Source organism: Apibacter adventoris, from assembly GCF_002964975.1.
GTDB classification, from domain to species: domain Bacteria; phylum Bacteroidota; class Bacteroidia; order Flavobacteriales; family Weeksellaceae; genus Apibacter; species Apibacter adventoris.
Genome location: NZ_PSZM01000045.1, coordinates 1 through 57,671, shown reverse-complemented (window position 1 = coordinate 57,671; position 57,671 = coordinate 1). Strand labels below are relative to the sequence as shown.

The following is a 57,671-nucleotide window of genomic DNA, read 5'->3' as shown; positions in this document are numbered from 1 at the left end:
ATTTACAAATAATGTTGCAAATATAAAAAATAGTTTATTTCTTTGCAATTGTAGATTATTTACATTATTTGTAAATAAATTAATATTATTAACCAAAAATTAAAATTTATAAGATGTTTACAAACAAAAATGTTATTATAACCGGAGGTACAGATGGTATAGGTTTAGGAATCGCTCATGCATTTGCCAGACAAAAGGCACATGTGGTTTTAATAGCCAGAGATATCCAGAAATTACAGAAAGTAAAAGAAGAACTAACTATTTATAATTCTCAGGTGTCGGTGCTTTCGGCTGATTTATCTTTAATTAAAGAAATACCCGATTTAAGTATATCTATTTTACGACAGGTTTCGGGAGTGGATGTTTTAGTAAATAATGCAGGAATCGGTCGTTTTATTTCTTTTGAGGAAACAACAGAAGATTTATTAGATATGCACATTAACCTTAATGTTAAAGCTCCTTATTTACTAACGCAAAGGTTATATAAATCACTAAGAGAACGTAGGGGAAATGTCATAAATATATCTTCTTATTTTTCTCATCGTATGCTTCCCGGTCGGGAATCTACGGCTTATTCACTTACTAAAGGAGGATTAGATTCTTTTACCAAATCATTAGCATTTGAAGCTGGTAAACAAGGGGTAAGGGTAAATGCTATAGCCCCCGGAAGTGTAGATACCCCTCAGTTACGATATAATATAGAACAACTCCCGGATCAGGGACAGTCACAATTTTATGATATGATACAAACGATTTATCCGATGGGGAAAATTGGTTCTATAGAAGATATAGGAAATGCTGCTGTTTTTTTGGCATCAGAACAGGCTAAATGGATTACAGGAACCGTTTTATCCGTAGATGGTGGGCTTACAACTAATTAATAGTTTAAGGGTATAATAGAAGTAGGTTATATAGATGATAAATTCCAATCCTTAAGGATTGGAATTTTATCATGTTTAAATAACAATATTGATAATCCGTTTAGGTACAACAATTATTTTTTTAGGAGTTTTACCTTCCAGGTAATTAGGCGTTTTTTCGTGAGCCATTACTGCTTCTTCTACTTCTTTAGGAGTGGCAGCTGCAGGCATTTCTATTTTAAAACGTACTTTACCATTAAAACTTACCGGATATTCAAAACTGTCTGAAACCAGATATTCCGCATGAAATTCAGGAAAAGGAATTTTTTCTATACTTTCCGTATGTCCTAATTTTTCCCAGAGCTCTTCTGCTATATGCGGAGCATAAGGAGAAAGTAAAACAATCAGAGGTTCCAGGATTTCCCTTTTATCGGTTTTTAGTTTAGCCAGTTCATTTACAGCAATCATAAAAGAACTTATGGAAGTGTTAAAAGAAAAGTTCTGAATATCTTCAGTAACTTTTTTAATTAATTGATGCAAGGTTTTCAGTTCTTCCTTAGTCGCTTTTTCTTCAGACACAGAAAAAGCTTCATTTTCTCCGCTAAAATATAATCGCCATAGTTTTTTCAGGAAACTGTGTACTCCGGTTAATCCTTGTGTATTCCAAGGCTTAGCCTGATCTATAGGACCTAAAAACATTTCATACATACGAAGAGTATCTGCTCCGTATTCCTCACATACATCATCTGGATTAATTACATTATATTTAGATTTTGACATTTTACCGAGTTCACTTTCTGTATAGAATTTAAAAGTAGAAGGAGGTAATGGTTGTCCGTCTAAATTATAAAATTTTTTTTCAGAATATTTATAAAAACCATTTTGAGTGATGAAAACAGGATTTTTAAAATTGTGCCATTTTACATATTGATGAATATTTTCTTCATCAAGATAAGCCTCTTTATCGCTCTTATTATAATTTTTCACAAATTCAATAGGAATAGCTAATGTTTGATATTCTTTAGTGAATTCAAAAATATGGTTAGAGAAGCAATTTTTATCGAAAATGATAACACCTAGTTCTTCATTATCATTAAAAATATTGATCATTTTTTTTCCTTTATATATAAAGTTTCCAGAATTTATACTTCTATAACAATTTTCAATAATACCTTGAATCATCCCTTGATTAATCAGTTTTTGGAAGGGTTCTTCACTGTTTACATATCCGTAATCTTTCAGGAATTTATTCCAGAAACGGGAATATAATAAATGTCCGGTAGCGTGTTCACTTCCCCCAATATATAGGTCAACATTTTCCCAGTATTTCACTTGGGTATCATCTGCAAACCTGGTATTATTTTTTGGATCAGCATAACGGAGGTAATACCAGGAACTTCCGGCCCATCCTGGCATAGTGTTTAGTTCTAGAGGGAATACGGTTTGATCATTTATTAAATCTTTACTAACTATTTTTTGTTCCTTTTCATTCCACGCCCATTCTTTGGCTCTGCCTAAAGGAGGCTCTCCATCTTCTGTGGGCAGGTATTTTTCTACTTTTGGAAGAATCAATGGTAAAGAAGATTCCGGTAGGGTATATGGGATATTATTTTTATAGTAGATAGGAATGGGTTCTCCCCAATATCGTTGACGGGAGAAAACGGCATCTCGTAACCGGTAGTTTATAGTTCCTTTTCCTATATTTTGGGTTTCCACTTCAGAAATAATCTTTTCCTGAGCTTCTTTTACCGACAATCCTTCAATAATTCCTGAATTTATACAAATCCCTTCTTTGGTAACATAAGCTTCGTTTTGTACATTTTCACCTCCTTGTATCACTTCTTTAATAGATAGGCTAAAATAAGAAGCAAAGCGATGATCTCGTTCATCATGGGCAGGAACCGCCATTATAGCTCCAGTGCCATATCCCATTAAAACATAATCGGCAATATATACCGGAATTTTTTCTTTAGAAAAAGGATTTATAGCATAGGCCCCGGTAAATTGTCCGGATACGGTTTTAGCATCAGCCATACGGTCACGTTCAGATCTTTTACTGCTATCTTCTTTATATTGGTTTACTTTCTCTATATATTCTCCTGTAGTTATTTCGTCTACTAATGGATGTTCAGGAGCCAATACCATAAATGTTACTCCATAAATAGTATCAGGACGAGTAGTAAATACTTTAATGGTAATGTTGGAGTTAGACAGTGAAAAATCTATTTCAGCGCCTTTGGATTTTCCAATCCAGTTCCGTTGGCTTTCTTTTATAGCTTCGCTCCAATCTATAGTCTCTAACCCCTGTAACAATCTTTCTGCATAGGCCGTAATACGCATAGACCATTGCATCATTTTTTGTTGATAAACCGGATGGCCTCCTCTTTCAGATACTCCGTTTACCACCTCGTCGTTGGCTAATACGGTGCCTAAAGCCGGACACCAATTTACTGTAGTTTCAGCCCGGTAAGTAAGGCGGTAATTAAGTAAAATTTCTTGTTTTTTTTCTTCGGTGAGTCCGTTCCAGTCATCAGCACTAAAAATTTCTTTTTGGGAAGTGGCTGCTTGAATGTTGGAATTTCCTTCTTTTTGAAATATCTCTACTAATTCAGAGATAGGATATGCTTGTTGTTTATCATTATTATAATAGGAATGATAAAGCTGGATAAATAACCATTGGGTCCAATGATAAAAATCCGGGTTGGAAGTACGGACTTCACGGTTCCAATCATAAGAAAAGCCTAATTTTTTTAATTGATTTTCATAGCCGGCAATTGCATTACCCTGTTTGTCGATTCCTCCTTCAATATTTACCTGGGTAGTGGTAGCCGGATGCTGACCGGTTTGTATGGCATATTGTTCAGCGGGTAACCCGAAACTATCATATCCCATAGGATGTAAAACATTAAAACCTTGGTGGCGTTTAAATCTAGCATAAATATCAGAAGCAATATAGCCGAGTGGATGCCCTACATGAAGCCCTGCCCCTGAAGGATAAGGGAACATATCCAGTACGTAATATTTAGGTTTTGAAGTATCGGTTGATGCAGCAAAAGTTTGTTGGTCTTCCCATATTTTTTGCCATTTTTTTTCAATTTCCTGAAAATTATATTGCATGATATAAATGGTATATTTTAATTTGCAAATATAAGGCTTTATTAAAATATGAAAGTTTTATGTAAAATAGCAAGAACCTATAGACTTTTTTCAAATTTATTTTTATTTGATTTATAGTATTAATAAATTCTAAAATAATTAGTTTTTATATATAAAGAATTAAGTTATTTACGGGTTAATGCCAAAGTATTATGTTATATACACCCATTAAAAAATTTGTCCTATAATGGGGGTATTTACTAAAATAATCAAAATAAAGCAGTTATCAATGTAGATTTTTTTGCATATTCTAGCTTTATTAAAATTTTATTTTATTTTTTTTGCAGAATTATAAAATTTCGTAAACTATAAAATTTATCTGATTTTTCCCAATCTAAATTTTCTATTTTTTTTTCTAAAGTTTTCAAAGGCTCATTGTTAATAAGGGCTTCTGTCATATTATCTTTTTTATTTAGGTTGGCATAGTAAAAACGAAACCAGTATAAATTTTCAGTTAGTTTTTCATTTTTTATTCCTTCTTCAAGGGAAGGAAATAGAGAGATAGGTATATTAAAATCTCCCTTGCATCCAAAATTTCCAATAAATGCTTTCCAAAGTTTCCCATTAATTTCCCATTCTTCTATACCTATTTGCTCATTTTCTTCTATCTGCCAGAAAGCTGAAAGTAACACAGGTAATGAATTCATTGAAAAATTGTGAAATGCATTTTGAGTGGCGCTCAATTCATCTTTTCCAATTCCTGTAAAACTTTCTCCAATCACATTTTTATTTTCAAGCAATATGCGAATATCTAAACGGAGACTGATTCCATTTTCATGTATTTTTAAGTTTTGGATAGAGGCATGTAAGGCCGGAAGTTGTTCATTAACCAAAATCCAGTCTTTATATTCTAAAGCTTTTAAATCGTATGCTTGTAATAAATTGAATAAAATTTCCTGAGCAGTCATTAGTATGCTGATTTAGAGGCTTACAAAAATAGTGAAAAAATAGTAGTTTATTTTACATGTAGTAATTAATCTAAATCAAGATGGGTTTATTCTTTTAAAATAGTCTTAGTACAGTAAAATTCTGGATAATCTTTACTTATAAAATTTTTTACATAATGGAAAGAAAATAAGATAATTTATTAATAACAATTTATAAGGAATCTTCATGTTATTAGGAAGTTTATGTTTTCCTTGATTTATACGGTAAATTTATACTTTTACACAAATAATATCTTTTATATGGGTAGAAAAACGTTTAGAAAGGAAAGACTGTTTCATCTTCCAAGTTGTTTTTAGATCCTGGCAACCTAATTTTACTTTATCATTAAAGTATTTACGGTTTAGTATATCCATAGCTTGCATAATGGGCCTGTGCTTTAAAAAAGTATCTTCTTCAAATAAGGAGGTTTGTCTTTCAGTTTCTGGTATAATTCCCGAAACAATAACCCCTGCTTTTTTGTAGTAATAGCCTTTGCGGTATATTTGATTTAATACTTTATGAGCTGCCTTAACCAGTTCAATAGAAGAATTAGAAGGAGTAGGCAGAGTGTAGGTAAACGACGGATGATATTGCGAAAGATCATTGCGGAAGTAATTTGTATGAAGAAATACGGTTACCCAATTACAACAGCTTTGTTGTGCGCGTAGCCGTTCTGCGCATTTTATTGCAAAAGTTGCTATCCTTTCTTTAAGCGAATCTATACTATTTGTTTTAACATCCAACGTGCGGGTAGTAGCTATACTTTTCTTTTTTGTCGGCATTTTTAGTTCTAATTGGGGAATTCCTTTTAATTCCCTAATTAAACGAATACCTATTATTCCCATTTCCTGACGTATGTAGGAATCGGGGAGATGAATCAGCTCCCATGCCTTTACAATTCCTTTTTCCTTGAATCGTTTGTTTAGCCTTCTTCCTATTCCCCATATATCTTTAATATCGAGCCATTTTAGGGCCTTTTCTATTTTTTCCTGAGAATCTAGCCAATAAACGGATTTTGTTTGCTCAGGATATTTTTTGGCTATTTTATTAGCTACTTTTGCTAATGTTTGAGTAGGGGCAATTCCTACCGAGGTAGGGATACCCACGCCTTTAAGAATATAGTTTCTCATTTCCAGACAGTGGGATTGCAAATCGTAATTTTCAAAACCTCTGAAATTTAGAAAGGATTCGTCAATAGAGTAAATTTCAACTTCATGGCTATAACGTTTAACTATATTCATTACTCGGTTGGATAAGTCTCCATACAAAACAAAATTTGCAGAGAAAACATATACATGGTTTTCTTTAAATTGTTTTTCGTATTGAAATGCTGGAGCTCCCATAGGAATCCCCAAAGCTTTTGCTTCATTAGATCTGGCTATTACGCAACCGTCATTGTTAGATAGTACACAAATAGGCATATTTCTAAGTGAAGGATTGAAAACTCTTTCACAGGAGGCATAAAAATTATTACAATCAATCAATGCAAACATCATTAAATAAATTTTATGATATTGTAGGTCAAGATTCCCCAGATAATGAAATCATTGTCAGGAGTAACATAGATTGGGTTGTAGTCCTTGTTTTCAGGGAGTAATATAATTTCTTTTACTTTACCTTTTTCTTGAATTACTTTAAGTCTTTTTAAGGTAAACTCTCCGTCTATATAACATACTGCAATATTCCCGTTATGGGGTTCTAAGGCTTTATCAATGATCATTAAATCACCATCAAAAATTCCTATGTCCTTCATAGAATCACCATTTACACGAGCCAGAAATGTGGTTTCCGGATCTCTGATTAACTCTTCATTCAGATCAATACGTTCAGCCGGAAAATCTGAGGCAGGAGAAGGAAATCCGGCTTTTATTCCGCCCTCAAAATAGGAAAGAGGTTGTTTAATAGATATATCTAGACTAAAAATATCTAAATTTTTTCCTTTATGTATCGTTTGGATTTTCATGTGCCAAAAAATAAGAGCGAGACTCTTTTCTTTGTTTATATTTAAAACTTATTTTAAAAATCCTAATTGAGAGAATATAATAATTAGCTCTCCTATACTTTTTGCGTGAACCGTTTCTTTAAGGTATTTTATTCTTTGGTTAATAGAACTTATACTGCAAGCTTTAATATTCTGAGTTTTAAAGATTACCGATATTTCTTTTATTTTTTTAGAAGTTAGTAATCGTACAAGTTCAACATCTTTTGCAGTTATTTTATTTGCATAACTTTCTTGTTCAGTTTTCGAAATATAAGTGTTCCCCTTATATATTTCAGTAATTGCGGTTTTTAATTCTTTCATATTATCTTTACCATCGGTTATAACTGCATCTATAGGGAAATTATCTTGTAAAAGTTTTTCTGCACAGTACTTACTGTCAGTAGATAAAACAATTATTTTCAAGGAAGGCTGCTCTTTTTTAAGAGCTTTTATAAGCTCTTTTTTCTCAATTAGTTTTTGCTCTTTATCTATAGGGGGAAAAGAGAGCCCGATGATTAATAAATCATAGGGAACTTGGTTAGCTTTTGCAGTTTGAATTTTAATGCGAGCCTCTTCATAATCAAAAGCCTGATCAATAATAGGTGTATACAGTAGTTCTTTAGCAATAATTTTGATCGCTTTAAAAAGGCTTTCAAAATCCTCTACAATAAGAATTTTATTAAACATACAAATTTTTCAGTGTTAAAAATAATCACACAAATTTAATGTTTTTATTTTAATTATTGTATAAATGAGCAGAAAAAAACGTTATTCTTTTGTTATATGTAAAAAAAATGATTATTGAATGAATGTCAGAGTAATATGGAAATAAAATATAAAAATTTTTTTATGGAATTTTTATATTTTAAAGGGTCTAATTATAATATAATAGTTGCTCCTCATAAGTATAGTAAAATTTGATTTGATAGGCTCTTCTAAGTTCTTTGTTATTAAAAATATACCTAGAATCATACAAATTTGCATCACGTTTATATATATAATATTTTGATCAAGGAAAACAATTTGATTTAAAAGAAAATATTTTATGTTTCAAGTGGAAATATGTAAATATATAAATATATAAGCATAACCAGTTAGGAGGGGAGTTTTATAAGTCTAGCTAATAAAAAGAAATTTCATAAGCTGAAAAAAATATTGCTGAAGTATGGGTACTAAATATTATAAGGGGAAATGGTTATGATGATAATTTTTCTAATGATTTAAAAAATAAAATTTCAGATAGGATAGTAAATCAATTTATTTCTCGTTATAACTACCAGGTTACTATTGTTTAGCTAAGATTTTTAAACTACATTCGCTTAGAAAATTTTTTTATATGGAATTAGATTTAATTCAAAAGGGAATTAAAGAAAATCTCATCAAACTAGATGAAGAAGCACATACAATAACCTATATACATCAAAATAAAAAAAGGAACTATGCGAACCCGGAAGAAAAAATTCAGGCAGAAGTAACTCAGGTTTTGGAACAAGCTAAACAAGAAGTGGGAAAAATGATTTTATGAGACTAATTTTTTTAAAAATTAATAATAATGTTAGTATTTACCCAAGATAAAAAACAACTTTCCGAGTTAAAAGAGAAACCTTTTAAACTGGAAAAAGATATACAAACCTTATTTGAAACTAATTTGGAAAATATTGCAGGATTACAATTTATAAAATCTGAATTTAAAATTAAAAACAGCCGCATAGATACTTTGGCTTTTGATAAGGAAACCCAAGCCTTTGTAATTATAGAATATAAAAGAGAAAAAAATGACGGAGTGGTAGATCAGGGGATTTCCTATCTTAATTTAATGCTGGAAAATAAGGCGGATTTTATTGTAGAATACAACGAAACACAGCCGAAACCCCTAAAAAGGAAAGAAATAGAGTGGACACAAAGCCGTGTGATCTTTGTATCGCCTTATTTTAATGAGTATCAAAAACAATCCTCCAACTTTAAAGACTTAGGAATTGAACTTTGGGAAATTAAACAATACGAGAATGGGGTAGTAATAATAAATCCAATAAAAAAAACAAAATCGGCGCCCAGTATTAAACAAATTCAGACCAATGATAATTCCGAAATAAGCAAAGTAGCTCACGCAATTGTTGTTTATACAGAAGAAGATCATTTGCAGGGCAAACCGGAGGAAATTAAAGAACTTTACGAAACCTACAAAAATGCGATACTAAACCTTGCTTTCAATATAGAAACGGAACCTAAAAAATTATATATTGCATTTAAAGAAAATAAAAAGAATATTGCCGATATAGTGATCTTAAAAAAGGGATTGAAAATTTTTATTAATAAGAAAAAAGAGGAGTTAGACGATCCTAAACACCTATTGAAAGATATTTCAGCCTTAGGCCACTGGGGAAACGGAGATTATGAGGTTATTGTAGACAATACCCAACACCTGGAATATATTATGAGTTTAGTTAAGCAGGCGTTGTAAATTGCTGGCATAGTTACTCCTTAAGCAACCAGTTCAAAAACTCAAACTCAGTATGGGGGAGGTGGTTTTTAGCAGTTATAAATATCTACCCTAAATTCTTCCTTCTGTGCAGGCATGGGTTTTTTATTTTCCTGAGAAAAATAAGTGTGTTTGGCAGCTGTTAAGAAACGAAATAATTGTAAATCCTAGTTGTTTATAATGGTTGGTTCCGTGATTCATAAAACGTATGCTCCGGTCTTTTTTCAATTCCTCTATCCAATTTAAGTTTCCGTATTAGGTTCTTTACTCATTTTTCATATCTATACGCGAGCAAAATAAGGCTAAATTTATAAGATAAAATATTTTGTAAGGTAAAATACCATAACGCAAAACGAATCTTATATTTTTATTGTATTAATTTTATTATTTATATTATAGAAAAAGATATTTTAGAGAAACTGGCACAGATTCTTAAAATTCCGGTGGAAACCATAAAAAATTCTATGGACGATGGTTCTTTAAATTTTGTAGTAAATACTTTCAATATTTGTGAGACCTTTCAATGTAAGTCTTACAATCAATTTTAATCTTATTAAAAAAATAGCTGAATATTTATTTACTAATACTCTAAAATTCTATAAAAGGAATACTGATTAGTTCTTTTAAATAAAAAATTAAAATTCCGAATTCTTATCCCATATAAAAGAATCGATAAAAACCCACTGGTTCAATTCTTTTCTATACCAAATGGTATAATTGGTATTTTGATCTTTTTCCCAGGTAATTTCTTTAATCGTTATAGGTTTTTTTCTTTCTTTTTCATTAAAAAAATTATATAACCCAATTCTAAACTCTGATATAATAGCTTCATTTAATAAAAAATCTTCTTCTTGTATAGGTTTATATTTCTCTTTGATTTGTTGGAGAGTCCAATTTTTTACTTCTTCCGGGTTTATATACTGCATCTGTTTAGTATGTATTTCTTTTTTTACTTTGAGCTGAGTGTTTGTGTCGGAATCCATAAGTGATTTATGTTTAGTACAACTTAGGATTACTATTAAAAATAAACAAATATTAATAATTTTCATATAATATAAAATTGAGTATTAGCTAACATACTGTTGAGTTCTAATAAAATAAAATCTAAATGCCTTTTTCTCAGATCATTTCCAATATTCATGATACTCAAGCGATCTAAAAAGAATCCTCCGTTTATCCTAATATCAGCATTATATTCATCTCCATGTATACTTTTTTGACCTATTAAAGCGTTATAAGTATTGCCAATAGTATGTCCGAATTCATGAGCTATAGGGTATTGTATATAATTTTTCCCATTTTGAGGATGCACAACGATTTTAGTGTCTTCAGTATCTATATTTATGGTCTTATCTGTCCAGTTTACATTACTTCTTTCAAATCTTCCAGGAATAATTTTAGTCACATTAACATTCCAATGAGGTTTCTCTAATACCCATTTAATATCAAAATTTACAGTAAAAGTAGTATTCCTATGTTTTTGGGCGAAGGCAGAAGTTCCACTTACTTTTAATCTAAAAAATCCACTCCATTTTTTCCAGATCAAATTATCAGCCATTTGGTGGAATTTTCTTTTTTCAACCAGTGTCCAGGGCGTAACTTTAGTCAGCCAGTTATATTCCCATTTTTCTTGAATAAGAATGGTATTTCTGGCTTCTTCTATATAAATATCCATTCTGTCGGTTTGCTTTATAAATGACATAATTTATGGAATATTAAAAAGTTAAAAAAATATAAGATATAATCACACAAATATAATCATTTATTTGATTGAGATAAAAACAAAAGTAAAAAATATATTATACTATATTAATTATTGTATTGAAGGCTAAGGGGGATAAAAACTGAGTGAATTTAGCTTAAAACATTAAGCTATGCAATAGAGGGGGGAATATTATATTACCACATTTTGTTTGAAACAATATAAATAAAAAAGTAAATATAGAATTAATCTATAGAAAATAGTAAAAAGGAAACAAAGAAACGAATCGAAAGATACCAACAAATCAATTTAAAGAATATATAAAAAATGAAATAAATTCATTAATATATAAAAAATAGAGTATTGCAAAAAAGTAAAGCAAAGATGAAGGTTAAGAAATCTAATTATCGTCTAAAAATAAAAAAACCTATATGTAATATAGGTTTTTTTCAATAAATTAATTTTCAAAAAGTGGTCCCACCTGGGCTCGAACCAGGGACCCCCTGATTATGAGACGAAGATAATAATCTTTCTATTTCTATCATTTGTTTTCAAATAATTGATTATTAACAATATATGTAAAATATGATTTTCATTTATCTGCTTTATTTTGTAATATTCTGATATAATGTTTCACTTATGTTTCACTCAATTATTATTTCCACTTTCATCAAAATATCTGCATTAAAATACAATATTATTCTTTTTCCTGGTAATTTCAATTTCCCTACATACTCATATATTTCATATCTCAGTCCATTTTCTGAAATTTGAGAGGGTCGAAACTCAACCAAATCAAATTCGTAATTTTCATATATAATATTCATTATATATATATTCAAAAAACCAGGATAAAATGATTATATATCTTATAAGAAATTTAATTTATTGTAATAGAGATTTGTAAATCCTAGATTTTATTTGAACTTCCGATTTATAAAAATAATTATTAACCCGAATATAATCAGATAATAAAATTTTATCCAATTTAATTATATCTGATTCTTCAAATTCTAAAATTATAGCAACCAGAATATCCCAATGGAATATAAGTTCTACATTAATAGGTTCAACATCAAAAATTGATAGTTTCTTAATATAAATATAGCTGTCATGTCCTATTATTCTGTCATTAATTGGCTCTAAATCAAATTCCCAGTTCTCATATTCCATTCCTAGCTGAAAAGGTATATTTGTATTCATATTTTTTGATTTTTGGGTATAAAAAAACCACTCTATATTTAAGAGTGACTGAATATAAATTTGATTCCACTTTTCTAATAATTCATTATTTTATATCTGCATTATAATTTTCGTTAAATACTATTTTTCTTGAAAAAGTTATTATATGACCATTATTATCTTCAAGTTCTTTATATATAATTGTATATCTATTATTTTGATAAGTAATTAAATTTACTGTTTGTTGTGTAGTAGTACTTCCAATATATTTATAATTACCTAAATCTGCTTCTATCTTAAGACGATTTCTACTTCCTTCTATACTTGTATCACCATCCGTTATATAAGTAATAGTATTCAAACTTTTATTTTTATTAATCTCATGATAAATTGATGAATTTCTATCTGATAAATTGTAATACCTATATACATTATCTTTTTTATCAAGGTAATCCCAATTTCTATTTTCTAAAAAAGTTTTCGCTTTGTAAAAATCATAACTAAGTATTTCCATCAAATCATTATTTGAAATGAATGAATTGGTATATGAATTTTGGGCATTAATTATTGTTAATGTTGATAGTGTTAATAGAAATGTTAGTAAATGTTTCATTGTTTATTATATTTTAAAGTAAATAATTTATCCTTGAAATTATAAAACTGTAATAGATGTTAAATATCTAAATTTTAATGTTTTAACTAATATTATTCACTTATCTGTGGGTTTTATATTATTCTAATAATTATTTATAACCCATTTTAATAATAAGTTAGGTATATAAATTTCTTCAATAATGTTTTGTTGATTATTAAGACTAGAATTCAAAAAAATATCTTCTGTTTCCTTTCTAATTAATGTAATTAAATCATTGGCATTTATTTTTGCTATTTTCTTAAAATCTGAATTATATTCATTGTTCTTAACTGATAAAATATATGAGATTATATTAGCATAAGATTGAACTCGATATGAATACTCTTTTAATTTTTCATTATCCCAATTATAAAGATTAGCTTGTAATAAAGAATTAGTTTTAATCATTAGATGATTAGCTTGCTCTTGTGCAATATCTAATACCTTTTGCTTACTTAACTTACTATAATTTTCATCAATTAATTTTTCTAATACTTCCATTTGTTACTTTTTTAATTTAACAAATATATAATAAGTATCAAAATTGATAGCAATATAAATTTAAGTTATTCCAAATTTTGACTATTAGTATTCTATAAAATTTGACTAAACAAGAATTCCAAATATTAATAGGCAAGAGAATTAAGCAATTGAGAGAAAGTAAAAATATCTCTCAGGTAGAACTTGCCAATATGTGTGATTTTGAAAGGTCAAATATGAGTAGAATTGAAATGGGCAATACTTGCCCCTCTACTTATACACTCTATAAAATAGCCTTACAGCTCGATATTGAAGTTTTTGAGTTACTTAATTTTAAGACTTTATAAAAATAAAAACGCTATTAATACTATCTATTAAATTTTATAAAGTTCTGTAATTAACCTTTTAAGGAGTAGAATTAACTACTTCACACTTTCACTATAAATACTTTATCTCCTGGTTTTTATAATCTTGAATAAACCAGGAAAAGAAGAAAATTATATTTTTAACATCATACAGATTTATAAAATAATGCACACTTTTTCTATAATCTTATATATAATCCCTAGAAAAAACGTGCATAAAAATCTAAATTTCACATTTCTTCTTATATAACTCAACAGTAAATTTCGGATTTTTTACAAGAAAAATCCCTTATCCGCAAAACTAAAATAGTTTTCTTTAGTTATTACCAAATGATCTACAAATATTAAATCCAATAACTTACAAGCCTGTTGTATTTTTTCCGTTAAATTCCAATCACTTTTAGAAGGATTAGGATTAGAACTAGGATGATTATGTATTACTACAATAGCAGAAGCATTGGCTTTTAAAGCGGTACTAAGTATAAGTCTTATATCTACACAACAAGCAGAAATTCCACCTTTAGCTAAACTATAATATCCTAATACAAGATTGTTTCTATTCAAATATAATACTTTTACCTCTTCCTGCAATTCAATAGTTTTCATATTCCAAATAGATATGGCTAAATCATATAATTGAGTACTATCCTCTATTTTTATTTTCTCCTGGTTTTTATTAGTATAGGAGACTTTTATTTCTGATACTTTCATAAAATGATAATTCTTTATTTATCGGTAGTTAAGGCTAAAACAAATTCTATATCCTCAGAATGAGTGATTTCTCCATTACTTAACATTTCCAGTAGTTCTTCTTTATATCCTTCTATTCCCTTATAAGGAGTAGTATAAAATAGTTCTAACCTTCCTTTATTTGCTACCAAGACTTGATATTCTTCATTCGTTATAAATACCATTCCACTGTAATGATTAAACATAATAGTAACATCTTCCTCTACAAAAGATTCTGGTAGTTTGTATTCACTATAAAGGGTTAAGAGTTCTATAGCTAAAGCTAATTCTCTGTACCCATAGTTTTCTAGGTTATTAAAGGTAGATATTGATGACATATAAAATAATATTAAAAAAGTACGTCCACTTTTTGCAACACTTATATAATAAGAATACAAAAAATGGACGTATTAAAAATTAAATGGTTAATTCTTCATTTAAGGAAAATGTATGATTCTCTGCTAATTCCTTTTGAATGTAGGGAGAAGTATTTTCCTTGTGAGTAGTAGATTGTATTTGTGGATTATTAGAACCAGGAAGATAAGTATATCGGTGACTAAGGAGTAAAACTTCTCCCGTATCTTTTACCATATATTCATAAGGTTCACATTCCTGTTTTTCTATTTTTCCTGGTATTTCTGAACCGAGTAAGGATTGACAAACCAGTTCATCAAAAGTGCAGGATAAATAGGCTTTTTTAGCAGTTGCATAATAATTTCCTGTTTTCTGGCTTAACAGCATTTCTATTCCACCAGAGATTTCCAATACAAAAAAGGAAGTTCCGTCTTCTCTTTTTCTTTCTTTGTAGTTGATAATTTTTACCATTGTTTTATGTTTTTGAGTTAGTGTACCACCAGGAAACAAAAATCCAGGTAAAAAAGATTCAGCTTTCATCTTGAATTTTTATACTGTTTGGAAATTGTTTTGTTTCCTATATAAGTGGTGGGGGGAGGTTTTCCCTTTAAAACTTGTGGGGGTATTTAATTAGGGTAGGTTATGCGTGGAAAGTTTTTTAGGAAAATATAATATGAAGATTATAAATTATTTTTAATTCAAATAACTCAAGTTGCTAGTTATTTTGATAAATTATAATTCTTTTTATTATTGAAAATTTATATTTCCCTGACAATGAGTGAATAATCCGAAAATATAAATTTGTAAGCCATGTTGAAATTTGGATAATTAACCTTTTTATAAAATAATATATTTATAATTAAATGATTATCAATATTATTAAACTAGCAACTTGAGTTAAAATACTTAAACAATATAGTTTTAAGTTAATTCCTATTGATCCTTCTATTCATTAATTTTTTCCATATGCTATGAGCTATAGAAATTTCATAATCACTCATTCCAAAATTCTCTTTAAGTATAATTTTATTAGTAATTTTTAGAATCTGTTCAATATCTTCTTTGTTACGGATCATATCATCTATTTTTTCAATCAGTTCATGATTATTTTTATGATATGGTAAAAGAACTGATTCCACTTCATTAGGCATTAGCTCCAATACTCCTCCTCCATGACTTCTTCCGCAAACTTCTGTAAATGCGAAAGTTAAAGAATTATAATAACTTGCTACAAAAGAATCTTTATTAACTTTAGAGTGTATATAAACTCTATGCATAGTATCTGTTGTATAGGCAGAAGCTTCATTAATAACTAATTTTGGATATTTATGATTTCTTCTAACAAATAAAGCATCAGATTTTTTTAATGATGGGACTACATACCAAAAATCTCTAATACCTGTTTTATATCCTTTATGAATATCCAAAGATTCCCCAAACTTTATGTATTGTTTTGCTCCATTTAATTGTTTTAAGGTTTTTGAAGGAAAACTTACTAAATAAGCTTTTGAATCATTATTTACATTTTCAATCCAATCTGCCTCACTAAATATTAAACTATTAACTTGTACACTCCTTCCCACTAATGGCAAAGCATATTCTTCTAATCCAAAATCTTTTACAGTATCTTTATTTATTGTAAAAAAATTATTTGCGCCTGTAGTTATACCAACTTCCACATTTGCGAAATTTTTAATTAAAGGAATATTATATTTTAATGCTACATTCTCTAAAAAATTAATTTCTTCTTGTTCTAAGAAATAGAATGTCCATTTATTATTATTGAAATCAATATGTTTTCTATTATTTTCTAAACGTGGTAAGTCAAATTTGAGTAAATCATTTGCATCTTTCAATTCAACATGATTTATTGAATGTTGCTGAGTATTATTTTTCTCACATAATAGCAAGACAACCTCTTGTTGAATATTTGGAAACACAAGTTTTTCAAAAGAAATAATTGAAATTTTATTATAAAAATTAGCTAAAAAATTTCTTAATTCTTTAGCATATGATACTTGTAAAATTTCAGCAGGTAATACAAAACCAATTTTACCTTCTTCTTTTAGTAATAAAGAAGACCCTATAACAAAAGATACCCAAATATTTGTTAGCTTTGAAAATTTAAGTTTGGCAGATTTAAATATTTTTTCTGCTTCTGTTTGTTGTTCTTTATCAAAAAATTGGTATCTTATATAAGGAGGATTACCAATTATAATGTCAAATTTTTCATTAGTTTTGTTACAATATTCTAAAAAATCATAGTTAATTATAGTTGTATTTTCACTCTTTAAGGCACTTGCTTTTTCATATTCTGTTGGGTCAAGTTCTATAGCCTTTAGTGATTTAAATTGAAAACCATTATTTCTTATTTGTGATAGAAAGATACCATCACCACAACTAGGCTCTAGTATATCAACGTTTTCAGCACCAGTAAAAGCCCATTTTAAAATAAAATCAGCAATAACAGAAGGTGTGTAAAACCCTCCTCGCAATTTTTCTGCTGATGCTTCTGTTATAAGTTTCATTTTTAATTAATTTTTAGGATAAACAAATCCTCTTTTTTAAATAATTCTATTTTTTTACCCAATAGTTCTGGTTTAGCAATAAATTCTTTTGCTTTCCCCCAACTAATATTAGTCATTGAATTTTTTTGTTTATATGTCACAGATTCAATATCAGTATTATGAGAGAGTTTTAAAGTAAACAATCCTACTTCATTATCTTCAATAATAATTTTAAAAGTGGCAAGAGCTCTTTCAATATGATTGTGAGTTTTATCCTTAGTCCAGTCTAAGTTATTAAAAACTTCATCTCTGAAATAATGCCTTTGATCTATATTTTCTGTTTCCCCTTTTTTTAAAAGTATGGAACCTGTTGGATTAGTATTTTTTCCTGTGGGGATATTTAAGTCACGTTCCTTTAATGCTGAACTTTTCCAAACTAATATTTCCTCTTTATTATTATCTAAAAAATCAACTTCTGCTATATCTTCTTCTATATCAGAAATGCTCTCTATAAATTTTGATTTTTTAAATTTTTGATTAATTTTTGCAGATTTTCTTTTTGGAAATAAGGATATTATTTTTTCCCTATTATTTTTCTCTCTAATGCTACTTTTTGAGTAACTTCTTTTCCTATCTATTTCATTTGGAATAATATCAAGTTTTGATAATTCTTCAATTAACTCCTTCGATATCTCTTTTAAATTTTTATCAGATAAATCAAATAATGAACTAAAATTTTGCGTTAAATCTTTAATTAGACTTAAATCTTCATTCTTATTTACTTCAACACATATTGAAGTTTCCATATTTTGAAAAAGTCCTTGTGATGTTAAATTTGAAGAACCAATTATTACTTTAATCTTATCTATACCCTCAAAAAAATATATTTTTGGATGAAAAATAATATTTGAAGGATTATAAAAAATGTATGATTTGGCTGTAGAGTTTAATAATTCTTCAAGAGCTTCTTTTGAAGTGCCTTTTTGATCTATACCTGTTATAATTGTTAAATCACTTATTTTATTTTCTTTAGAAAGTGAAATAATACCATTAACAGCACTTAAACTAGAAAATGCAGTAATTATATGAACTTTATTATATTCATGACTTTCAAATATTTGAATAAGTTCATTTCCTAATGAGTTTTCTAAATCTAAATTAGAGCCAAGACCTATTATTTTAAAATTCATTACAAAATAATTTTGTAACAAATTTAGCAATAAAATTATCAAACTCATTTTATAGGATATAAAACCCACCTCAAAATTTGAGGCAGGTAAAAAAACTAACTCAAAAACCAATGATAAGACTTATCCACCATTGTCTTTTGAATACTTTCAGTAAAACTCAATGCATTTACATTCCTTTCCAGAAATGTATCAATATAACTTGATTTATTGGCTTGGGTAAATAAATTATACACTTTCCATAAATTAATATTTCCTGTTGAATCCCTGCAAAAACTCTTATCCAGATAATAATCTTTTGCAATAGTAGAAAACTGACTATCATTAAAAATCAATTCAGGAATTTGTAAGTTCTCTTTTTCCTTTTTGGGTAAATGCTGATACAATCTTGTTTTTCCTAATAATTGAGCAAATTGCTGCTCTGTCAAACTATATTCAGGGAGTTGTTTCATTTGGAATATATGCCTCTCTGCTTCGTACTTTTGTAATACCTGTAGAATACTATTCTGTAGTTCCTGGTAGGAAGAAACACGCATATCCTCTACATATCCATCTGAATTTACACATAAGTTGCAACACACCAGATTCTGAAAACCAATAAAAAACTTAAACTTTTCCATAGTTTTTTTGTTGTATAAATTTTCTTGATTGTAAGCTCTTACCCCTCCAACAGTTAATTCTAAAGGGTTACCTTGTATCTCTTCGGTAATGCTTGGAATTCTGATAATAAATGCCATTCTTTCATAATAAATGGTTTTCTCATGGTCTAATAAATCCTTAGCATTTTTATGTATGGCTTCGGGTATTCTTCCCTTAATCTGATGAGATACCCGAATTTCTGGAATTTCTAAACTATGATGAGGAAATATCTTACTTATACAATCTTGGGTAATTTCTATAAACTCCTGATGAGCAATAGTCCTTTCATTATCCTTAGAGAATACAGGAATAATACACTCTTGTTTTAAATGGGGTAAGTTTATCTCTGTAGTATTCGCTTCAATAAAAGGTTTATGTTTGTAGGATTTATTTTCTGGTTTTATAATGGATTCTGATTGTTTTATAAAACCAGGAGAAGAAGAGTATTCTTGTATAAAGTTTGCAGAAGATTCAGGGAAATTATTTTGTAATGTAACTTGATTATTAGGAGGATTTATTCTCCGTAATACCAGTTGATTCTCCTTATCAGGAATTTGTTGGGGTATGAGTATATTTTCCATTGGTTGAAAAGTTTTGAGGATTAGTTAATTGAAGTAAGAAATGTTTTCTATTTTCATATTCGTTATGTAATACCTGCTGATATTCAGGGTATTGTTTATACAATACAAGTAATTCAGAAATGGAATTAACGAGTTGTATTTTCTCCCTGACTGAATTTATGGTAACTTCTTCATGTTTTTCAGATTTTTGCACATGAGTTACTTCTTCTCCTGGTTGTAAGGAAGTCCCTTCATTACACCAATTTAAAATTCGTTTTCCTATTTTAGGAGTGATGATAAATTCAGGTTGATTCATAAATAAACCTGTTCTGTCCTTACTAGCTTTGACCAAATGTTTATCATTAATAAGTTCAAAATTAACTGTAAGCTCATATTCAAATCCCTCTCTGGTAATTTCCTTAGTTCCATGTTTTACTACTTTAGTTTTTCCATTAGAACCTACATCTAAAGAATAATCTACCTTTCTTCTGGCTGTAGTAATAATATGACAAGAAGATTGAAGAATTTTATTGATAAATGCCTGATGTCTGGGAGTAACCAAACTCCAATCCTGAAATCTTCCACCTAATTTCTCATGAATTTCCAAACATCCACCAGTACCAGACCACTCATGAGTGATAGAATCGATAATAATAACAGAAATACCCGATTTTTCACAAAGTTCTATAGCCTGAATATATCTTTCAGGAGAATAGGGAATGGATAAATCCAGTACATTATAATTTCCTAAATCTGAATAAAGAGAAGCAGAGGAATTTTCTGTGTCAATCACAGCTATTTTACTCCAGTCCTGTGTCATTCCATAGGCTAATAATAGGGCTGATTTGGTTTTTCCAAATCCAGATGCTCCAGATAATCCTAATCGGAGCCTTACTTGTTTTCTTTCTCTTTGTTTTAATTGCATAATTGTAATGTTTAATATTTTTTATTTAGGGATTAGGTTTTAAAATGAAGAATATTAAATGTTAGAAATGAATAAGTTCATCAACTATATGTAATAATCAATGTATTATATTTTTATATACTCTGAATGAATATATTTTGAAACATTGTAGGAATTTGCTTACTATATATTTTTTTCTCCTGGTTTTTATGAAATTCTGAAACTTATTAAATTATATAGAATTATTATAGTATTGGAAGAATTCCGAAAATGGAATCAACAGAAAATGCAAGAAAATTATTTTCCATTGGAGAAAATCCATCAATAAAAGATAATGTATGGGAACTTGTTTAACTATATAGTCAGAGGAATTCCTACCATGAAAAAAGGTTACTTTTGAAATTTACAAAGTAACCTTTTTATATATTTTTAATTAGTTTGACTTATAATAAGGTATTATAAGCAGATTTTTTTAGTATAGGTTTTAGATAAGTATTTAATTCATTTTCAATGGATTTAAGGTTGTCTCTACCTTCAAATATTTTGGGAAGTAATTCCAGTATTTTTTCAGGATGTAGTGTGTAGTAGGTGATTTGTTGTGGTCTGCTGTTAATAATACTTTTTTTTATTTCCGTTGATAAAATACCTAATTCTTTAAATCTTTCTATGATTTTTGTAGCTCTGTCCTTTTTTATTCCTGCTTCTTTAAAAATCATTTCTTTTGACCAGTAGAAAGGTTTATAATCAAAGGATTTTAACTTGATTAATAAGGCTTCAAAAATGATTCTTTCATCACATAAGAAGAAATTACTATTATACTTGATAAATGTGGTAAATCGTGTACCAAAAATAGTATCATAATCCATAGGAATAAATTCTAAATTGCTGAATTCTTCTACTTTGGAAATATCTACCAAACACTTACTTTGTGGAGTAGGAAAAATAAATTCAGAATTAGTAACGGTGAAATGTTTATTTCCTTCCACTGCTATTAAAATATATTTTTTATCACTTCCTGATTTAAAATTTTCTTCATGGGTTTTATTATAATCGTATAATTCTATTTTGTGATAATCAGGAATGTTATCTTTTTCATCATCCCAAGAGCTTCTTTTTAATTTATCTTCTTGTTTTTCAATACAGTCTAATTCATCAATCAGACTAAATTCAAAATTTGTCATGTACATATTAAGTTTTAAAATTAAGGGGTTAACAATTTTTATTTAATTGTTAGGAAAAACTCGATGTATAAGTTTACAGTTCTAAAAGTTTCCTGTTTTCCTTATCCAATACATCATTATCAAATTCTTTTAAATAGGTCATAGTAATTTGGACATCAGAATGTCCCATTAATTCAGATATAACATCTGTGCTTGTTCCTATTTGTTTTAAAATTGTGGCAAAGCTATGCCTGGCTACATAAGTGGTTAAATGTTTTTCAATTCCTGCAATTTTTGCAATTTGTTTAAGTTTGGAATTATAACGAGCCAATACCTTATGTTTTCTATTCGCAATCTGTTTAGGAGTTAAATTATCTTTTAGAAGTATTGGAAAAACATACAAATTTTCTGTATTATTAACTTTATAATAATTTAGAATTTTTTCAACTTTTTCAGTTATTTCTATACTGAATTGTCCTTTAGTTTTAGACCTTGTATAATAAATTCTTCCATCTTGTATATCAGACCATTTTAATTTCATCATATCTACGAAATTCATTCCTCTGGTATAAAATGAGAACAGGAAATAATTATGAGCTTCAATTAGGTAAGGATATTCAGATAAATCAACATCCCTTATTTTTTTGAAATCTTCAATACTTAACGCTTTTTTATTCTTCTTGGTTTTAAGTTTTGATATTTTATAATCTTTAAAGGGATATATATCCTGAGTGATAATTTTCCGATTAATAGCCTTATTGAAAATAGCTCTCAGCTCTCTCATTTTAAAAGCAATACCACCATCTTTATTTCCTCTTTCCCGCATTTCAACTTCAAATTTTTCAAGAAATACAGGAGTTATTTCGTTAAATATTATTTTGTTTCCTGAAAATTTGACCAATGCATCTCTGGTTTCTTTATAAGCCCTTGCGTTTCCCATTCTTCCAGCCCTCTCCATTTCATTAATTATCTCATCAAAAAATTGAATTATATTTAGCTCCTGGTTATTATTACCTCTAAATATGGCTTCAAAGTCTTGTAATGAAAAATCTTGTTCTTGTAGTTGAAATTCCCGAATAATTTTTAATGCCTTTGACTTTAAATTAAGGATTAATTCATTTTCAATTCGGTAATTAGGATGATTTTTGGTTAATTGTTCATTAATAAAATGTTCTTTTTCACATCGTAAACCTATTCCGATTTCTTTCTTTTTTCTATTTTTCGTTATTCGTAAATAAATACCAAATTTATCATCTGATAAAGGTTGATTTCCTAATACAATTTTCACATTCGCTACATTCATATTCAATTAATTATAATTAAAATAAACTGCCTCTTGTTATGAGGCAGTTAGTTAAAGTTCTATCCTTCTTTTTTAATTGTTTCTGGATATTCTCTTATTTTAAACCCATCAGGAAAGTTATCGCAATAATCCTCTCCCTTGGTATCTTTTAAGAAAAGTTTATTCTTATGATACCAGGTACCAAATTGTTTAAAAAAAATAGGAGTTTTTGAACTTCTTAATTGGTACATTAAACTAAGAAACCAGGATAATTCTGATTTTCTATATTGATATTTACCTGTTTCATGACCAGATTCTCCTCCGATAACAGCCCAGTCAATAATATCTATTTCTTTATCTGTTAAATATATTTCACTTAATAAGGGTTCAAATGATACCCATCTTAATTTACAAGGAATTTCTCCTAAAGTATGGATTCGGTGTACTTCATTCTGGTTTTCTACCGTAACACCTAACCACACATGAGAATAAAATTCTGGAGCCCAATCTTTAGGAAGACAATCTTTTATTCTTTCTGGTCTTTTAGTTAAAATCAGGTAGGTATGACGTGGTGTTTTTCTAATAATTTTCCACAATTCATCTCTCCATTCATCAGCTTCTTCAATAAAGAAATCTGACATAGAGCAGGTAAATATTTTTTTACCAACCATCCAATTTAAAGGTGCATTAAAATTTTCTTCTTTTTTTCGTACTTTACTCGAATCACAATTAGGATCACCTTTACTATCTATTATTCTGTGCATATAACAATATTTACAACCAGCAGAAACTTTTTGACATCCTTCATGGGGACTCCATGTAGAGTTAGTCCATGATATTTTACTTACTCTTCCCATTTTGTTTAATTTTTTGATTTAATTCTTCTTCTAAAATTTCGATGCTTTTTGATTGGTTTTGAAGCATCCAACGATCTAAATCCGATTTTTTGAAATAGATTTTTCCATTATTGGGTTTACTAAAGCAAATAGCTTTTTTTGAAGTTAGTTTATACAGAAAACTTTCTGAAACATCTAAATAAAGAACCGCTTCTTTAAAACTCAGAATTTCCTTTTGAGTTACCATTTGTAACTTTTGGGAATTTTTACTTTTATTAAAATCTTTTATCATATTACGTTTTCTATTGTGAAATCCTGAGCGCTCTTAAAATTTCGGATTTCAATTCTGCGTCAAAGTAAATACAGGAATACGTTTAGAGTAAATACCCATACCCTTATATGAGGGTATAAGGGTATATAATTAGACTAAAAAGTTACTAAGGGGAGTTATAAGATAGATTAATCTATTTCTTCAAGTGAATAAATTATATTGTCTATTCTATTGCTTTCAGCAGGATTTTTAGACATGTCAGTTTTAGAAGAAGATATTCGTTGTGAAGTAAATGATTTTCCATTATTATCTCTAAACACATATATTAATAATTTATTTTCATTAGAGTAATAACTAGGGCTTAAAAATTTATTATCAATAAGAGCTCTGATAAAGTATATTAAAGAGGGTTTATTAGTAGTTACCATTTTATTTTTTGGAGCTAAAACCAGCCATTTAATTCCAATTGTTACTTCTCTACCTGTAAAAGAATTGATAAATTCTTCTTCTGTGGCTTCAATTAAAGCAGGTTCCTTTATCAGTAAATTGTAGAGTTTTTTTATTATTTTAATTTGTTTTTCTGGGGTTTCAGCAAGTAATACATAAGATAAGTATGTTGTTGGTGAAGGAACGGAGTATTTTGATGTAGCATATTGTGCTAATTCTTCCTGTAGTATATTTTTATATTTATTTAAAAAAGTAAGTTTATTAATAAGATTTTCATTAAAAATTTTATTAATCTGGATATAGTAAAAATCTACTAGTTGCTGTATTTTATCTTTATTATCAAAATTGTTCCGAAATAATATTTCAAGGTTATCAATAGAAGTTTGTATATATTCTAGTAATATATATTTGATGTGATTTTCAAAGGTTAAAATATCAAATTCAGATTCTCCTTCTTTATAACAATCTCTGTAAAATACAATTTGATGAGTCTTTTTATTTATATTTTTAATTCTGCACCCATCATACTCATTTTCAAAAGATTTATAAAATGATTTAAGTTTTTTATAAATATCAACTTTCAGAAATATGTCTAAATTTTTAAAAGGTAGTATCTTTTCACTCATAACAAAGTAAAAATACAAAATGTTTCACCTATATTTCACCTGAAAATAAAAAAGAGCTACATTGAAAATGTAACTCTCTGATTTTTAATGTGGTCCCACCTGGGCTCGAACCAGGGACCCCCTGATTATGAGTCAGGTGCTCTAACCAGCTGAGCTATAGGACCAGTTCTGATTAGCGATTGCAAATATACGGTTTTTATTTAAATCTCCAAATTATAAATCTAAAAAATAAAAGCCATTGAATTAACTAATGGCTTTTCTACTTTATAATCAGGAAAATAAATTTTTTATTTTCCTAAATAAGATTTTAAAATTTTACTTCTACTTGTATGTTTTAATCTTCGAATGGCTTTTTCTTTAATTTGTCTGACCCTTTCACGAGTAAGATCAAAAGTTTCTCCTATTTCCTCTAAGGTCATAGGGTGCTGGCCACTTAAACCGAAATATAAACGAATTAAATCAGCTTCTCGGGGCGTTAAAGTAGAAAGAGACCTTTCTATTTCGATTTGAAGTGATTCTAACATTAAATCTTTATCAGGGCTAGGAGATTCTCCTGAGCGTAATACATCATAAAGATTAGAGTCTTCACCTTCAACTAGTGGAGCATCCATAGATAAGTGTCGACCTGAGTTTTTCATAGATTCTTTAATATCATCTTCACTCATATCCAATACTTCACTTAACTCAGCAGCAGAAGGAGCCCTTTCATGTTCTTGTTCCAAATGAGCATAAGCTTTATTAATTTTATTAATAGAGCCAATTTTATTTAAAGGCAAACGTACAATTCTGGATTGTTCGGCTAAAGCTTGTAAAATAGATTGTCTAATCCACCATACAGCATAAGAAATAAATTTGAAACCTCGTGTTTCATCAAAACGTTTTGCAGCTTTAATCAATCCTAAATTTCCCTCATTTATCAAATCCGGTAAACTAAGTCCTTGATTTTGATACTGTTTTGCAACTGAAACAACAAACCTTAAATTTGCTTTTGTTAATTTTTCTAAAGCAACTCTATCACCGGCTTTAATACGTTGGGCTAAATCAACTTCCTCATCAGCCGTAATCAAATCTACTTTGCCAATTTCCTGCAAGTACTTATCCAATGAAGCAGTCTCTCTGTTAGTTACCTGTTTAGTAATCTTTAATTGTCTCATTTAAACCTAATGCTTTTTTAATTTTAAATCTTAATAATGTAATATAAGTTATGTGTATGAATAATAAAACCTTATTTAATCATATACATAACATATACGATAATTAGTAAAAAAGGGTTACAAATATTTTTATTCTTTTTTATTCAAATAATCTTAGTAAATTAGCACTATTAAAGTATAAAAAAAACAAAAAATTAGTTCTAATTATGACATTAATTCAATTACAGTATGTGTTAACAGTTGCAGAATATAAAAATTTTACTATTGCAGCCGAAAAAGCATTTGTAAGTCAGCCTACATTGAGTATGCAAATACAAAAGCTAGAAAAAACTTTAGGAGTTGAATTATTTGATAGAACTACTAATCCCATTAAAATTACCCCTATAGGGAAAAAAATAGTTGATCAAGCAAAAGTAATTCTTTTAGAAGCAAGTAAACTTTCTCAAATAGTAGAAGAAGATAAGCAAAGTATGAACGGGTCTGTAGTTATAGGAATCATTCCTACCATAACTCCTACACTCGTACCCCTTTTTTATAAAACCTTTAAAAATAAATATCCGGAATCAGATCTTGTTATTAAAGAAATGAAAACAGAAGATATATTGAGAGGTTTAAAAGAAGGTTATTTAGATTTTGGAATTGCCAGTACACCGTTAGGAGATACTCAAATAATTGAAAAACCAATTTATAAAGAGCCTTTGGTAGGGTATGTATCGCCTCAAAATGGTAATTTGTATAAAGAAAAATTAATAGATATAAACAAACTGAATTTTAATAATCTTTTAATGTTGGAAGAAGGTCATTGCTTTAGAGATGTAGTGTTAGATCTTTGTAAACATAAAGATACAATAAATTCAAATATTAAATTAGAAAGTGGAAGTTTCTCAACTTTAGTAAGTTTAGTTAATGAAGGTTTCGGTTTTACCATATTACCGCTTTTAGAAACAGAAAAGCTTTTAGAAGCGGATAAAAAAAATATTAGATATTTTACAACTTCCCCTACACGAGAGGTTTCTTTAATTTATTCTACAAATCAGATAAGAACGACTTTTGCTGAAAAATTAACCGAATTAATTAAAAGTATTTTACGAGGGCAATTATTTTTGGAAGAAAAAACAGAAAACAAACCTCAAATTAAAGTTTTATAAAATTAAAGTTTTCATTTTAAATTATGATAGAAACAGATATTTTAATCATAGGAGCCGGTCCTACAGGTTTATTTGCAGTATTTGAAGCAGGACTGTTAAAATTAAGATGTCATATTATAGATGCGCTTCCTAATATAGGAGGTCAGTTGACTCAATTATACCCTAAAAAACCTATTTTTGACATTCCAGGGTATCCTACTGTTCAGGCAGAGGAATTAGTAAATAATTTATATGAACAAATAAAGCAGTTTGAACCAGGCTTTACTTTAAATGAAATTGCGCAAACTATAGATAAACAAGAAGATGGTACTTTTATCGTCACTACCGATAATGGAACAAAGCATCATGCCAATGCTGTGGCTATTGCTGCAGGATTAGGAAGCTTTGAACCTAGAAAACCCCCTATTGATACTCTTTCGAAATATGAAGAAAAAGGAGTTGAATATTTTATCAGAGAACCGGAGAAATTTAAAGGAAAAAAAGTATTAATTGCCGGAGGTGGAGATTCAGCTTTGGATTGGAGTATATTTTTAGCAGATGTAGCAGCTGAAGTAACTTTAGTACATAGAAGAAATGAATTTAGAGGAGCGTTAGATTCTGTTGAAAAAGTACAAGAACTCAAAAATCAGGGGAAAATTAAATTAATTACACCTGCAGAAGTTATTGGCTTGGAAGGAAAAGATAAATTAGAAAAATTAATAATAGAAAAAGAAGGGAGCAAACTTGAAAAAGAAGTAGATTATTTTATCCCTTTATTTGGTTTAACCCCTAAACTAGGTCCTATAGCTAATTGGGGATTAGAAATTGAAAAAAATGCCATTAAAGTTAATAATGCTTTAGATTATCAAACTAATATTGAAGGTATTTATGCTATTGGCGATATTAATATTTATCCTGGAAAATTAAAATTAATATTATGTGGATTTCATGAGGCTACTTTAATGTGCCAAAGTATATATAATAGAATAAACCCTGATAAAAAATACGTTTTAAAATATACTACCGTTGGAGGAGTACAAGGATTTGATGGTACTGTTAAAGAAGCAAAAAAAGCTGTAGTAAAGTCGATAGAGTAAAATAGTAGAAAAAGTTATCATGTCAGACGTTAATATTACTGTTATTGATAGAGAAGGTAATAAACATACAGTTGCAGCACCTACAGATATGTCAATGAATTTAATGGAGTTAATTAGGGCATATGAACTGGCTCCTGAAGGGACTATAGGTATATGTGGAGGAATGGCTATGTGTGCTTCCTGCCAGATATATATTATAAATAAAGAAGATTCATTGCCAGAAAAAGGGGAGGAGGAAGAGGCTATGCTTTCAGAGGCATTTTATGTTAAAGATAACAGCCGTTTAGGATGCCAGATTCCTATAACTCAAGAAATGAACGGATTAGAATTTCAGATAGCCCCGGATAAATAAAAATGTAAAATAAATGAATGTTTATAAGTGATTTAAAATCTTTTTTAGAGGAAAAGGTAGAACAATATAATCATATTAAATTTATAGATACCGACCCTATTCAGATTCCCCATCGTTTTTCCAAAAAAGAAGATATTGAAATAGCAGGTTTTTTAACAGCTACTATTGCATGGGGAAATAGAAAAAGTATTATTAAAAACGCTAATAGAATTATTGAATTTATGGATAATTCTCCTTATGATTTTGTCTTAAATCATACCAATAAGGATTTATTAAAAATTAACGGAAGTATTCATAGAACATTTAATTCAGTAGATTTACAGTTTTTCATAAAGTCTTTAAAAAATATTTATATAAACTATGGAGGTTTGGAAAATGTTTTTGCGGCAAGGCAACAAGAAAAAAATACATTTTACTTAATAGAACGGTTTAGGAATATATTTTTTGAACTTCAACATTTTGACCGGACTCAGAAGCATATCAGCAATCCGGTTAAAAATTCTTCAGCTAAGAGAATAAATATGTTTCTTCGTTGGATGGTTAGAAAAGATAATAAAGGCGTTGATTTAGGTATTTGGAATACCATTTCACCGTCTCAATTAGTTTGTCCTTTAGATGTACATTCCGGAAATGTAGCAAGGAAATTAGATCTTATACAAAGAAAGCAAAATGATTGGAAAGCTGTTTCAGAGTTAATGGATAATTTATCTTTATTTGATTCTGAGGATCCTGTAAAATATGATTTTGCATTATTTGGGTTAGGAGCATTTGAAGATTTTACTCAATAAATAATTTGTTTACAATAAAGTAATTGTTAAAATAGAAAGCAAGGCAAGAGCTAAACCAAAATAATTCAGTTTACTCATTTTTTCTTTAAAAAAGACTATACCAATTAAACTTCCTAAAATTATTACCCCTAAATTCATAGTTGCAAAAACAATAGATGGGTTATTTTTTAGAGCTACATGAGCCTTTAAATAAAAAATAACATTACCAAAGTTTAATATGCTTAATCCTAATCCCCAAAAAATATTAATTATTTGAAATTTTTGTTTTTCAATAATGTTGAAAATAAGACTAAAAATAAAAGAACCTGAAAAAATAAATAAAGAAGAGGTTGTGAAAGTAAAATTCAGATTAGAAGAAATTAGTTTGTATAAAATATTTACCAGTCCGAGCCCTAAAAAAATTATAAGAGGTAAAAACCATTGATTGGATTGCTTATTATTTTTTTGTGAGGTATGGAATATAAAGAAAATAGAAAAGAAACCTATTGACAAACCCAGCAACTTTATTAAAGTATAACTTTCTTTAAAAAATAAAAAAGCAGATAAAATAGTAATTAGCAACGACATTCTTTGGGCAATATCTGTTTTGGCAATTCCTATAGATTTTATACATTTACCTATAATAATAAATAAAAAAGGCATTAAAAAACTCAAACTTATAAATATAAACCAAGGAGCGTTGCTATAATCTAAATTTTTTATATTGACAGGATAAAGACAATAGCAAAAAATGGCGGAAAATAAATAATTATAAGTTATAATTTGCATCAAATTATTATTATATCTTTTATTTCCTGATATTTTTAATAAAATGCTTACCCCAACATTAAAAATTATGCTTATAAAGACTTCTTTCATAAAAAGAATTAAAATGTAAAATTACTACTAATTACTTTTAATTTAAAAAATATGAGGAACAGAGACATTATTTAAAAAGGAAAAGAGTTTAAAAAATTGCATTAATTATAAGAAAAAATCTATTTTATTTTTAATACAAAATAAGTAAAAAATATCAACATTAGTGAGATAATAACAAAATAATTTATAGATTTACGAAGTCATTAGAAAATTTATATTATACAAATCTATATATGAATATACAGGATATAAAACAAGATTGGATTAGCCAATTTGAAAAACCGTTAGTTATTACAGGACCCTGCAGTGCCGAAAGTGAAAAACAGGTAATGGATATAGCAGAAAGATTAGATAAAGAGTATATGCAGGTTTTTCGAGCAGGTATTTGGAAACCAAGGACTAAACCAGGAAGTTTTGAAGGAGTAGGAGCTATTGGCTTAAATTGGTTAAAAAAAGTTAAAGATGAGTATAAAATACCTATTGCAACGGAAATAGCAAATGCCTCTCATGCAAAATTAGCATTAGAATTTGATGTAGATTATTTATGGATAGGAGCCCGTTCTACAGTTAATCCATTCACAGTACAGGAAATTGCTGAAGCTTTAAGAGATACAGATAAAATCGTATTAGTAAAAAACCCTGTAAATCCAGATTTAGATCTATGGATAGGAGCATTAGAAAGATTAGCAGCACAAGGAATTAAAAAATTAGGAGTAATCCATAGAGGTTTTTCCTCACATAATAAATCCAAATATAGAAATAATCCTCAATGGCAAATTGCTTTAGAATTGAAAGATCGTTTTCCGAATATACCTTTAATTTGTGATCCTTCTCATATTACAGGAAGAAGAGATTTAATTCAGGAAGTAGCCCAACAAGCATTTAATCTCGAGTATAATGGATTAATGGTAGAAACTCATTGTAATCCTGATGAGGCTTGGAGTGATGCAAAACAACAGATTACACCGGAAGAATTAAAAAAAATACTTGTAGATATAACATTAAGAAAGAAAAATGATACGTCAAATGATTTTTCTTCAAAATTAAACAGATATAGAGGGGAAATTGATGAATTAGATAATCAATTATTAGGTTTGTTAGCTTCAAGAATGGAAGTTGCAAAAAAAATAGGACAATTAAAGAAAGAACATAATGTAGCTATTTTTCAGCCAGATAGGTGGAATGTACTAAAGAAATTAGCGATGAGAAATGGGGAAAGAATGGGGTTATCAAAAGAATTTTTAGAATATTTATTAGTGGCAATACATAAAGAATCCGTTGATTTACAAAATCAAATAATGGAAGATAAATAAAATAAAAATGTATTTTTTAATCTTTTTTAATGCATCATATTTATGATGCATTTTATATTTTTTAGAATGAATAAGGCAACAGTAGTTAAATCCACAGGGAGTTGGTATATATTAAAAGATGTTATAACACAAAATATATATGAAGCACGTATTAGAGGTAAATTTAAAAAAGAAAAAATAAGAAATACAAATCCTTTAGCTGTAGGGGATTTAGTTGATTATGAACTAGAAAATAATGATATTGCGTGGGTAACAAAAATATATGCAAGGAAAAATTATCTGATAAGAAAATCTGTCAATCTATCTAAAGAGACCCACATATTAGCTTCAAATGTAGATTTAGCATGTATACTGTTTACATTAAAAAAACCAGTTACCTCTTTAGGCTTTCTTAATCGTTTTTTGATTACCTGTGAAGCCTATCAAATTCCTGTTTTAATTATTTTCAATAAAATAGATTTATTATCTGTTCAGGAAATGCTAAGTTTAAATGAAATAGATCTATTATACAAAAATATTGGATATGATACTTTGGAAATTTCTGCTGAAAAAAAAATTAATATTGATATTTTAAAAGAAAAAATAAAGAATAAAACTGTAGTTTTTTCAGGTCATTCAGGAAGTGGTAAAACTTCAACAATAAATGCATTACAACCGCAATTGAATTTAAAAACATCTGTTATTTCTGAATATGATGATAAAGGGAAACACACTACCACATTTGCTCAAATGTATGATTGGGATTTTGGAGGGCAAATTATTGATATTCCTGGGATAAAAGAATTTGAATTAGTAGATATTGATAGAGAAGAATTACAAGATTATTTTCCTGAGATTTTTAAGTACAGAGAATTTTGTAAGTTTAATAACTGTCTTCATATTAACGAACCAGGATGTGCGGTAGTAGAGGCAGTCAAAGATAATTTGATATCAAGCAAACGATATTTACATTATTTAAAACTAATGGAAGAATTGAATATAAAATAAATAGCAAAAAAGCAGACATATAAATGCCTGCTTTTTTATTTATAAGAGAGAAAAATTAAATTTTTTAATTAACTCCACCGCCTAAAGCTCTATATAAATCTACAGAAGCTTTTAACTGTTGCAATTTATCATTAACTTGATTAAGTTGGGCACTTAATAAGTTTTCTTCAGCATCCAATACCTCTGTATAATTAGCATTACTATAAGCTAACAATTCTTTGGTATAATCAACAGATTTAATTAGTGATTCTACCTGTAATCCTCGATTCTTATCTTTACTTTTTGCAGAAGTATAAGCAAATAAAGCATTAGAAACTTCATTACCGGCATTTAAAACAGAGTTTTTAAAATTAATTAAAGCTTCCTCTTGTTTAGCCTGATTCATTTTTAGTTGATTTCTAAGCTTTTTCTGATTAAATATTGGTTGGGTTAACCCTCCAACTACGTTAGCAAATAAACTGGAATAGTCAAAGAAATGATCTAAATTATTAAGAGTAGAATAACCTGCTGCTCCGGTTATAGTTAGAGAAGGATATAAGGAGGCTTTTGAAATATTTGTATTTTCAAAAGCGGCTCTATATGCATATTCATACATTTGAACATCCGGTCTTTTAGAAAGTAATTGAGCAGGTACTCCATATTTTAGTTCAGTAGGAATAGGCTGTTGAGCTATAGTAGTTCTCTCTATTCTTCCAGGTTCTCTTCCTAATAATAAGCAAATAGAATTTTCCATTTCTCTAATACTTTTTTCCAAATCCGGAACCGTTACTTGTGTTGAATATAATAAAGCTTTACTCTGTTCAACAGCAGCACCTGTAGTAATATCAGCATCTTTAAGATATTGCATGGTAACCACATTTTCTTTCAATAGTTCTATTGTACTGTTAGTAATTTCCAATTGTTTATCCAATGCTAATAGAGAATAATAATTAGATGCAATATTAGCCACTAAAGAAGTTTGTACCACTCTTTTGTAAGCTTCGCTCTGAAGGTAAGTAGCTAATGCAGACTTTTTATTACTATTTAGTTTTCCCCATATATCTAATTCCCAGCTGGCGCTAGCACTTAACTGAAAAACATCACTATGAGTTGTTATACCGTTTCCTTGTACATCATTTAATTTACTAGAAGAATATTGTGCTCCCAGATCTAAAGTAGGTAACTGACCTAATTTAGCAGATGATAAGTTCGCTTCTGTTTGCTTAATTCTTGCCGTAGCAATTTGTAAATCATAATTATTTTTTAAACCTTCATCAATCAAACTTTGAAGAGTTGCATCTTGAAAATAATTTTTCCAGGAAATATCGGCTATTGAAGTACTATCTGTTGAATTTGAATCTCGATATAATTTGTTGTCAATAATATTAGGAGTTTCATATTTAGAAGTGACACATGATGCTAATAACAGAGATAGCATTAAGGTCGATATATATTTTGTTGTTTGAATTTTCATTCTATTATTATCTTTTGGTTTTATACTCTGTATTCTGTCATTATTTTAATAAATCATCATCATCATCATCCGAAACAGTTATTTCTACAGGTTTAGATGTAAATCGTTCCTGTAAACTTTGGAATATAACAAATAACATCGGAGTAACAATAAGTCCTATAATAGTTCCTATCAACATTCCACCAACAGCGGCTGTACCGATAGATCTATTTCCTGCAGCACCCGCACCCGAAGCCATCATAAGGGGTAATAAACCTAAAATAAATGCGAATGAGGTCATCAATATCGGTCTAAGACGTGCTTCTGCTCCATTAATCGCAGCTTCTGTAATAGACATTCCTTGAGCCCTTCTTTGCACGGCATATTCGACAATCAAAATGGAGTTTTTAGCTAATAATCCAATTAACATAATTAAACTTATTTGCAGATATATATTATTTGTAATGTTAAATATTTTTGCAAAGATGAATGAACCAGCTAATCCGATAGGTAATGATATAATTACAGATAAAGGTACGATGTAACTTTCGTATAATGCTGATAATAGAAAATAAACGAAAATTAAACAAAGAATAAAGATATATACTGTTTGAGAACCACTGTTTAAAACTTGTTCCCGAGTCATTCCAGAATAATCGAAAGAATAGCCTTCAGGCAATGTTTGAGCAGCAACTTCCTGTATGGCTTTAATTGCATCTCCTGGGCTATATCCGGCTTTAGGTGCACCGTTTACTGGGATGGATTGATACATATTAAACCTTTCTAGTGCCTGAGGACCGTAAACTCTATTTAAAGTAATAAAAGCAGAGATAGGAGCCATTTCACCATTTGAATTTCTTACATACATTCCATTTAAATCAGTAAGGTTTTTCCTGTATATTGGATCTGCTTGAATCATTACTTTATATTGTTTACCAAATTCATTGTAATTAGAAGCATATACACCTCCAATATAACCTTGAAGTGCATTAAGTATATTGTTAACTGTTAACCCAGCCTGTTTAACTTTAGCAACATTTACTGTGATCTGGTATTGAGGAAAATTAGGGTTAAAAGAGCTGGTTGCATACATAATTTCAGGTCGTTGATTTAACGCTCCTAAAAACTTGTTACTTACTTCAAAGAATTTATTTATATTTCCACCTGTACGGTCTTGTAACTGAAATTCAAATCCATTAGATATACCAAATCCTTGTAAGGTAGGAGCTCCAAAGAATATGATTTTCCCCCCCTGAATGGAAGCAGTTTTCATAAATAATTCTCCTACAACTTTATTAATTTCAGTTTTTGGTCTTTCTGACCATGGTTTTAATTTAATAAGAACTGTAGAATAATTATCTCCGGTACCACTTATGAAGCTAATACCATTAAGTTGAGCTATATGCTCAATGGTACTAATTCTGGAAGCAACATTAACTACCTGATTACCTATTTCTGTTGATCTTTCTAGAGAAGAAGCAGGTGGTAGAGCTATATCGCACATAATGAATCCACTATCTTCCTGAGGAACAAAGTCTGTAGGAGTAGTTTTCATTAGAAAATATAACAACCCTACAAAAATTCCTATGATTACAAATACACTCCATTTTAAATGAGATGTCCAAGTTAAAATCGATTTATATTTAGCGGTCATACCATCAAAAGCCGTATTAAATCCATCTTTTAATTTTTGGACCACTCCCTTTTTCTTTTCATGTTCATCTTCTGCATGGGGTTTTAAGAAAACAGCACAAAGGGCAGGACTTAATGTTAATGCATTAATAGCAGAAAGAATAATTGAGATAGCTAATGTAAGACCAAATTGTTTATAAAAAACTCCAGAAGTACCACTAATAAAACTTACTGGTATAAAAACCGCAGACATAACCAATGTAATAGAAACTATAGCTCCGGCTATTTCATCCATAGCATGTAAAGAAGCTTTTTTAGCATCCTTCATACCAGATTCAAGTTTGGCATGCACTGCCTCGACGACCACAATAGCATCGTCCACCACAATACCGATGGCTAGTACTAATGCAAATAAAGTTAGAATATTAATAGTAAATCCAAATAATGATAAGAAGAAGAATGTACCGACAATAGCCACAATAACGGATATTGCAGGAATTAATGTGGAACGGAAATCTTGTAAGAACACCAAAATCACAATAAATACTAAAATAAAGGCTTCTACCAGTGTATGGATTACTTTTTCTATAGAAGCATCCAAAAAGTCATTAGCGTTCATTAAATATACTGTTTCTATTCCTTTAGGATATAGTTTTTCAGCTTCTTTTAAAGTAGATTCTACGTTTTTTATGATTTCTTGCGCATTCGATCCGGCAGTCTGGGCAATACTTATTACAACAGAAGGTTTTCTGTCTATACTGGTAGTTATATTATACATTTCTGATCCTACCTCTACCTTGGCAATGTCTTTAACCCTAAGAACATCTCCATTAGGTAAAGATTTGATTACCATATTTTCAAATTGTTTAGCAGTAACTAGTCTACCGGTATATTTTAGAGTATATTCAAAAGTTTGGTTACTATTTTGCCCTATAGTACCTGGCGCAGCCTCTAAGTTTTGTTCTGCAAGTACAGCACTTATATCATCTGGAGTAATACCATATGATGCCATTACATCAGGTTTTAACCAGATTCTCATAGAATATGTATTAGCTCCTCTAGCCTGAGCATCACCAATACCAGAGATTCTTTTAATTTGAGGAAGGATATTTATATTGGCATAATTCTGCAAAAATTTAGAATCATATTCTGGTTTATTACTTATTAAACCTACATATAAAATGTTACTACTTTGTGTTTTTTGTACAATTACACCTTGTCGAGTTACTTCGGCAGGAAGTAAGCTGTTTGCACGGGCGGCTAAATTTTGAACGTTTACTGACGCAATATCTGCATTAGTACCAGACTTAAAGTTAATGGTAATTGTAGCACTCCCGTCATTACCTGCACGGGAAGTCATATAGGTCATATTTTCTACCCCGTTGATTTGCTCTTCTAAGGGAATAATTACACTTTTCATTACTACATCCGCATTTGCTCCCGGATAAGTGGTTGTTACCTGAACGGTAGGGGGAGCAATTTCCGGATATTGGGATACAGGTAGAGTTACGAGCCCTATAATTCCCAATATTACAATTATAATGGATATTACTGTAGAAAGTACAGGTCTTTCAATGAATGTCTTAAGCATTTTCTATTTTTTATTTTATAATTATTGAAATAGGATTAATAATTATTATAGTTGAGGTTTAATTTGATCTCCATCTTTAAGATTTTGTATATTGTTTACAACAATTTTGTCATTTTCTTTTAATCCTGAATTTACTATGAATGACTGACCATCTGTAAGAGGAGTAACAGTAATACTAGTTTGTTTTACTATATTATTACTTTGAACTACATAAGCAAATGTTTGTCCTTGTAATTCAAATGTAGCTTTTTGTGGAATTACCAATGCATTATTTATAGTTACAGGTATTCTTATAGACCCTGTTGAACCACTTCTTAGTAATCCTTGCGGATTTTCAAAGTTGGCTCTAAAATTAGCTGATCCGGTACCTGTATTGACTATACCGCTGATAGTTTCAATTTTACCTTTTTCTATATATTCAGTTCCATCTGAAAGAATAAGTTTTACAGGTTCTGCTCTTCGTATTTTTTCAGCTTGAGTAGATCCTGGTTTATCTTTCAAGAAATCCAGTAGTTGTTTTTCATTCATTGAAAAATAAACATATACATTAGAAGTATTAGCTACTGTAGTTAATACATAGGAACTATTAACAAAGCTTCCTAATCTTAAAGGAATAGAACCTACAACTCCATTGACAGGACTTGTAATATAAGTATAGTTTTGGTTAATGCGAGCATTAGCTAACTGAGTTTGTGCCTGATTTAAAGCAGCTCTTTTAACCTGGAGTGCATATTGAGCTGCTTGTAATTGATATTTACTAACAATTCCTTTTTGCACTAGAGGTTGTACTTTTTCCACTTCCATTTCAGCATTATTGACTTCTGCTACTGCTGTTTTTATAGCAGCTTCTGCATTTCGTATATTTTGAGTATATTGAGGAAAATCAAGGGTAAATAAAAGTTGACCTTTTCTCACAACAGAACCTTCATCTACCTCTATGGATTTAATAAATCCTTCTACCATAGGTCTTATTTCTATATCTTCTTTACCTTTTATGGTAGCAGGATAATCATTTTCCAAAACAGCAGTTTGAGAAGTAACAACTTTTACAGGATAGGGTAAAACTTGACTTTGCTTTCCGGCAGCAGCGGCAGCAGCTTTATTTTTTTCATCACCTCCACATGAACCTAAAATTATAGCTCCAGAGATTAATAGAGCAATAATTCGTATTTTGTTTAATTTCATATATCTCTTAATTATTTATTTTTTAATTATTATTTTCATTATTTTTCCAGCAATTATTATTTACTTGAAGCTTAGAAATTTCTTCATCATTGAGCTCATCTTTTGATAAAAGAATTAAATCATTTTGAAAATATTTTTGTTTATCTTCTAAAGGTTTAAAAAAAGAATTGTTAAACTCATGAATAATTTTACTAGCTTCTTCAATAATTTGTTTTCCGTTTTGTGTTATAGAAATGAGCTTGGTCCTAGAATCTTTTTTATTATATTTTCTATTTATCCATCCTTTTTTTTGAAGGGTTCTTAATACTGTAGAAGTGGTCATAGGATCTATGCCCGCCTTTACTGAGATATCTTTTTGTGTTACTTCTTTATTAAGACTGTTCATATGTAGTATTCCAAATAAAAGAAATAATTGACTGTGTGTAAGTTCTAGTTTTTCAAATTTTTTTTTGAATTCACGTTGCCAGTAGTTATTTACTTTCCATAGTAAAAAACCTGTTATATCATTTTCAGAAATGGTAAAAAAAATATCTTTATCAACCGTATTATTTGCCATCTGTTTTTGAATTGAAAGTGCAAATATATTAAGTACACTTATAAAAAAAAAATTTTTTTTATTATTTATTTTTTAAATAGACTTAGTTTGAGTAATTTTATCTTCGTTTTTATAAATAATTAAATTCTGTTGAATAATTTTTAAACTTTTTAATAATTCCTCAATTTGATGGTTCGTTAATCTGGTTGTAGTTATTTCAATATGCTGTTTAGCTACTTTTTTAGCTTCTATATAAATTTCTTTTCCTTTTTCAGTGATAATAATAATTTTTTTTCTTCGATCTTTTAAAGCATTGATTCTTGATACATAATTTTTTTTCTCTAAGCAATCAATAGAGCGGGTAATAGAAGAATTATCCCTGTGAATTTTTTTTGAAATCCATTGCATTGATATTTCTTTATTTTCTTCTATTAATAGGTCTAAGATTAAAAACTGTTCAGGAGTAATATCTACATTAAATTCATTTAATCGAGCATTCAATACATTTCGTAATAAATTTTCAGTATAACTGATCTGATAGGAGATCGATGATTCTCTGTCGGATTTTATCATGAAAAAATTAATTCAATTGCATGTTAGTGCAAAATTTGATAGTGCAAATATATTACATTTAAATTAAAATAATCAAAACAAAATAGATTATTTTGAATAATTACCTAACTATAATAAAATATTTTATTATTTAGAATCGTCATTAGCCATGTGAATGGTCATTTGAGGGAAAGGAATATTGATTTTTTCTTCAGTAAACTTCTCATAAATTTTTTCATTTAAATAAAAGTAGACATTCCAATAATCTTTAGATTCTGTCCAAACTCTAATAACAAAATCAATTGAACTATCATTAAGTTTTATTAGTCCTATAAAGGGTTCAGGGTCTCTTAAAACAGAAGAATTAGAATTTATGATATGAATAAGAATTTCTTTAACTTTTGTAAGAGGAGTTCCATAATCAACTCCTATAGTAATATCTACTCTTCTTTGTTTCTGTGTGGAGTAATTTAAAAGATTACCTGTTGATAACGGGCCATTAGGTATATAGATAGTTTTATTATCAGAAGTCGTTAAAATTGTATATAAAATCCCAATAGATTTTACAGTTCCTTCTTGGTTTTGTGCAGAAATATAATCTCCTATTTTTATAGATTTATTAAATAAAATCATTACACCTCCTGCAAAGTTTCCCAAATTATCTTTCATGGCCATACCTATAGCTAGTCCGGCTGAAGCAATCAATGCGGCAAAAGAAGTAGTTTGTATACCCAATACTCCAATAATAGACATAATTAAAAGAATAGTCAGAGTTATATTTACCAGATTACTTAAAAAAGATTTTAAAGAGTTATCTATTTTTTCCTTTTCTAAAATTCTGTTTACAAATTTTTCTATCCACCTGATAATAAATTTGCCCACATAGTAAATAATAATACAGGTAATGATTTTAATACCTAATTCATAAAACAAATTAAGCAATTTGTCCATTAATTTTTCCAGTGTTAAAGAGTTAATAAATTTCTTTGCTTCCTCTCCGGTATTAATTTGATAGATATTCATATATTTTAGCCTAATTTTCTACTAATATAAGAATTGATTTCAAAAGGAAGAAGAACAACAAGTAGAATTTTATGTTTTATTTTCATAAATATTATCTCTTAGGAGTATATAAAAAAGAGTGGTTAAAATCTTAGAAAAAAAAATTTATTTATCATCTGATATTTTTCAGAGTTATACATAAAAGCTCTATTTTTTTCATAAAATGATTATTTTTGGTTAAAGTTGCATAAATTTGTAAAATGATAGAAAATAATCGGCAAAAAAAAATTAACCAATTATTACAGGAAGAATTATCTATAATTTTTCAACGGCAGTCTTCTGCAATGGGAAAAGGAATATTAATAACGGTAACAGATGTAAAAATTACTGCAGATTTAAGTATATCAAAAGTATATTTAAGTATCTTTCCACAAGAATATAGAACTCCATTGATAAATGAAATCAATATTTTAAAACCTAAGATCAGAAAAATTTTAGGTATTAAACTTTCAAAACAATTAAGACAAATTCCTCAATTATCCTTTTATTTAGAAACCTCTTTAGATGAAGTGGAAAAAATAGAAAAAGCCTTAAAAGGAGAAGATGAAAATCCTATAAGATAGTTAGTGAAAAATTTATCTTGGTATATAGCATTCAGATATTTTATATCTAAAAAGAGTACTCAGGCTGTCAGTATTATTATGTACACTTCTTTGGTAGCCATAGCTATAGCTACTTGTGCCATGTTTGTAATACTTTCAGTTTTCAGTGGTTTGGAAGGCTTTAATATTAAGTTATTTAGTGATATAAATCCTGATTTGAAAATTTTACCTGTTTCAGGTAAGAACATACGGAATTTAAATAAAGTTGAAAAGGTTTTATCTGCCAATGAAAATATAGAAGCTTATACCAAAGTTATAGAAGAGAAAGTATATGTAATGTACGATGATAAAGATGAAATAGCTTTTTTAAAAGGAGTGGATGAGAATTTTCTTAAGGTAGTTAAAATAGATACTTGTTTTCAAGTAGGAAAATTTCCGACAACTTCTCAAATCAAGAATATCTCTAAAGAAGCAGCATTTGGAAATGCACTTGCCTATCGTTTAGGAATTCCTTTAGACAGTACTTCATTAGTCTCATTATATATGCCTAAACCCGGAAAAGGGCTTTTAACTATAGATAATGCTTTTGAGAAATGTAATGTCTATATGACAGGAGTGTTTGCATTAAATGATCAATATGAAAATTACATTTTTGTTCCTATAAGTACAGCTCAAAAATTATTAAATTTACCGATAGAGAGTGCTTTTTCTATAGAAATTAAATTAAAAAATAAACATATAGCCTCTACTCAATTACAAATAAAATCAGAATTAGGCGATGAATATCAGGTTTTAACAAGGCAAGAGCAAGATGCTCCATTCTTAAAAATGATGAAAATAGAACAGTTGTTTATTTATATGATTTTTATATTAGTTATTATAATTGCATCTTTTAACTTGGCTGGAGCTATTATTATAATTATTTTAGATAAGAAACATCAGTCAAAAGCTTTAATCTCATTAGGATATAGCATAAAGGGGCTGAAAAGTTTATTTTTTACTATAGGAATAATTATAACTATTTCAGGAGTAATATTAGGAATAATTTTAGGAACAATACTTACCTGGATACAAGCTAATTTTGGCTTAGTAATGGCTAATTCTTATATGGCTTTTCCTATAAAATTTAGTATTTATAATTATCTTATAGTATTAAGTACTGTTTTATTTATTGGTGTTTTAATTTCATTTTTTTCATCTAGGAAATTGAATTTTTAATTTTTTTTATAAACTATAATCGCATTATTTAAAATAAGCCAATTAGATCATATTATTTCTGATATATTAAATATATGCTAAAAGTCATATAATAAAATGATTTAAAAACGATAATAGTATTTAATTTTGGGAAACTTTTACAAAACTATAAAAATAAAATACTAATTATTTATGTGTGCGTTTACGTTTACACCTTTACTGTCTGTATTATTTACTGTTATATTAATTGGAATTCTTTCAAACATTCTAAAGTTAGATGCATTTATTTCTGTTTTAGAAATATTAATGTTTTCAATTTTAATGATTGTTTTCAAAAAAAGAATAAATATCCAAAATATTACTAAAATTTACTAAAAAAGTAATAAAGCACCTTCGAGTTTAAGATTTATAAGAGTGTTCTCTTTTATAACTTTTGAAGATGTAAAACAATGAATTCTATACAGATAGTTAAAAATATTTTTAAAGCAGGAGTAGAAAGTGTTCTACCGGATAAGTTAGTTCGTGAAAATGTAAAGCTTGAAAAAGATATTTTACATATTGCGAATATGCGCTATTCCCTATTGCAGATTGATAATATCTATGTTGTGGGAGCAGGAAAAGCTAGTGCTTTGATGGGGAAAGAACTGGAAACAATCCTGGGAAACCATATTACTGCAGGTCATATTATAGTAAAATATGGACAAGCTTGTTCACTTACCTATATAAACGTTACCGAAGCAGGTCATCCTATTCCTGATAAACAAGGATTTAAAGCAACCCAAGACATCATTACTCTGGCTAAAAAAGCGGAAAAAAGAGATTTGGTAATTTGCCTTTTTTCCGGAGGGGCATCTTCTTTATTAACTGACTTCCCAAATGAAGTTTTGCCTGAAGACATTATAAAATTAAATGAAATTCTTCTAAAAAGTGGGGCTAACATAAACGAAATGAATGCCGTTCGTAAGCATGTATCAAAAGTAAAAGGAGGTCAGTTGGCTAAAGAAATATATCCCGCACAAACGGCAAGTCTTATATTGTCAGATGTTGTAGGTGATGACTTGGATGTTATAGCTTCAGGACCTACAACCTTTGATCAATCAACTTTTCTAGATGTAAAAAATATTATTTCAAAATATAATTTAGAAGATAAAATACCAGAAAATCTAAAAAAATATATAGAAAAAGGAGTAAAAGGAAATATTTCCGAAACACCGAAAATTAAAGATAAAATTTTCGATAAAGTGCATAATTTTATTATAGGCAGTAATTCAATAGCCTTGGAATATGCTCAAAAAAAAGCTAATGATTTAGAAATAAATTCCATAATTATAACATCAAGATTAGAGGGGGATGCTTGTATAGTAGCAAAAAAAATAGTTGAAAGATCATTAACAGAACAAAAGCAATTAAATATAGGGGAAAGTATCTGTTTATTGTACGGAGGAGAAACTACGGTAAAAGTGGAAGGAAAAGGATTGGGCGGAAGAAATCAACATTTAGCATTATGTGCAGCTCATTTACTTTCTGGAAAAAAAGGAATTGTAATTCTTTCAGCAGGAACCGACGGCAATGATGGGCCTACCAATGCAGCCGGAGCTATAGTCACTGCAGATACAATAAAAGATGCAAAAAATAAAGGATTAGATATCAATTTATTTATAAATAAATTCGATTCTTATCATTTTTTTCAACAAGTAGGAGGACATTACATTACCGGTTCTACCTTAACCAATGTAATGGATCTTATAATAGTTTTGATAAAAAAATAATAAGTTAATTTAACTTATTTTTAATTATATTTTTTTAATTCTTAATTTATGTGTGAAGAACTATTTAATTTTTATAATTAAATAGTTCTTTTTTATAGTAAAAACAATATAAAAAACCTTGTTTGTGGTTCAAAAACATATAAAGTGTAAAAAAAATTTTAGGATAAGATCATTTTAATTATTTTTGTGTAGTAAAGAACACATTATGAGAAATTTTTTTTTATTTATAATAATAACATTTCAGGCAATTGCTTTTGCACAAACTAAGAAAATATATAATAAATCAGGGAAAGAGATCGATGCCTCATTAATAGATGAAAATGTTGGAGATAATGCTAAGAAAGTAAATACAGTTTTTCTCTTTAAAAACGGAACCCGCAGTCATTTTATTAAAATTATGAACTTGGAGGGAAAAACTTACGCTCAAGGAATAAGTGAGTATGTTGTAATGGATTTTAATAGTAAAAAAGGAGGAGACCTCCATCGTAAAGTAGAAAAATTAACAAATTTAGTGATCGAAGATGGAAAATTAATTTCTGATCAGTTAAAAATTTCTTTTGTTTACCTTAAAGAAAAAGGGGTAAATTACGATAAAGAACAACCACCAATCAATATAATGGTTTGTACTCCAAATAAAAATAATACAGTATCTACATGTAGACTGAATGATAGTCAAGAAGATATAATCCCTGAAGAAATACCTGGTAAGTATCCACAAACTTCTATCACACGTATAGGAGTTGAAGATTTAAAAAATAAGAAACCAAAAGAGCTGAATATTATGAAAAAAGAAATATATGCTCGGTATGGGTATAAGTTTTCAGATAAAAGTGATCAGGATTATTTTTTTGCTCAAAATTGGTATGAGCCTGTTGTGGATAACAACTTAATACAATTAAATGAATTGGAAGAAGATAATGTAAATATGATATCACTTTATGAGAATAGTAACGAATATAAAAATCTAAATATCCCTTCATATAGTCATATTATACCGATAGAAACAACAAGTACTACACTTTTTGATAAAACTTATTTAAAAAGTATAAAAAATATAAAACAAGACACATTAGGCAATGGTAAATGTGAAATTACAGAATTTAATAGAAATGGAATTTCTACCTTTAAACATGACTGTATGATAAACAAATCTATATATGAAAATCTCTTTTATAATAATTTTTTAGTACAAAATATAGATCAGAATTATGATACTTATTTTTATTATAATAAAAATGGTCTTCCAATAAAAACAGTAAAATTAAATTATGAAAAAGGTACGACCGATGAAAGTTATTATTATTATGATATAAACCAAAACATTAATAAAAAAGAAATCTATCAAAATAACTACTACAATAGTACCATCTATTATAACTACGATTACAATAATAACATGGTTAAGGAGTATTATAAAGATGATGATGGCAATGAAGTTCAACCAATCGAATACTTTTATGATGAAGATAATATAAATACAGGGAATCTTACAAATAAAGAACTGCAATGTGACTATACATTTAATGAAGCAAAAGATATTATAACAGAAATAGTATGCTATAAACATAAAGGGGAAGAAAAAGATATAAAATCAAAAAATGAAAGGAAAGTATTAGAAACAAAACGAGGAAAACATAAAAGGATAAGCTTTTTAAAACTATCAGAACAAGAGGGAGCAAAATATGGAATATCTATAATAGAACTAAAATATTATTAAAAAAATTGTGTTTTCAATTCAGAAAATAAAAAAATAGAAATAAAAAAAGTGCATATTATTTCCTAAATTTGCTATATGTTCAACGAATTTGGAAAAGTTATAAAAATAACTACTTTTGGAGAAAGCCATGGTATTGCTATGGGGGGAATTATAGACGGATTTCCTGCAGGACTTACAGTTAATTTTGACCAGATACAAAAAGAATTGGATCGTAGGAAACCCGGTCAGTCCAAAATTGTAACACAAAGAAAAGAAGAAGATAAAGTAGAATTTCTTTCCGGCATATTTGAAGGAAAGACGACAGGTCAATCCATAGGGTATATTATTAAAAATACCAATCAAAAATCTAAAGATTACGAGCATAATTTACAGGTATTCAGACCTTCTCACGCAGATTATACCTATTTTTCAAAATATGGAATCAGAGATCATAGAGGAGGAGGGAGAACCTCAGCCAGAGAAACCGCTAATTGGGTAGTGGTTGGGGCCTTGTGTAAACAGTTGCTTCCAGATATTACTTTTCAGGCCTTTGTTTCATCCGTAGGAGATATAGAAACAAAAAAAGACATATATGATTTAGACCTTTCTCTTACAGAAAATAACATTGTAAGGTGTCCAGATGAAGAAGTAGCCGAAAAAATGATAGAAAAAATAACTCAGATTAAAAAAAACGGAGACACAATAGGAGGTATTATTACCTGTGTAATAAAAAATGTTCCGGTAGGATTGGGCGAACCCATTTTTGACAAATTATCATCACGTTTAGCGCAAGCAATGATGAGTATAAATGCCGCCAAAGGATTTGAAATAGGTAGTGGTTTTAAAGGAACCCGACTAACGGGTTCATTACATAATGATATTTTTGCAGAAGGCGGAAAAACGCTTACCAATCATTCAGGAGGTATTCAGGGAGGAATATCCAACGGTATGGATATTATATGTAGAGTAGCTTTCAAACCGGTAGCTACAATCATGAAAAAACAGGATACCATAGATGAGAACGGAAACAAAGCAGAAATACAAGGGAAAGGTAGGCACGATCCCTGTGTAGTTCCACGTGCTGTTCCTATTGTAGAAGCTTTAGCAGCAATGGTCATAGCAGATTTTTCATTACTCAATAAACTAAGAAAAATATAAATCACATAAAAAAATACTATGGAAACAAACGAACAAGTTGAAATACTTAAAAAAATTTCTCCTTATGTAGACTTAAAATTTTATCCTTTCGGAAAACAAGAAAATGGAGTTTGTGAAATCATAAAAAGAGAATCTATGTACAATGGAAAAGGAGTAGTATATATGATTTCTACCATACAATCAGGTGAATTGGTAAATAATCGTTTCGCACAATATATGGTACTTCTAAATAAAGGAGATGAAGGAGGTTTTCATGATCATGGAAGTAAAAAAGAACAAGAATTATATGTCATTGTAAATGGAAAAGGAAAATATACCGAAAGGAGAGGAGAAAATGAAATAATAAAAGAAGTAGAGTTACAAAAAGGCAATATTACAGCTATTCAGGGTATAGGTAATTATCATTCCATCATAAATACAGGAGATGAGCCCTTGATTATATTTGTGGTGGCAACTAATGAAAAACCTTAAAAAGATTACATTTATAAATGATGGAACCGTCAATAGATTTACGATATTTTTGGAATAAGGGAGTTTCTTATGAAAAATATAAAGAAATAATAACCCTGCAGGAAAAACAAGAAATCCATTCTTCTGATGAAAATATTAAAAAATTAGCAGAATATACGCGTCTGAATCTTAGCCGAATTCATAGAAATGATAAAACTTTGATATTGGAAGAATCTGTAACTAAGCAATTGGCTTGCCTTTCCTATAAAATAAATATACTGGTTATATCCGAAGGTTGGTGTGGAGATGCAAGTCAAATTGTACCTGTTATCAATAAAATGGTTAGGTGTACAGATAAATTAGATATAAGGTTAGTCTTTAGAGATGAAAATGAAAGGCTTATAAACCAATATCTTACAAACGGAGGAAAAGCAATTCCTATTGTTATCCTTATAAATGCAGAAACTTTTCAGGAAATTGCCCATTGGGGGCCTCGCCCGCAACCATGTACCCCCTTTCTCCAAAAATATAAATCCGATCCGCAACATTATTCCCATGATGATTTTGCTATAGATGTCCAAAACTTTTATAATCAAGATAAAGGTCATACTATATCCAAAGAATTGACGCGTCTTATAGTTAAAAGTTAAAAATGGTATGAAAGTAAGACCGGTTTATATATTAAATTTCACCTTAATAATTATTATTTTAGCCGTGTTATTTACTCCATTCAGGAAATTATTAGAAAAAATACAATCCAACGATGCTCAAAGTGAATATTTTATACCTAAAACATTATCAGAAAAACAATATGATATAGATTTAAAAGGAATCAATACTTCAGATATCAATCTTAGGGCATTTAAAGGAAAAAAGATATTCCTGCATTTTTGGGGTACCTGGTGTCCCATATGTGTAAAGGAAATGCCGCAGATTCAGAAACTATATAATGAAAAAGGAAAAAAATATCAGTTTGTTTTAATTTATATGAAAGAACCAAAAGAAAATGTACTACGGTTTTTACAAGAGAATTCTTATACTTTTCCTGTTTATGATGCAAATAGTCCTATAGAAACCTCGCTTTTACCTACAGTTTTTCCCACTACTTTCCTCATTGATGAAAAAGGAAATATAACTGATAAAATTGAAGGAGAAAAAGATTGGAGTAATTTAGATTTTTAAAAACTATTTTAATTTATTTAAAAAAACAAGTTGAAATAAATAGAATTCAGCTTCTACAAAAAAATAAGCTTAAGGTTGGCAAAACAAAATAAAGTTAGAATATAATTAAAATAAGGGTATAGATAAGTTTTATTCATGTTTTACATTTTTTTTTAAATAAAAATCCTCTTTTTTTAGTACATTTTATTTAATTATAAATATTGTTTAAATGTATATTTTTATGTAAATTTCGTTTTACCAATAATAAGTTAATGGATGTAAAGACGGTTATACAAAGAAATTCTAAAGATATTGCCTTTATAGTAGGAAACGGAATAAATCGATACCCGAATAATCCCAAAGCTATATCTTGGGACGATTTACTGATTAAACTCTGGGATAAATTCTCATTCAGTACCATTTCAGAAGTACCTCAGGGAATATCGCTAACAGAATTTTATGATTTATTGGATATTGAAAACTCTACATCCCATACAAACAATGAAATACAAAAAGAAGCCTGTATATTACTGGAAAGCTGGAGTAATGAACCCCATCATAAATCTTTTTTAGAAAAAGCAAAGCAGCTTAAGGCTCCGGTTCTCACAACAAATTTTGACTTAGTACTGCCCCAAGCCCTAAACCTGAAATCCTTTGATATAGAAAAAAAAGGATTTACCGATTTCTATCCTTGGAAAACTTATTACGGAGAAAGACAATGGACATTTCCTACCGATGGATTTGGCGTATGGTTTATAAACGGTTTTATTAAATATCATAGAAGTATTCGGTTGGGGCTATCCCAATATATGGGCTCGGTAGAAAGAGCCCGGTATTTAATACACAAAGGAGACGAGAATAATTTATTCACAGGGAAAAATATGAATAACTGGGAAGGAAATAAAACTTGGCTTCATATTATTTTCAACAAATCGCTTTGTATTTTTGGTTTAGGATTAGAAGAAAATGAAGTATTTTTAAGATGGCTGTTAATAGAGAGGGCAAAATATTTCAGGAAATTTCCCGAAAGGAAAAGAAAAGGATGGTACATTGTAAAACCCGACAACATTAACACACAATATAAAGGGAAAAAATATTTTTTAGAAAAATTAGGATTCGAAGTTATTGAGGCCGATAACTATGATGATATTTATAAAACTCCTTGGGAATAATAGACAATATAAAAAGGAAAAACAATTTAAGAAAACACAGGTCATACCTTTCTAAACCTTATTTTTCAATGCATTATATAAATTTTTACAAAGTTCATGAAGTATTATAAATAATATTTATATATTTACCGAGAATTAGTCATATGACTAAATTTAAAAATGAAAAAGGAAGTAGAAAAGAAAATAATAAATGCAGCTCGAGAGCTTTTTTATGAAAAAGGTTTTACAGGAACTACCGTGCGCGATATTTCCGGTAAGGCAGAAGTAAACCTTGCATTGTTACATTACTATTTCAGGACGAAAGATAAAATATTCGAAATTGTATTTAGTGAAGCTTTTTCTTTATTATTCAAACGCTTAAATAAAGCTTTATCTTCAGATGTTGATATTTTTGAAAAGATCAAACTAATTATCTCCTCTTATATAAGTACATGTGCAAAATATCCTCAGCTTGCTTCCTTTATAATGCATGAATTGTCTGTAAATTCCGAGTTTGTTTGGACAATTATTACTTCCTATAAAGAAAAGCAAGATATAAATAATAATTATGCATTTTTTTTTGAAGAGATTAAAAAATTAGGAAAAGAAAAAAAGATACAAGAAATTGATCCTAAAGTATTATTTATAGATATTATGTCCCTATCCCTATTTCCTTTTATGGCAAATGAATTTATCTCTAATTTCCTTTACCCAAAAAAGAAAACAGAATTTAATAAAATGATTAAAGATAGAACCGAGCATGTATATAATTTGATTATAAACAGTATAACAATATAATTTTTTTTTACTTTTAATTTAGTCATTTGACTAAATTAAAAAACCAAGACAAAGCTATGAAACTGTTAAAAACCAAGAAAAGAAAAAGAATATTACAATTAATTGGAATCGCTGTTTTGTTTTGTATAATAGGATATAACACTTTATTTAGAAGTCAGAATATGATAGAATATAGAATAAACCCGAGTCTGGTTTGTGTTAACCCGAATTGGAAAGGAAATGTATTTATAAATGGAAAATTCCAAAATGACACGATTCCCGAATCGGCTCCGTTATTAGAAGTACTAAAATGGAAATTTAGTAAAAATCCGCAGAAAAAAGAAAAAAAAGAGGAAAACTATAGGTTAACGGTCGAATCTATAGATAGTTTTTCAGATACTAAAAATAAAATTATATGGTTGGGACATGCTACATTTTTAATTCAATTAGATGGAGCTAGAATAATTACAGACCCGGTATTCGGAGATATTCCGACAAAAAAAAGAAAAGTGCAGCTTCCTTGCAATCCTGATTCCTTAAAGAATATAGATTATTTGCTTGTCTCGCACGACCATCGCGATCACTTTGATAAAAAATCAATAGAACAATTACATCTAAATAATCCATTCATACAAGCATTAGCCCCTCTTGAAGCAAAAAGGCTATTTTCTACCAAAAAATTAAAACAAATTCCTTTACAAGAAGCAGGATGGTATCAAGAGTACAATATAGAAAAAGATATACGAATTGTCTTTCTTCCTGCAAAGCATTGGGGCAGGCGTTCCTTAAATGATTTTAATAAAACCCTTTGGGGTAGTTTCTTGATAATAGGGAAGAAAACCAAGGTTTTTTTTGCAGGAGATAGCGCATATCATCCGCATATATATAAAGATATTTATAATCTGTTTGGAGCCATAGATATATGCATATTTCCAATAGGGGCTTATTCTCCTGAGTACATGATGGCTTCCTCACATATGAATCCGGAAGAAGCAGTAAACGCATTTAATGATTTAAAAGGAAAAATATTTATTCCTATGCATTATGGAACTTTTGATTTGTCCGACGAACCTTTAGGAGAACCCATAAAAAGGCTAATAACAGCAATTATAGAAAATAACCGGGCCAATAAGTTAACAGAACTTTCAATCGGCGGAACTTATTTAATTGACAACCTCAAATAAGAAAATAATAAATAAATGTTTAACTATTAAAATAAAAAGAAATGAACGAAAAAGAAGTCATTGAAGAATTAATAAGAAAAAGTTTTTTGAACGGAGCTTTAAACGAACTGAATGTGAATGATATGGATCAAGGATTTCATCCTGATTTCAACATATTGATTCCTCAACAAAATAACCTGTTTAAACTGCCTTTGGATATGTGGAAGAATGTGGTTATGGAGTATAAGACGAATCCTGAGAAAAATCAAACTAAATTAAGAGAGGTTGATTATAAACTTACGGTTCTGGATATAACCGACGCTGCCGCAGTTGTTAAAGTAGAATTGTTTAGAGATGACATACAACTCAGTACCGATTTTATTTCTTTAATAAAATTTCCAAATGGATGGAAAGCTGTAGCAAAAGTATCTAATGAACATGTTCCTAACCCTTTTAATCTTTAATAATTATGTTAAAAAATAAATATGCTGTAATAACAGGAGGAAGCGATGGAATTGGTTTTGCTATCGCTGAAATGTTTGCAAAAAATGGGGCTGATATATGTATAGTGGCCCGGAATGAGGAAAAACTATTAGAAGCCAAAAATAATTTAAAAACTTATGGTACGTCTATTTCTGTAATCAATGGAGATTTGTCAGACATATCGGCAATAAAAGATATTTCTGATAAAATTTTAGAAATTTCACCCGATATTGACATATTGGTCAATAATGCAGGGATAGGTCGTTTTATTCCTTTTGAGCAGATGGATAGCAATATTTTCGATATGCATCTTAATTTAAATGTGAGAGCACCCTATTTTTTAAGCCAATATTTGTTAGGTTCCCTTATAAAAAATAAAGGCAATATTATAAATATTTCCTCTTATTTCTCTAAAAGAATGTTGGCAGGGAATTGTTCTACTGTATATTCCTTAACCAAAGGTGCATTAGAATCATTTACAAAATCACTGGCATTTGAAATTGGCAAAAAAGGAGTTCGCGTAAATGCCATTGCTCCGGGCTCAATAAATACTCCTCAATTAAGAACTAACCTATCATTAATGAATGACAATGAAAAACAAAAAATTCAGAGTTTAATTCCCATGATATACCCATTGGGTCGAATCGGTTCAACAGAAGATATCGCTTATATGGCTACATTTTTAGCCTCCGAAAATGCAAATTGGATTACAGGTGCAATTATGTCTGTAGACGGAGGTTTAACCACAAATTAAATCATTAAATAAGTCATATGATTTTCTCTTAAAGAATTAGAAAAAAAACATATTCCATATAATAAATTATAATATTTTTGTGGGTATATTAATAGAAAAACTCAAAAGGATAATCGTATGTTTTTTTTCTAATTCAAGAGAAAACAATCCATGAGCCAAGGTTTAGCCTAAACTATTTTTGATTTTATATTTGCTGATTAGGGCTAGGTATCATAAAAGGTTAGTTTTTTCAATATTTGCACAGATATAAAAAAATAAAAACTTTATAAAGATTTAGATTTATTTCTTTGTCTTAGGTCGTATTACATATAAACCACCAGAATGTGGGAACATATCCAAATTATAAAAAATATATATAAACATATATCCTTTTTTATATAATTCTTCATTTCCAAAAAACTCTATTTTCTTTTTTAAATCACTATTAAATTTAAAATGGATTTTTTCCTTAGGCATTTGTAATTCTGCATAGGTTATAGTATATCGTAATGAATAGGTTTCAATAATAGCTTGTTTTATTTCTTCTTTACTGTCTTTATATTCTTCTAATATTTTATTTTTCTTTTCTTCAGAAATTTCACTATAATATTCCTCTTTAATTACCTTATAATATTTCTCTGCTTCAGGGAATTTAAAATCTACTAAATCATTTTTTTTCTTATAATTATCCTCAAAAATCTTTTTGTATCTTTGAATACTATCCTCGTTATTAATGGTATCTGTTTTATTAGTCAGACAATCATATTTCATATAATAAGCAATAGAATTATCACGGTCATATATAATAAAAAAAATCATATTTTTTTTATTAAAATAAATCAAAGGCATATCCCATATTTTTTTTTCCTGTTCAGGAGAAAACATTCCTCTAGTCAAGGTATATCCTAACATATTTTTGATTTGATATTTCTCGGACATTAGGGATACAATTTCATAGTTATTACTTTTAAGATTATCATCAATATATGTATATTTAGAATAATCTTCTTTAGTTTTGCAGCTTATTAAAAGTAAAATACCTAATAATAAAATAGAGTTTTTCATAAAAGGTTAGTTTTTCAATATTTGCTCAGATATAAAAAATAAAAATAAAGACTTTATATTATTACCGTTTAAAGATTTAGTTTTATTTCTTTGTTTTAGGTCGTATTACATATAAACCACCTGAATGAGGTATTTTACTATAATTCTTAAATATATATATATACATATATCCTTTTTTATATAATTCTTCATTACCAAAGAGTTCAATATTCTTATTTAAATTACAATTAAATTTAAAATGGATTTTTTCTCCCGGCATTTGCAATTCTGCATAGAGTATATTATACCGTAATGAACGGGCTTCAATAACAGCTTGTTTTATTTCTTCTTTACTGTCTTTATATTCTTCTAAAACTCTCTTTTTTTCTTCTTCAGAAATTTCACTATAATATTCCTTTTTAATTACCTTATAATATTCCTCTGCTTTAGGGAATTTAAAATTAACAAATTTATTTTCCTTATGAGCATAAGAATTACGTATAACATTCATGTCTTCAGTACTTAAAGTATCAGTCATATTTTTTGACATATTATATTTGAAATCATTAGTTTTATTATTATTCTTATATCTAAAATACAAAAAATTAGACTGATCATATGCAATTAAAGGCATTTGATTGATTTCCTCAGCACGATAGGTTCTTGGGTCAGAAGCATAAGGGGGACCAAAAATGGTAAATAATTCCACTTCTTTAGGAAAGATTGTACTTATTTCATATTTATCACTTTCTATTCCCTCATCAATATATGTATATTTAGAATAATCTTCTTTAGTTTTGCAGCTTATTAAAAGTAAAATACCTAATAATAAAATAGAGTTTTTCATAAAAGGTTAGTTTTTCAATATTTGCACAGATATAAAAAATAAAGATTTTATATTATTACCGTTTAAAGATTTAGTTTTATTTCTTTGACTTAGGGCGTATTACATATAAACCGCCAGAATGTGGGAACATATCTAAATTATATAAAATATATATATACATATATCCTTTTTTATATAATTCTTCATTTCCAAAAAATTCTATTTTCTTTTTTAAATTACTATTAAATTTAAAATGGATTTTTTCCTTAGGCATTTGCAATTCTGCATAGAGGATATTATATCTTATTGAAAAAGTTTTTATGATATCCTGTTTTATTTCTTCCTTACTGTCTTTATATTCTTCTAATATTTTATTTTTCTTTTCTTCAGAAATTTCACTATAATATTCCTTATTAACAATTTTATAATATTTCTCTGCTTCAGGGAATTTAAAATCTACTAAATCATTTTTTTTCTTATAATTATCTTCAAAAATCAATTTGTATCTTTTAATACTATCCTCGTTATTAATGGTATCTTTTTTATTAGTTAGACAATTATATTTCATATAATAAGCAATAGAATTATCACGGTCATATATATAAAAAAAAATCATATTTTTTTTATTAAAATATATCAAAGGCATTTGATTGATTTCCTCAGCATGAGAAAATCTTGGGTCAGCGGGATAACGTTCTCCAAAAATGGTTAATAATTCCACTTCTTTAGGAAAGATTGTACTTATTTCATATTTATCACTTTCTATTCCCTCATCAATATATATATATTTAGAATAATCTTCTTTAGTTTTGCAGCTTATTAAAAGTAAAATACCTAATAATAAAATAGAGTTTTTCATAAAAGGTTAGTTTTTTCAATATTTGCACAGATATAATAAAATAAAGACTTTATATTATTACCGTTTAAAGATTTAGTTTTATTTCTTTGTCTTAGGTCGTATTACATATAAACCGCCAGAATGTGGGAACATATTCAAATTATAAAAAATATATATAAACATATATCCTTTTTTATATAATTCTTCATTTCCAAAAAACTCTATTTTCTTTTTTAAATCACTATTAAATTTAAAATGGATTTTTTCCTTAGGCATTTGTAATTCTGCATAGGTTATAGTATATCGTAATGAATAGGTTTCAATAACAGCTTGTTTTATTTCTTCTTTACTGTCTTTATATTCTTCTAATATTTTATTTTTCTTTTCTTCAGAAATTTCACTATAATATTCCTCTTTAATTACCTTATAATATTCCTCTGCTTCAGGAAATTTAAAATTAACAAAAGAAAAACGTTGTTTTTGATAAAAATGCTCTAAATCTTTTAGCCAAATAGAATAATCTTCTCCAGAAAAATCTTTTAGAGAATCAATATTATTATTATTTATATTATACTCTATAAGGTAATTTTTATTCTTTTTTTTACTTTCTATTGTGAAATATATTAGATTATTTTTATTAAATAAAATAAAAGGTATCTCCAAAATTCTTTTTGTTTTTTCAGAATCTGAATTTTCATCAAATACTCTTCCTTGTGGAATATAATACCCATAAGCATTAGTTAGTATATCTTCTTCTTTCATTAAAGTAGTAACTTCATACTCTTTGCTTTCAATTATCTCATCAATATATGTATATTTAGAATAATCTTCTTTAGTTTTGCAGCTTATAAAAAGTAAAATACCTAATAATAAAATAGAGTTTTTCATAAAAGGTTAGTTTTTCAATATTTGCATAGATATAAAAAATAAAAATAAAGACTTTATATTATTACCGTTTAAAGATTTAGTTTTATTTCTTTGTCTTAGGTCGTATTACATATAAACCGCCAGAATGTGGGAACATATCCAAATTATAAAAAATATATATAAACATATATCCTTTTTTATATAATTCTTCATTTCCAAAAAACTCTATTTTCTTTTTTAAATCACTATTAAATTTAAAATGGATTTTTTCCTTAGGCATTTGTAATTCTGCATAGGTTATAGTATATCGTAATGAACGGGTTTCAATAACAGCTTGTTTTATTTCTTCCTTACTGTCTTTATATTCTTCTAATATTTTATTTTTCTTTTCTTCAGAAATTTCACTATAATATTCCTCTTTAATTACCTTATAATATTCCTCTGCTTCAGGGAATTTAAAATTAACAAATTTATTTTCCTTATGAGCATAAGAATTACGTATAACATTCATGTCTTCAGTACTTAAAGTATCAATCATATTTTTTGTCATATTATATTTGAAATCATTAATTTTATAATTATTCATATATCTAAAATACAAAAAATTAGACTGATCATATGCAATTAAAGGCATTTGATTGATTTCCTCAGCATGAGAAAATCTTGGGTCAGCGGGATAACGTTCTCCAAAAATGGTTAATAATTCCACTTCTTTAGGAAAGATTGTACTTATTTCATATATATCACTTTCTATTCCCTCATCAATATATGTATATTTAGAATAATCTTCTTTAGTTTTGCAGCTTATAAAAAGTAAAATACCTAATAATAAAATAGAGTTTTTCATAAAAGGTTAGTTTTTCAATATTTGCATAGATATAAA

Annotated in this window: 60 protein-coding genes and 1 tRNA gene; 23 read left to right on the top strand and 38 right to left on the bottom strand. The window is 28.5% G+C overall.

All coding sequences use genetic code 11. The annotated features are described in order from the left end of the window. The first annotated feature begins 113 nt into the window (after positions 1 to 113). Complete coding sequence (locus tag C4S77_RS09920) at positions 114 to 881, top strand: SDR family NAD(P)-dependent oxidoreductase (protein ID WP_105247408.1); 768 nt, start codon at positions 114 to 116, stop codon at positions 879 to 881. Between the two features lie 75 nt (positions 882 to 956). Here C4S77_RS09920 and C4S77_RS09915 read toward each other — a convergent pair whose 3' ends face one another. From C4S77_RS09915 to C4S77_RS09895, 5 genes are all read right to left on the bottom strand, one after another. Then, positions 957 to 3,977: a leucine--tRNA ligase gene (locus tag C4S77_RS09915; RefSeq protein WP_105247407.1), complete on the bottom strand. Its 3,021-nt coding sequence runs from the start codon at positions 3,975 to 3,977 to the stop codon at positions 957 to 959. A 311-nt stretch (positions 3,978 to 4,288) separates the two neighbouring features. Then, the gene (locus C4S77_RS09910; protein ID WP_105193416.1) at positions 4,289 to 4,924 is read right to left on the bottom strand and encodes a DUF6348 family protein; all 636 of its coding nucleotides are present in this window, start codon (positions 4,922 to 4,924) and stop codon (positions 4,289 to 4,291) included. A gap of 249 nt (positions 4,925 to 5,173) precedes the next feature. Then, positions 5,174 to 6,439 carry a Y-family DNA polymerase gene (locus C4S77_RS09905; protein WP_317614920.1) on the bottom strand — a complete coding sequence of 422 codons (1,266 nt, stop codon included), beginning with the start codon at positions 6,437 to 6,439 and terminating at the stop codon, positions 5,174 to 5,176. Next, the gene (locus C4S77_RS09900) at positions 6,439 to 6,906 is read right to left on the bottom strand and encodes a LexA family protein (protein WP_105247406.1); all 468 of its coding nucleotides are present in this window, start codon (positions 6,904 to 6,906) and stop codon (positions 6,439 to 6,441) included. The genes C4S77_RS09905 and C4S77_RS09900 overlap by 1 nt, the downstream gene beginning before the upstream one ends. Positions 6,907 to 6,954: 48 nt before the next feature. Continuing rightward, the gene (locus C4S77_RS09895) at positions 6,955 to 7,611 is read right to left on the bottom strand and encodes a response regulator (RefSeq protein ID WP_105247405.1); all 657 of its coding nucleotides are present in this window, start codon (positions 7,609 to 7,611) and stop codon (positions 6,955 to 6,957) included. Between the two features lie 649 nt (positions 7,612 to 8,260). Between C4S77_RS09895 and C4S77_RS09890 the strand changes: the two genes are divergently transcribed. Both C4S77_RS09890 and C4S77_RS09885 read left to right on the top strand, forming a co-directional pair. Beyond that, entirely contained in the window at positions 8,261 to 8,449 is a 189-nt protein-coding gene (locus C4S77_RS09890; RefSeq protein ID WP_105247404.1) for a hypothetical protein, read from the top strand. 27 nt (positions 8,450 to 8,476) lie between these two features. Next, on the top strand, positions 8,477 to 9,385 hold the full coding sequence (locus tag C4S77_RS09885; protein WP_105247403.1) for a DUF5655 domain-containing protein: 909 nt from the start codon (positions 8,477 to 8,479) through the stop codon (positions 9,383 to 9,385). Between the two features lie 653 nt (positions 9,386 to 10,038). On the opposite strand, the gene C4S77_RS09880 is transcribed toward C4S77_RS09885, so the two are convergent. The 6 genes from C4S77_RS09880 to C4S77_RS09855 form a co-directional block, all read right to left on the bottom strand. Beyond that, a complete protein-coding gene (locus tag C4S77_RS09880) occupies positions 10,039 to 10,386 on the bottom strand; it encodes a hypothetical protein (protein WP_146106096.1) in 348 nt (115 codons plus the stop codon). Positions 10,387 to 10,448: 62 nt separating this feature from the next. Next, on the bottom strand, positions 10,449 to 11,105 hold the full coding sequence (locus tag C4S77_RS09875; RefSeq protein WP_105247401.1) for a hypothetical protein: 657 nt from the start codon (positions 11,103 to 11,105) through the stop codon (positions 10,449 to 10,451). A gap of 644 nt (positions 11,106 to 11,749) precedes the next feature. Next, a complete protein-coding gene (locus tag C4S77_RS09870; RefSeq protein WP_105247400.1) occupies positions 11,750 to 11,932 on the bottom strand; it encodes a hypothetical protein in 183 nt (60 codons plus the stop codon). Positions 11,933 to 11,990: 58 nt separating this feature from the next. Further along, positions 11,991 to 12,308, bottom strand: a complete 318-nt coding sequence (locus C4S77_RS09865) for a hypothetical protein (protein ID WP_105247399.1) — start codon at positions 12,306 to 12,308, stop codon at positions 11,991 to 11,993. Positions 12,309 to 12,393: 85 nt separating this feature from the next. Continuing rightward, positions 12,394 to 12,900: a hypothetical protein gene (locus C4S77_RS09860; RefSeq protein WP_105247398.1), complete on the bottom strand. Its 507-nt coding sequence runs from the start codon at positions 12,898 to 12,900 to the stop codon at positions 12,394 to 12,396. A gap of 123 nt (positions 12,901 to 13,023) precedes the next feature. Continuing rightward, positions 13,024 to 13,422, bottom strand: a complete 399-nt coding sequence (locus C4S77_RS09855; protein ID WP_105247397.1) for a hypothetical protein — start codon at positions 13,420 to 13,422, stop codon at positions 13,024 to 13,026. A gap of 101 nt (positions 13,423 to 13,523) precedes the next feature. On the opposite strand from C4S77_RS09855, the gene C4S77_RS09850 reads away from it, so the two are divergent. Further along, the gene (locus C4S77_RS09850) at positions 13,524 to 13,748 is read left to right on the top strand and encodes a helix-turn-helix domain-containing protein (protein WP_105247396.1); all 225 of its coding nucleotides are present in this window, start codon (positions 13,524 to 13,526) and stop codon (positions 13,746 to 13,748) included. 291 nt (positions 13,749 to 14,039) lie between these two features. On the opposite strand, the gene C4S77_RS09845 is transcribed toward C4S77_RS09850, so the two are convergent. From C4S77_RS09845 to C4S77_RS09780, 14 genes are all read right to left on the bottom strand, one after another. Further along, complete coding sequence (locus C4S77_RS09845) at positions 14,040 to 14,477, bottom strand: JAB domain-containing protein (RefSeq protein WP_105247395.1); 438 nt, start codon at positions 14,475 to 14,477, stop codon at positions 14,040 to 14,042. Positions 14,478 to 14,491: 14 nt separating this feature from the next. Further along, a complete protein-coding gene (locus C4S77_RS09840) occupies positions 14,492 to 14,833 on the bottom strand; it encodes a hypothetical protein (RefSeq protein ID WP_105247394.1) in 342 nt (113 codons plus the stop codon). A gap of 79 nt (positions 14,834 to 14,912) precedes the next feature. Next, positions 14,913 to 15,389, bottom strand: a complete 477-nt coding sequence (locus tag C4S77_RS09835; protein ID WP_260209783.1) for a hypothetical protein — start codon at positions 15,387 to 15,389, stop codon at positions 14,913 to 14,915. 386 nt (positions 15,390 to 15,775) lie between these two features. Next, the gene (locus tag C4S77_RS09830) at positions 15,776 to 17,377 is read right to left on the bottom strand and encodes an Eco57I restriction-modification methylase domain-containing protein (RefSeq protein WP_105247393.1); all 1,602 of its coding nucleotides are present in this window, start codon (positions 17,375 to 17,377) and stop codon (positions 15,776 to 15,778) included. Positions 17,378 to 17,379: 2 nt separating this feature from the next. Then, positions 17,380 to 18,546 carry a phospholipase D family protein gene (locus tag C4S77_RS09825; protein ID WP_181042866.1) on the bottom strand — a complete coding sequence of 389 codons (1,167 nt, stop codon included), beginning with the start codon at positions 18,544 to 18,546 and terminating at the stop codon, positions 17,380 to 17,382. Between the two features lie 95 nt (positions 18,547 to 18,641). Next, positions 18,642 to 19,763, bottom strand: a complete 1,122-nt coding sequence (locus C4S77_RS09820; protein ID WP_105247391.1) for a DUF3871 family protein — start codon at positions 19,761 to 19,763, stop codon at positions 18,642 to 18,644. Further along, the gene (locus C4S77_RS09815; protein ID WP_105247390.1) at positions 19,729 to 20,667 is read right to left on the bottom strand and encodes an AAA family ATPase; all 939 of its coding nucleotides are present in this window, start codon (positions 20,665 to 20,667) and stop codon (positions 19,729 to 19,731) included. The genes C4S77_RS09820 and C4S77_RS09815 overlap by 35 nt, the downstream gene beginning before the upstream one ends. A 422-nt stretch (positions 20,668 to 21,089) precedes the next feature. After that, positions 21,090 to 21,827: a hypothetical protein gene (locus C4S77_RS09810; protein ID WP_105247389.1), complete on the bottom strand. Its 738-nt coding sequence runs from the start codon at positions 21,825 to 21,827 to the stop codon at positions 21,090 to 21,092. Between the two features lie 73 nt (positions 21,828 to 21,900). Beyond that, positions 21,901 to 23,109, bottom strand: a complete 1,209-nt coding sequence (locus C4S77_RS09805; protein WP_105247388.1) for a site-specific integrase — start codon at positions 23,107 to 23,109, stop codon at positions 21,901 to 21,903. A 59-nt stretch (positions 23,110 to 23,168) separates the two neighbouring features. Continuing rightward, on the bottom strand, positions 23,169 to 23,945 hold the full coding sequence (locus C4S77_RS09800) for a DUF5131 family protein (RefSeq protein WP_105247387.1): 777 nt from the start codon (positions 23,943 to 23,945) through the stop codon (positions 23,169 to 23,171). Beyond that, positions 23,929 to 24,216 (bottom strand): helix-turn-helix domain-containing protein, encoded by a 288-nt coding sequence (locus C4S77_RS09795; protein ID WP_105247386.1) that lies wholly within the window; start codon positions 24,214 to 24,216, stop codon positions 23,929 to 23,931. Before C4S77_RS09795 ends, C4S77_RS09800 begins: the two co-directional genes overlap by 17 nt. A gap of 167 nt (positions 24,217 to 24,383) precedes the next feature. Then, positions 24,384 to 25,268 carry a hypothetical protein gene (locus tag C4S77_RS09790; protein WP_105247385.1) on the bottom strand — a complete coding sequence of 295 codons (885 nt, stop codon included), beginning with the start codon at positions 25,266 to 25,268 and terminating at the stop codon, positions 24,384 to 24,386. A gap of 90 nt (positions 25,269 to 25,358) precedes the next feature. Next, positions 25,359 to 25,432 (bottom strand) — tRNA-Ile (locus tag C4S77_RS09785). Between the two features lie 123 nt (positions 25,433 to 25,555). Then, on the bottom strand, positions 25,556 to 26,422 hold the full coding sequence (locus C4S77_RS09780) for a sigma-70 family RNA polymerase sigma factor (RefSeq protein ID WP_105193402.1): 867 nt from the start codon (positions 26,420 to 26,422) through the stop codon (positions 25,556 to 25,558). 206 nt (positions 26,423 to 26,628) lie between these two features. Here C4S77_RS09780 and C4S77_RS09775 point away from each other — a divergent pair, with 206 nt between their 5' ends. Genes C4S77_RS09775 through C4S77_RS09760 form a run of 4 tightly spaced genes read left to right on the top strand, consistent with a single transcriptional unit; the run spans position 26,629 to position 29,786 of the window. Continuing rightward, complete coding sequence (locus C4S77_RS09775; protein WP_105193401.1) at positions 26,629 to 27,570, top strand: LysR substrate-binding domain-containing protein; 942 nt, start codon at positions 26,629 to 26,631, stop codon at positions 27,568 to 27,570. A 23-nt stretch (positions 27,571 to 27,593) separates the two neighbouring features. Then, on the top strand, positions 27,594 to 28,646 hold the full coding sequence (locus C4S77_RS09770; RefSeq protein WP_105247384.1) for an NAD(P)/FAD-dependent oxidoreductase: 1,053 nt from the start codon (positions 27,594 to 27,596) through the stop codon (positions 28,644 to 28,646). 19 nt (positions 28,647 to 28,665) lie between these two features. Further along, entirely contained in the window at positions 28,666 to 28,998 is a 333-nt protein-coding gene (locus C4S77_RS09765; RefSeq protein WP_105247383.1) for a 2Fe-2S iron-sulfur cluster-binding family protein, read from the top strand. 17 nt (positions 28,999 to 29,015) lie between these two features. Next, positions 29,016 to 29,786: a TIGR02757 family protein gene (locus C4S77_RS09760; protein WP_105247382.1), complete on the top strand. Its 771-nt coding sequence runs from the start codon at positions 29,016 to 29,018 to the stop codon at positions 29,784 to 29,786. Between the two features lie 9 nt (positions 29,787 to 29,795). Here the strand turns inward: C4S77_RS09760 and C4S77_RS09755 are convergent, their stop codons facing one another. Further along, on the bottom strand, positions 29,796 to 30,644 hold the full coding sequence (locus C4S77_RS09755) for an EamA family transporter (RefSeq protein WP_105247381.1): 849 nt from the start codon (positions 30,642 to 30,644) through the stop codon (positions 29,796 to 29,798). A 233-nt stretch (positions 30,645 to 30,877) separates the two neighbouring features. Between C4S77_RS09755 and C4S77_RS09750 the strand changes: the two genes are divergently transcribed. Together C4S77_RS09750 and rsgA are read left to right on the top strand one after the other, a co-directional pair. Next, positions 30,878 to 31,957: a bifunctional 3-deoxy-7-phosphoheptulonate synthase/chorismate mutase type II gene (locus tag C4S77_RS09750; RefSeq protein ID WP_105193391.1), complete on the top strand. Its 1,080-nt coding sequence runs from the start codon at positions 30,878 to 30,880 to the stop codon at positions 31,955 to 31,957. Between the two features lie 66 nt (positions 31,958 to 32,023). Beyond that, positions 32,024 to 32,944, top strand: coding sequence for a ribosome small subunit-dependent GTPase A (gene rsgA / locus C4S77_RS09745; RefSeq protein ID WP_105247510.1), 921 nt, complete (start codon positions 32,024 to 32,026; stop codon positions 32,942 to 32,944). A gap of 64 nt (positions 32,945 to 33,008) precedes the next feature. Here rsgA and C4S77_RS09740 read toward each other — a convergent pair whose 3' ends face one another. The 6 genes from C4S77_RS09740 to C4S77_RS09715 form a co-directional block, all read right to left on the bottom strand. Further along, a complete protein-coding gene (locus C4S77_RS09740; RefSeq protein WP_105247380.1) occupies positions 33,009 to 34,397 on the bottom strand; it encodes an efflux transporter outer membrane subunit in 1,389 nt (462 codons plus the stop codon). A gap of 40 nt (positions 34,398 to 34,437) precedes the next feature. Then, a complete protein-coding gene (locus tag C4S77_RS09735) occupies positions 34,438 to 37,599 on the bottom strand; it encodes an efflux RND transporter permease subunit (RefSeq protein ID WP_105247379.1) in 3,162 nt (1,053 codons plus the stop codon). Between the two features lie 45 nt (positions 37,600 to 37,644). Further along, positions 37,645 to 38,784 carry an efflux RND transporter periplasmic adaptor subunit gene (locus C4S77_RS09730; protein ID WP_105247378.1) on the bottom strand — a complete coding sequence of 380 codons (1,140 nt, stop codon included), beginning with the start codon at positions 38,782 to 38,784 and terminating at the stop codon, positions 37,645 to 37,647. Positions 38,785 to 38,806: 22 nt separating this feature from the next. Further along, complete coding sequence (locus C4S77_RS09725) at positions 38,807 to 39,340, bottom strand: MarR family winged helix-turn-helix transcriptional regulator (RefSeq protein ID WP_105193381.1); 534 nt, start codon at positions 39,338 to 39,340, stop codon at positions 38,807 to 38,809. A gap of 72 nt (positions 39,341 to 39,412) precedes the next feature. After that, positions 39,413 to 39,892 (bottom strand): MarR family winged helix-turn-helix transcriptional regulator, encoded by a 480-nt coding sequence (locus C4S77_RS09720; protein ID WP_105247377.1) that lies wholly within the window; start codon positions 39,890 to 39,892, stop codon positions 39,413 to 39,415. 126 nt (positions 39,893 to 40,018) lie between these two features. Continuing rightward, on the bottom strand, positions 40,019 to 40,894 hold the full coding sequence (locus C4S77_RS09715) for a mechanosensitive ion channel family protein (RefSeq protein WP_105193377.1): 876 nt from the start codon (positions 40,892 to 40,894) through the stop codon (positions 40,019 to 40,021). A 242-nt stretch (positions 40,895 to 41,136) separates the two neighbouring features. On the opposite strand from C4S77_RS09715, the gene C4S77_RS09710 reads away from it, so the two are divergent. Together C4S77_RS09710 and C4S77_RS09705 are read left to right on the top strand one after the other, a co-directional pair. Continuing rightward, positions 41,137 to 41,496 (top strand): ribosome-binding factor A, encoded by a 360-nt coding sequence (locus tag C4S77_RS09710; RefSeq protein ID WP_105247509.1) that lies wholly within the window; start codon positions 41,137 to 41,139, stop codon positions 41,494 to 41,496. A 3-nt stretch (positions 41,497 to 41,499) separates the two neighbouring features. Then, positions 41,500 to 42,693 (top strand): ABC transporter permease, encoded by a 1,194-nt coding sequence (locus tag C4S77_RS09705; RefSeq protein WP_146106094.1) that lies wholly within the window; start codon positions 41,500 to 41,502, stop codon positions 42,691 to 42,693. A gap of 161 nt (positions 42,694 to 42,854) precedes the next feature. Here the strand turns inward: C4S77_RS09705 and C4S77_RS13060 are convergent, their stop codons facing one another. Continuing rightward, positions 42,855 to 43,007, bottom strand: coding sequence for a hypothetical protein (locus C4S77_RS13060; RefSeq protein ID WP_181042865.1), 153 nt, complete (start codon positions 43,005 to 43,007; stop codon positions 42,855 to 42,857). Positions 43,008 to 43,121: 114 nt separating this feature from the next. Between C4S77_RS13060 and C4S77_RS09700 the strand changes: the two genes are divergently transcribed. The 11 genes from C4S77_RS09700 to C4S77_RS09650 all read left to right on the top strand — a co-directional run bounded on the left by C4S77_RS09700 (position 43,122) and on the right by C4S77_RS09650 (position 53,234). After that, positions 43,122 to 44,441: a glycerate kinase type-2 family protein gene (locus C4S77_RS09700; protein WP_105247375.1), complete on the top strand. Its 1,320-nt coding sequence runs from the start codon at positions 43,122 to 43,124 to the stop codon at positions 44,439 to 44,441. Positions 44,442 to 44,646: 205 nt separating this feature from the next. After that, positions 44,647 to 46,158: a YARHG domain-containing protein gene (locus tag C4S77_RS09695; RefSeq protein WP_105247374.1), complete on the top strand. Its 1,512-nt coding sequence runs from the start codon at positions 44,647 to 44,649 to the stop codon at positions 46,156 to 46,158. 75 nt (positions 46,159 to 46,233) lie between these two features. Beyond that, entirely contained in the window at positions 46,234 to 47,295 is a 1,062-nt protein-coding gene (gene aroC, locus C4S77_RS09690) for a chorismate synthase (RefSeq protein WP_105247373.1), read from the top strand. A gap of 18 nt (positions 47,296 to 47,313) precedes the next feature. Continuing rightward, positions 47,314 to 47,766, top strand: a complete 453-nt coding sequence (locus tag C4S77_RS09685; protein ID WP_105247372.1) for a cupin domain-containing protein — start codon at positions 47,314 to 47,316, stop codon at positions 47,764 to 47,766. Positions 47,767 to 47,783: 17 nt separating this feature from the next. Continuing rightward, positions 47,784 to 48,395, top strand: coding sequence for a thioredoxin family protein (locus C4S77_RS09680; protein ID WP_105247371.1), 612 nt, complete (start codon positions 47,784 to 47,786; stop codon positions 48,393 to 48,395). Positions 48,396 to 48,402: 7 nt separating this feature from the next. Then, positions 48,403 to 48,927 (top strand): TlpA family protein disulfide reductase, encoded by a 525-nt coding sequence (locus tag C4S77_RS09675; RefSeq protein WP_105247370.1) that lies wholly within the window; start codon positions 48,403 to 48,405, stop codon positions 48,925 to 48,927. Between the two features lie 251 nt (positions 48,928 to 49,178). Then, complete coding sequence (locus C4S77_RS09670; protein WP_105247369.1) at positions 49,179 to 50,078, top strand: hypothetical protein; 900 nt, start codon at positions 49,179 to 49,181, stop codon at positions 50,076 to 50,078. Positions 50,079 to 50,237: 159 nt separating this feature from the next. Beyond that, positions 50,238 to 50,855 carry a TetR family transcriptional regulator gene (locus C4S77_RS09665; RefSeq protein WP_105247368.1) on the top strand — a complete coding sequence of 206 codons (618 nt, stop codon included), beginning with the start codon at positions 50,238 to 50,240 and terminating at the stop codon, positions 50,853 to 50,855. Positions 50,856 to 50,911: 56 nt separating this feature from the next. Continuing rightward, positions 50,912 to 52,018: an MBL fold metallo-hydrolase gene (locus tag C4S77_RS09660; protein WP_146106093.1), complete on the top strand. Its 1,107-nt coding sequence runs from the start codon at positions 50,912 to 50,914 to the stop codon at positions 52,016 to 52,018. A gap of 41 nt (positions 52,019 to 52,059) precedes the next feature. Then, positions 52,060 to 52,461 (top strand): nuclear transport factor 2 family protein, encoded by a 402-nt coding sequence (locus C4S77_RS09655; RefSeq protein ID WP_105193355.1) that lies wholly within the window; start codon positions 52,060 to 52,062, stop codon positions 52,459 to 52,461. Between the two features lie 5 nt (positions 52,462 to 52,466). Then, positions 52,467 to 53,234 carry an SDR family NAD(P)-dependent oxidoreductase gene (locus tag C4S77_RS09650; RefSeq protein WP_260209764.1) on the top strand — a complete coding sequence of 256 codons (768 nt, stop codon included), beginning with the start codon at positions 52,467 to 52,469 and terminating at the stop codon, positions 53,232 to 53,234. Positions 53,235 to 53,513: 279 nt separating this feature from the next. Here C4S77_RS09650 and C4S77_RS09645 read toward each other — a convergent pair whose 3' ends face one another. From C4S77_RS09645 to C4S77_RS09625, 5 genes are all read right to left on the bottom strand, one after another. Continuing rightward, on the bottom strand, positions 53,514 to 54,278 hold the full coding sequence (locus C4S77_RS09645) for a hypothetical protein (protein ID WP_105247365.1): 765 nt from the start codon (positions 54,276 to 54,278) through the stop codon (positions 53,514 to 53,516). Between the two features lie 82 nt (positions 54,279 to 54,360). After that, positions 54,361 to 55,104 carry a hypothetical protein gene (locus tag C4S77_RS09640; protein WP_105247364.1) on the bottom strand — a complete coding sequence of 248 codons (744 nt, stop codon included), beginning with the start codon at positions 55,102 to 55,104 and terminating at the stop codon, positions 54,361 to 54,363. A gap of 76 nt (positions 55,105 to 55,180) precedes the next feature. Continuing rightward, on the bottom strand, positions 55,181 to 55,942 hold the full coding sequence (locus tag C4S77_RS09635) for a hypothetical protein (RefSeq protein WP_105247363.1): 762 nt from the start codon (positions 55,940 to 55,942) through the stop codon (positions 55,181 to 55,183). Between the two features lie 78 nt (positions 55,943 to 56,020). Next, positions 56,021 to 56,809: a hypothetical protein gene (locus C4S77_RS09630; protein WP_105247362.1), complete on the bottom strand. Its 789-nt coding sequence runs from the start codon at positions 56,807 to 56,809 to the stop codon at positions 56,021 to 56,023. 82 nt (positions 56,810 to 56,891) lie between these two features. Further along, a complete protein-coding gene (locus C4S77_RS09625) occupies positions 56,892 to 57,635 on the bottom strand; it encodes a hypothetical protein (RefSeq protein ID WP_105245978.1) in 744 nt (247 codons plus the stop codon). Positions 57,636 to 57,671 lie beyond the last annotated feature (36 nt).

Excerpts from the sequence above, each read along its gene's own strand:
- C4S77_RS09920 (WP_105247408.1), top strand. The coding sequence starts at position 114 with ATGTTTACAAACAAAAATGTTATTATAACCGGAGGTACAGATGGTATA.
- C4S77_RS09915 (WP_105247407.1), bottom strand. The coding sequence starts at position 3,977 with ATGCAATATAATTTTCAGGAAATTGAAAAAAAATGGCAAAAAATATGG.
- C4S77_RS09910 (WP_105193416.1), bottom strand. The coding sequence starts at position 4,924 with ATGACTGCTCAGGAAATTTTATTCAATTTATTACAAGCATACGATTTA.
- C4S77_RS09905 (WP_317614920.1), bottom strand. The coding sequence starts at position 6,439 with ATGATGTTTGCATTGATTGATTGTAATAATTTTTATGCCTCCTGTGAA.
- C4S77_RS09900 (WP_105247406.1), bottom strand. The coding sequence starts at position 6,906 with ATGAAAATCCAAACGATACATAAAGGAAAAAATTTAGATATTTTTAGT.
- C4S77_RS09895 (WP_105247405.1), bottom strand. The coding sequence starts at position 7,611 with ATGTTTAATAAAATTCTTATTGTAGAGGATTTTGAAAGCCTTTTTAAA.
- C4S77_RS09890 (WP_105247404.1), top strand. The coding sequence starts at position 8,261 with ATGGAATTAGATTTAATTCAAAAGGGAATTAAAGAAAATCTCATCAAA.
- C4S77_RS09885 (WP_105247403.1), top strand. The coding sequence starts at position 8,477 with ATGTTAGTATTTACCCAAGATAAAAAACAACTTTCCGAGTTAAAAGAG.
- C4S77_RS09880 (WP_146106096.1), bottom strand. The coding sequence starts at position 10,386 with ATGGATTCCGACACAAACACTCAGCTCAAAGTAAAAAAAGAAATACAT.
- C4S77_RS09875 (WP_105247401.1), bottom strand. The coding sequence starts at position 11,105 with ATGTCATTTATAAAGCAAACCGACAGAATGGATATTTATATAGAAGAA.
- C4S77_RS09870 (WP_105247400.1), bottom strand. The coding sequence starts at position 11,932 with ATGAATATTATATATGAAAATTACGAATTTGATTTGGTTGAGTTTCGA.
- C4S77_RS09865 (WP_105247399.1), bottom strand. The coding sequence starts at position 12,308 with ATGAATACAAATATACCTTTTCAGCTAGGAATGGAATATGAGAACTGG.
- C4S77_RS09860 (WP_105247398.1), bottom strand. The coding sequence starts at position 12,900 with ATGAAACATTTACTAACATTTCTATTAACACTATCAACATTAACAATA.
- C4S77_RS09855 (WP_105247397.1), bottom strand. The coding sequence starts at position 13,422 with ATGGAAGTATTAGAAAAATTAATTGATGAAAATTATAGTAAGTTAAGT.
- C4S77_RS09845 (WP_105247395.1), bottom strand. The coding sequence starts at position 14,477 with ATGAAAGTATCAGAAATAAAAGTCTCCTATACTAATAAAAACCAGGAG.
- C4S77_RS09840 (WP_105247394.1), bottom strand. The coding sequence starts at position 14,833 with ATGTCATCAATATCTACCTTTAATAACCTAGAAAACTATGGGTACAGA.
- C4S77_RS09835 (WP_260209783.1), bottom strand. The coding sequence starts at position 15,389 with ATGAAAGCTGAATCTTTTTTACCTGGATTTTTGTTTCCTGGTGGTACA.
- C4S77_RS09830 (WP_105247393.1), bottom strand. The coding sequence starts at position 17,377 with ATGAAACTTATAACAGAAGCATCAGCAGAAAAATTGCGAGGAGGGTTT.
- C4S77_RS09825 (WP_181042866.1), bottom strand. The coding sequence starts at position 18,546 with ATGAATTTTAAAATAATAGGTCTTGGCTCTAATTTAGATTTAGAAAAC.
- C4S77_RS09820 (WP_105247391.1), bottom strand. The coding sequence starts at position 19,763 with ATGGAAAATATACTCATACCCCAACAAATTCCTGATAAGGAGAATCAA.
- C4S77_RS09815 (WP_105247390.1), bottom strand. The coding sequence starts at position 20,667 with ATGCAATTAAAACAAAGAGAAAGAAAACAAGTAAGGCTCCGATTAGGA.
- C4S77_RS09810 (WP_105247389.1), bottom strand. The coding sequence starts at position 21,827 with ATGACAAATTTTGAATTTAGTCTGATTGATGAATTAGACTGTATTGAA.
- C4S77_RS09805 (WP_105247388.1), bottom strand. The coding sequence starts at position 23,109 with ATGAATGTAGCGAATGTGAAAATTGTATTAGGAAATCAACCTTTATCA.
- C4S77_RS09800 (WP_105247387.1), bottom strand. The coding sequence starts at position 23,945 with ATGGGAAGAGTAAGTAAAATATCATGGACTAACTCTACATGGAGTCCC.
- C4S77_RS09795 (WP_105247386.1), bottom strand. The coding sequence starts at position 24,216 with ATGATAAAAGATTTTAATAAAAGTAAAAATTCCCAAAAGTTACAAATG.
- C4S77_RS09790 (WP_105247385.1), bottom strand. The coding sequence starts at position 25,268 with ATGAGTGAAAAGATACTACCTTTTAAAAATTTAGACATATTTCTGAAA.
- C4S77_RS09780 (WP_105193402.1), bottom strand. The coding sequence starts at position 26,422 with ATGAGACAATTAAAGATTACTAAACAGGTAACTAACAGAGAGACTGCT.
- C4S77_RS09775 (WP_105193401.1), top strand. The coding sequence starts at position 26,629 with ATGACATTAATTCAATTACAGTATGTGTTAACAGTTGCAGAATATAAA.
- C4S77_RS09770 (WP_105247384.1), top strand. The coding sequence starts at position 27,594 with ATGATAGAAACAGATATTTTAATCATAGGAGCCGGTCCTACAGGTTTA.
- C4S77_RS09765 (WP_105247383.1), top strand. The coding sequence starts at position 28,666 with ATGTCAGACGTTAATATTACTGTTATTGATAGAGAAGGTAATAAACAT.
- C4S77_RS09760 (WP_105247382.1), top strand. The coding sequence starts at position 29,016 with ATGTTTATAAGTGATTTAAAATCTTTTTTAGAGGAAAAGGTAGAACAA.
- C4S77_RS09755 (WP_105247381.1), bottom strand. The coding sequence starts at position 30,644 with ATGAAAGAAGTCTTTATAAGCATAATTTTTAATGTTGGGGTAAGCATT.
- C4S77_RS09750 (WP_105193391.1), top strand. The coding sequence starts at position 30,878 with ATGAATATACAGGATATAAAACAAGATTGGATTAGCCAATTTGAAAAA.
- rsgA (WP_105247510.1), top strand. The coding sequence starts at position 32,024 with ATGAATAAGGCAACAGTAGTTAAATCCACAGGGAGTTGGTATATATTA.
- C4S77_RS09740 (WP_105247380.1), bottom strand. The coding sequence starts at position 34,397 with ATGAAAATTCAAACAACAAAATATATATCGACCTTAATGCTATCTCTG.
- C4S77_RS09735 (WP_105247379.1), bottom strand. The coding sequence starts at position 37,599 with ATGCTTAAGACATTCATTGAAAGACCTGTACTTTCTACAGTAATATCC.
- C4S77_RS09730 (WP_105247378.1), bottom strand. The coding sequence starts at position 38,784 with ATGAAATTAAACAAAATACGAATTATTGCTCTATTAATCTCTGGAGCT.
- C4S77_RS09725 (WP_105193381.1), bottom strand. The coding sequence starts at position 39,340 with ATGGCAAATAATACGGTTGATAAAGATATTTTTTTTACCATTTCTGAA.
- C4S77_RS09720 (WP_105247377.1), bottom strand. The coding sequence starts at position 39,892 with ATGATAAAATCCGACAGAGAATCATCGATCTCCTATCAGATCAGTTAT.
- C4S77_RS09715 (WP_105193377.1), bottom strand. The coding sequence starts at position 40,894 with ATGAATATCTATCAAATTAATACCGGAGAGGAAGCAAAGAAATTTATT.
- C4S77_RS09700 (WP_105247375.1), top strand. The coding sequence starts at position 43,122 with ATGAATTCTATACAGATAGTTAAAAATATTTTTAAAGCAGGAGTAGAA.
- C4S77_RS09695 (WP_105247374.1), top strand. The coding sequence starts at position 44,647 with ATGAGAAATTTTTTTTTATTTATAATAATAACATTTCAGGCAATTGCT.
- aroC (WP_105247373.1), top strand. The coding sequence starts at position 46,234 with ATGTTCAACGAATTTGGAAAAGTTATAAAAATAACTACTTTTGGAGAA.
- C4S77_RS09685 (WP_105247372.1), top strand. The coding sequence starts at position 47,314 with ATGGAAACAAACGAACAAGTTGAAATACTTAAAAAAATTTCTCCTTAT.
- C4S77_RS09680 (WP_105247371.1), top strand. The coding sequence starts at position 47,784 with ATGATGGAACCGTCAATAGATTTACGATATTTTTGGAATAAGGGAGTT.
- C4S77_RS09675 (WP_105247370.1), top strand. The coding sequence starts at position 48,403 with ATGAAAGTAAGACCGGTTTATATATTAAATTTCACCTTAATAATTATT.
- C4S77_RS09670 (WP_105247369.1), top strand. The coding sequence starts at position 49,179 with ATGGATGTAAAGACGGTTATACAAAGAAATTCTAAAGATATTGCCTTT.
- C4S77_RS09665 (WP_105247368.1), top strand. The coding sequence starts at position 50,238 with ATGAAAAAGGAAGTAGAAAAGAAAATAATAAATGCAGCTCGAGAGCTT.
- C4S77_RS09660 (WP_146106093.1), top strand. The coding sequence starts at position 50,912 with ATGAAACTGTTAAAAACCAAGAAAAGAAAAAGAATATTACAATTAATT.
- C4S77_RS09655 (WP_105193355.1), top strand. The coding sequence starts at position 52,060 with ATGAACGAAAAAGAAGTCATTGAAGAATTAATAAGAAAAAGTTTTTTG.
- C4S77_RS09650 (WP_260209764.1), top strand. The coding sequence starts at position 52,467 with ATGTTAAAAAATAAATATGCTGTAATAACAGGAGGAAGCGATGGAATT.
- C4S77_RS09645 (WP_105247365.1), bottom strand. The coding sequence starts at position 54,278 with ATGAAAAACTCTATTTTATTATTAGGTATTTTACTTTTAATAAGCTGC.
- C4S77_RS09640 (WP_105247364.1), bottom strand. The coding sequence starts at position 55,104 with ATGAAAAACTCTATTTTATTATTAGGTATTTTACTTTTAATAAGCTGC.
- C4S77_RS09635 (WP_105247363.1), bottom strand. The coding sequence starts at position 55,942 with ATGAAAAACTCTATTTTATTATTAGGTATTTTACTTTTAATAAGCTGC.
- C4S77_RS09630 (WP_105247362.1), bottom strand. The coding sequence starts at position 56,809 with ATGAAAAACTCTATTTTATTATTAGGTATTTTACTTTTTATAAGCTGC.
- C4S77_RS09625 (WP_105245978.1), bottom strand. The coding sequence starts at position 57,635 with ATGAAAAACTCTATTTTATTATTAGGTATTTTACTTTTTATAAGCTGC.